This window comes from Thermostichus lividus PCC 6715 (assembly GCF_002754935.1).
GTDB classification, from domain to species: Bacteria; Cyanobacteriota; Cyanobacteriia; order Thermosynechococcales; family Thermosynechococcaceae; genus Thermosynechococcus; species Thermosynechococcus lividus.
Map to the genome: position 1 here is coordinate 1,832,497 of NZ_CP018092.1, position 57,671 is coordinate 1,890,167.

Consider the following 57,671-nt stretch of genomic DNA (forward strand, 5'->3'; position numbering starts at 1 on the left):
AGGTCTTAATGACCCTCAAACGCCAACAAGCCAATGCCCTCGTCCTGTACTTAAACTACAAAAAGTATCACTGGCTTACCTATGGCCCACTGTTCCGTGAGTTGCACCTGCTGTTTGAGGAGCAAGGCGCAGCCGTATTTGCCAGCATCGATGAACTGGCAGAGCGCAGCTTGATCCTAGACGGTCAACCCGTGGCCGACCCAGCAGACTACTTGGGGACGGCAACTGTGACCCCTTCTAGTGGCCAATTAACGGTCAAGGCCATGATTGAAGAGGCGATCGCCAACCATGAGTTGATCATCACCGAAATGCACCAAGATGCGGATGTGGCCACAGAAGCCGGGGATATTGGCACTGCGGATCTCTATACCCGCTTGGTGCAAACCCACCAAAAACACCGTTGGTTTCTCAAGGAGCTACTCGCCAAGGGTGACGGTTTAGTGAGCTAGGATATGCATCGGCAGGAGCTGCCCTCAGGCCTCCTGCGGGTGCCAGTTAACTCGTGGCGGCTGGGTCTCAAGAGTTTTGGGGCGCCAAATAATAAGCCGATGATGAGATTCGAACTCACGACCGCTCGATTACGAATCGAGTGCTCTACCACTGAGCTACATCGGCTTGCAAAAGCATAGATCATCCTAACACGATCGCCCCGTGTCAACCAGATCAGTCCAAAAATCTGGCGATCGCTCCCTTGTTTCATCTTGCCCCAAGGGATACAATGGATGATTGTGTTAATTAACGAGTTAAGAAAATCACTTGGCAAACGTTGTCGTTGTTGGTGCCCAGTGGGGCGACGAAGGTAAGGGTAAAATTACCGATCTCCTGAGTAAGTCTGCCGATGTGGTGGTGCGCTATCAGGGGGGGTAAACGCAGGTCATACCATTGTTGTCAATGAGCAGACCCTGAAACTACACCTCATTCCCTCGGGAATTCTCTACCCCGATACCCAGTGCATTATTGGTGCTGGAACGGTTGTGGATCCGAAGGTCTTGCTCGAAGAGATTGAGCAACTCGAACGCCTAGGCGTAGCCACAGCAAATTTGCTCATTGCGGAAACAGCACACGTTACGATGCCCTACCATCGCCAACTGGATATTGCCGCCGAGGAGCGGCGCGGCTCCCGGCGCATTGGCACCACAGGGCGTGGCATTGGCCCCACCTATGCCGACAAGTCGGAACGTACTGGCTTGCGAATGCTCGATCTGCTGGATGCCGACCAGTTAGCTACCAAGTTAGAGTGGGCGATCGCCCAAAAGAACCTCATCCTTGAAAAGCTCTACGGCCTTGAGCCACTAGAGCCGCAGCCCATCATTGAGGAGTATCTCGATTACGGTCAGCGGTTGCGGTCCCACATTATCGATGGCTCTTTGTACATCGATGATGCCATTCGCCGTAAGCGCAACATCCTGTTTGAAGGTGCCCAAGGGACGCTGCTTGACTTGGATCATGGAACGTATCCCTACGTCACCTCCTCCAACCCCGTTGCTGGGGGTGCCTGTGTCGGCGCAGGCATTGGCCCCACCATGGTGGATCGGGTGATTGGGGTGGCAAAGGCCTATACAACTCGTGTGGGGGAAGGGCCGTTTCCAACCGAGCTAGTGGATGAGGTGGGAGAATGCTTGGGCAAGCGCGGTGCAGAATTTGGCACCACCACTGGGCGGCCGCGGCGTTGTGGATGGTTTGATGCGGTCATTGGCCGCTATGCGGTTCGAATTAACGGCCTCGACTGCTTGGCCATTACCAAACTCGATGTATTAGACGAGCTGCCAGAAATTAAAGTGTGTGTGGCCTACGATATTGATGGCGAGCGCTGCGAACACTTTCCCAGTAATGCCGCAAAGTTTGCCCGCTGCCAACCGATTTATGAGACGTTGCCCGGGTGGCAGCAGTCCACGAGTCACTGCCGGTCCTTGGAGGATTTACCCAAGGCGGCACTGAACTATCTTAAGTTTTTGGCTGAGATTATGTCTGTGCCCATCGCTATTGTCTCGTTGGGGGCAGAGCGCAGCCAAACCATCATTGTTGAGGATCCGATTCACGGTCCGAAGCGGGCGCTCCTCAAAGATGATGGCACCCAAGTCAACTCTGTTCTCTCGTAAATAACCCTCCGGAGTGTACGTATGCCCCGTTCCTTAGCAATTGAATGCCATCTGCGGCCTGAACATAGCAAGCCTAATGCTCTGCGGCGATCGGGTAAAACCCCGGCAGTGCTCTACGGCCACAATGGGAGTGAGTCAGTGTCCTTGGTGGTGGATACTCGCGCCGCGGAATTTCTGGTGCGGGATGCCCGAGTTCAAAAAACTGCGATCGCCCTTTCTATTCCCGATCTGCAATGGCAAGGCACGGTTGTGTTGCAAGAGGTTCAAGCGCATCCAGCTCGCGATACCCTCTACCATCTGTCATTTTTTGCGAAGGCAGCAAACTAGCGCTCCAAGAGACTTTGCGGAATTTGCTATAGTGGAGGGTATGTTAAGCAATTGTTAACAATGCCAGCCACCCTTCTTCGTTCTGCGGAACTTGCCCAACTCAACTATACCCCGGACGGCGATCGCTTCGATGCCTCGTGGGAGCCCCTCCTTTCGACCCTCCTCGGTCTTGGACGGGCAGCAGGAGCCGATCTTGTCGAATTTTTTCTGGAGCGGAACCATTATTTAGGGGTATTGGTTGAAGATGATCGCCTTACCAGTGTGTCTCCCCGAGTGAGTTTAGGAGCCGGTATTCGCGTGTTTCGCGGCACCAGTGACTGTTACGTAAGCACCAATGATCTGAGCTTTCAGGGGTTACGGGTCGCCCTCGAAAAAGCCTTGGGGTTAATGGGGCTGCTGCTCCCCAGTGCCCATGCCTACGTGCCAGAAATTCACCTCGAGTTATTGCGGGACTACGGCCAAGGGGAAAAAGAAGGGTGGCGCAGTGGCTGTAGTCCGATGGCCGAAGTGGCCGAGGTGCTGCTGGCCGGTAGCGATCGCCTACGGCAGACCACGACCCATCTGCAATCTCGCCGCTTAAGCTATTTCCGGGATTGGCAGGAAGTGATGGTAGCCGCCAGTGATGGTACCTTTGCCCGTGATATTCGCCTCACGCAGTCAGCCGTTGCCTCGGTGCTCTGTGCCGATGGGGATCACCGCGCGTCCATTGGCGATCGCAGCGGCGATACAGGTAACCCCAACTTCCTGCGCCAGTGGGACTACAGCACCCTGGCCGAGAACGTGGCCGAAGCCGCAGGTAACATGCTCTACGCTAACTATGTCGAATCCGGCACCTATCCCGTCATCATGGCCAATCAGTTTGGGGGGGTCATTTTTCATGAAGCCTGTGGTCACCTGCTAGAAACCACTCAAATTGAGCGGGGCACCACCCCATTTGCACAGCAAAAAGGCCAGCGCATTGCCCACGAAAACCTAACAGCATGGGATGAGGGTATCTCCCTAGGAGCGTTTGGCAGTATCGCCATGGACGATGAAGGGATGCCCGCCCAGCGCACCCTCCTCATTGAAAACGGCATCCTCAAAAATTTCCTGAGTGATCGCGCTGGTTCCATGCGCACGGGGCACCCCCGCACTGGCAGCGGTCGCCGTCAAAGCTATGCCTACGCAGCGGCCTCACGGATGCGCAACACCTACATTGCTCCAGGGGAGGCCAGTGTTGCGGATCTAATTGCCTCTGTGGATCGCGGTATTTACTGTAAACGAATGGGGGGCGGCAGCGTTGGTGCCACCGGCCAGTTCAACTTTGCCGTTGATGAAGCCTACTGGATTGAAAATGGTACCATCAAACAGCCGCTCAAAGGGGCAACCCTCATTGGTGAGGCCAAAGAGATCCTGCAGCGAATTTCGATGTCCGCTAATGATTTAGCCCTAGCACCGGGATTTTGTGGCTCTGTGAGTGGCAGTATCTATGTCACTGTTGGGCAACCCCATATCAAAGTGGATGCGATTACCGTGGGGGGGCGTTAAGCTAGATTGATTACTCAGGGTTATTAGTCTGAGTAAAAATACCTAAAGATTTTATATGTGAATTTTTGTGACTCTGATTACATTATGATGAGATCAGAGAGGAAGTGATAGCGGCTCCTCAGTAGGCTCGACAACCCTCACCACGTGCTTAGCTGTTTTCACTTTCTTTCTGAGACAAAAATCATTGGACTGAATGACCAGTAGCTTACTGGTCTTTTTTTTTTGCCCTTCGACCAGAATGATGAGGTTCTTCCGATGCTCGCCTCTCTTTGGACGTGCTCCTCTGCATCGACTATAGTGAGAATGAGAGTGAGACTCAGCCATGATTTGCTGGCAACGACAGATTTATCGGCTAGGACTATCGGGCAGCGTCCTTGGCTTGCTACTGGCCACCAGCGCTCAGGCTCTACCGTTACCAGAGCATTTTTACCGAGCGATCGCCAACCAAGACTGGGCAGCGCGATCGCAATTCTTGATCAAGTGATCCAGGCCAACCCACAGCAGGCCAGTGCCCTGCGGAGCTATCGCCAAGAATTGGTGCGTCTGCAACACCTACCGCGATCCGCCGCTGTGGGACACACAGCCGTGATGACTAGCCCCAGTGGCATTGCCCCCATCGTGCGGCGACAGAATGGCATTCCAGTGATTCAAGTCACGTTTAACCGGCGGTTGCGCTTTGAGATGATGGTGGACTCAGGTGCCAGCATGACAGTGATTACGCGACCCATGGCGCGTGCGTTGGGGATCACCCCTGCCCAAGTCATCGATAACTTGACATTTCATACGGCCAACGGAACGGTGGTGTTGCCCATTGTCTATGTTCAATCGATTAGTGTGGCTGGGCTGCACCGCAATCGTGTTCCTGTGGCGATCGCTGGGCTGAGATGTCCCTAGGCTTACTAGGGCAAGATTTTCTGCAGAATTATGATGTCAGTTTACGGCAAGACCATATTTACTTTCAGCGACGTTAGGAGGTGCCAGTGCTGGATACAGTGGTTCTAGCTAGCCACAACAAAGGCAAAATTCATGAATTTCAGGCGGTTCTTAAGGAATGGATTGAGACAGTGCTACCTCTGCCTGCCGGTATCGAGATTCCTGAAACCGCCGACTCATTCCATGGCAATGCCTGCCTCAAGGCGACTACCGCCGCTCAGCGCCTAGGACAATGGGCGATCGCCGACGACTCAGGGTTAGCGGTACACGCCCTTCAGGGTGCCCCCGGCATCTACTCTGCTCGTTACGGGCAACGGATCACGAACGGATTGCCCGCCTCCTCAACGAACTGGATGGGGTTAGCGATCGCCGCGCCGAGTTCATCTGCGTCATTGCCCTTGCTCGCCCCGATGGCACGATTGCTGTAACCACAGAAGGGCGCTGCCACGGCGAGATCCTTTACACCCCCCAAGGTAGCGGTGGCTTTGGCTACGATCCTATTTTTTGGGTGCCGAGTCAACAGCGCACCTTTGCCCAACTCTCCACCGCCGAAAAGCACCAAATTAGTCATCGCGGCCAAGCCTTGCAGCAGTTGCGGACTTATTTTGCCCAGCAGCTCCAGCAAACCCCGTAAATTTACGGTTGTGCCGTCTTCGTTGAAGTCATTACTGTAAAGAAAACCCTGCCTTGATCTGAGTACTTGATCTTAGTGGAGATATTCTTAATAGACATATAGCAATAGACATATAGCCTGCCTTAAGGTCTTTGCAGACTGACACAAGCAGGCATTGAGAGGATACAAAAACCTACTTGACATCAAGTCTATGCAGAACCTTCGCTCTTACGCCAAACTTGAAGCGCTCATTCCATCGGAAGGAAGAAATCGATAGCAAGTATAATTTAGGTACATAGATATTCCCGCTGTGCCCTCTGCTTTGGCAGTGCCTCCGCCGTTACTCAGTGCAAGATCATGGGCGATCGCGAACTTATTGAACAATTTGTAACAGATCTACTCCAGAAGAATTCGCGAATGCTCTCGAATCGGCACTTGCGGGTTGAGCTAACCTTTGACGAAGTGCAACTTATCTCCTACAAAGACGGCATGGTGGCACGGGTCAAAACCGATGCCCCTAATTTAGCCATTGAAGTACGAGATGCATCCCCTTTTCGCCCCCTACTCGAAGAAGTCATGGTAGGGCACAACATCTTTCAGGTGGGTATTTCGAAGTCTGCGGGCTTTTTGCGTTACGAACCCCGTACCATTCCCGAAGGCTACCTAGTGCAATATACAGAAGGGGGTGTGCTCTGGAAAGATCGCTGGGCTAGGGGAAAACGGCGCAGTGCCCTCAGTGGTGGGGGGAATTCTTTGGGGATGGATGCCATGATTCTGTATCGCGGCACATGGTATCCCATCCAGAGTGTGAATGCCGCCAATGGCTTTATATCCGTTCGTACCCTTGGCGGTGAGGCCACCTACAGCGCCTCAGACTTTGTGGTTTGGTTAAAAAAAGAAAAAAGCGAGAGCGAAGAGACCCCAAGCCAAATCACTGCCTATAAGATTGGTGAGCGACTCCCTGATGTGGACAGCGCCCCCACCCGTATTCTTGAAACAACAGAGATCGCTGCTCCAGCTACCCCTACAGTTGAGGAGAATACAGTTTTGCAACCAACACCCGCGGCTGCCGCCGATACGGACGACTACTCCATTATTGCCCCCCCACCAGTACCAGCAGTAGCTGCAACCACGAGTGCCCCACCGGTGGCACCCCAAGGGTATCCGCAGCAAAGCTATGAACAATCAGTGGGCTATCCCCACCCCGGCTACGAGTATTCCCAAGGGTATCCGCAGCAGAGCTATGAACAATCAGTGGGTTACCCCCACCCCGGCTACGAGTATTCCCAAGGGTATCCGCAGCAGAGCTATGAACAATCAGTGGGTTACCCCCATCCCAGCTACGAGTATTCCCAAGGGTATCCGCAGCAGGGCTATGAACAATCAGTGGGCTATCCCCATCCCCACTATGCCGCGAACTACCCGCCGCAGGCCTATCAGCACATTGATCCGAATATCCAAATGGCACTCACGTACCTGCAATCGAGCTTAGCTTACCTATTGCAGGTGGAACCGAAAAGCCCCCATATCCATGCAGCGATTCGGGCAACCAGTATGGCGATTCAAAACTTACTCAGCATTCTCAACCATTAGCGACTTTCGGCAAGGGGGTGTAAGCGCAGCAGAGCTTGCAGCATCGCCCATGCCGTTTTAATCTCCGGTACCCGGATTTCATCCCATTGGCCAGGCTGGCAGTAAAGGTACGGTATCAAGCGGCGTTGCTCTGCCAAGGAGAGTTCCACAAAGCAAATGCCCACCGCCACGGCGCGATCGCACCCCTGTCGCAGTGCCATTAATTGTTTGCAGTCGTACCAGCGCAATTCCGCCGCCAGCCACAAATCCCCTAGCTCACTGGGGGGACAAAACCGAAATTGGCCGCTGTCGGTAGCGACGGCCTTTACCTTATGGGAAAGTTTGCACCGTTCCAACATCAGCCGTGCGCCTCCTTCCGATAGATCAACGGTATGACCAAAATAGCGATCGCCCCCGAGGTATAACTCACAGGGTTCACGGCGCAGGAAGCGGATAAAGCGCCGTTGGGGTACATCAATGGCCACCAGCATACAGATCAGCAGCAGCGACAGGTTATACGCCGACCAAACCATATTCACCGCCAAACTGTCGGGATTCACAATCGTATCCTGTAAGCTGGAACTGCGATAGATGAGCCCCAAAATTGTAAGAACAGCAACAATCAAGAGGGGGGAAATCAATGGCCAATTGATGTGAATACGATGGGGATCCACAACCCCCTTCGGCGTGACCTTAAAGGTTTTACCACTAGGGCGGATGAGCGTCCGCACCACTGTTAAGGCCATGGGGAAGCAGATAATCGTCTCATAGACATCAGACCAAAAGGCAGATCTGCGCCCCTCCGTTAGCCACGAAAAGGCCATGATATTGCCAAGATAGTAGGGAACATAGAAATAGAGAATTTCATTGATGGTGGCTCGCAGAGGCGCTAAGCCAAAGATTAGAAAGGCGAGGGGTACCAGCAAAAACAACACCCGTGGGATAGAGAGAAGCCAGTAGATAAGGCTCAACGCGTGGGAGAGCCGTTGCAAAATCCCCAGATTGGGAGCTGTAAGAAAGTTCCCGCCCAAGAACAGCATTTGCAACGTCCCTTGTCCCCAGCGCAGTCGTTGGTTGATATAGGCACTAATGGTCTCAGGAGACATCCCTGCCGATAGGGCTTCATTGAGGTACTTTACCCGGTAGCCGAGAGCTTGCAGCTTGATGCTGGTCATGTAGTCCTCGGTGATGCTGTCGGTGGGAATGCCGCCAATTTCATCGAGCGCCGAGCGACGAATGACAAAACAGGTACCACAGCAGACCACCGAGTCAAAATAATCCCGACTGGGTTGAATGAAACGAAAGAAGAGGTTTTGCTCATTACTGAGGATGCCCTCTAGCCCTAGGTTCACCGCCACTGGGTCTTCATTGAAGAAGTGTTGCGGGGTCTGCACCAAGGCTGTTTTGGCATCTTGGAAAAAGCCCACGGTACGGGTGAGGAAGTTACGGGTGGGCATAAAATCGGCATCAAACACCGCAATTAACTCACCGCTGAGGCTGGGGAGCGCATGGTTAATGTTACCAGCCTTGGCGTGGCGGTTATCGGGGCGATCGCGATACCCACAGCCTAATTCCGCTGCAAGGGCGCGCACCGCTGGCCGTCGGGTGTCATCCAGTAAATAAATCCGTTTGTGGGGATAGTCCATGGCTTGGCAAGCAATGACGGAGCGCCGCAGAATATCCACCCCCTCATTGTAGGTGGGTAAAATCACATCGACCCACGGTACATACTCCCCCCGCAGCACCGCTTGGCTAAGACGATCCGCTTCGGGGCTGCGATCAATAGAAAAAATGCAGTGAAAGAAAAAAGCCACCGTATTGGTAACTGTGAGCAGTTCCGCTAGGAACAGCGCCACAGAGATGCTGCCATTGAGCAGATCATCCAGATTTAAGGTGGCAAATAACCGCCACAACTCGTAGCGAATCCCCAGCACGCCAAGGCCGACACTGATGATCAGCCGCGACCAGAATGTGGGCTTAGGGGATAGCTCTTTGAGTAAAAAGGTAACCGCAAGCCAAACCAATGCTGGCATGAGCAGTGCTTCGGGGGTGGTGCCATCGACGCGAAACGTTGCTTGGCCACTATGCCAGAGACCAACGACGTTCGGCCAGAGGTTACGCCAGTCGAGTTGCAGGAGCAGCACCCCCAACAGGGATGCCGCACCAAGCCCAAGTAACCCATCCTCTACGGATAAAGATGACCTGCGCATCCTTAGGAGCCAAAGACAACTTCTACACTCTGGCCAACGCCACAGAAGTTCTGGGCGCTTAGCTCTGGGGGCAAGGTGTCCAGTTGAACATCTACCGCTAGCTCGTTGCGCACTAGATCGGGAGGGGGCACAGCAATATTTTCCCCCACCTCCACTTTGCCAGGGCCACCACGAATGGCACGTACATATCCTTTAATGCGGCGATCGCTACCATCCAGTAGGCGCACTGTGGCGGCCTGACCGACTCGCAGTCGTGCATTATTCCGCTCTGCGACTAAGGCGGTTGCCCACACGTCCTGACAGTCTAGCAGTTTCACAATGGGATCGCCTGCTGCTAGCGGAATCCCTAGGGTGCCGGTTTTATGAATTACCGACCAAACCACACTGGTGGTGGGTACGGTAATGACTGCAGTTCGTTGGAGTTGCAACTGCCGGTTAATGTTGGCAATTTCGCGCTGCAGTTCGGCAATGGTGGTCTCGCGCTCTAGAATCTCGACCTCCAGATCGACCACCTCTAACTGCAAATCAATGAGGCGAATTTGCGGAAAACTAAAGGTGCGAGAGGCATCTAGTTGCAGTCCTTGGCGTGCCGCTTGCAGGGCAATTTGTTGGCGCTGGAGTTCTGCTTGTTTACTCTCAACAATTTTGGCAGCCTGTTGGGCGCGGGAGACAGCATCATCCGCTAGCTGTCGTGCCACAGCCCCCGATTGGGCTAAACTGCTGTAGCGATCTGCCTCAATGCGGGCAAAGGCAAGGGCTTCTTGGGCTTGCCGTAGTTCGCCGAGACTGCGCCGCACCGCCTCTTGGCCATAGCGGACTTCTAGTGTCTGCTGGCTTTGTTGGTAGCGATCCATTGCCTGAATCAGAGCTTGACGGCTCTTACGTTTGCGCTCGAGGGCTTGGCGCTGACTGCGGGCAACCTGTAAACGGGTTTCTAAATTTTGGCGATCGGTTTCTAACTGTGGGTTGCGATCGTTGCGGATGATGCCAATTTTGGTGCCAGCGGTAAGGGAGTCGCCCGGACGCAGGAAATTTAAGGTTGCGGTTCCCGGAATGGTAGCGTAAAGGGTGATCACCGTACCGTTAAGATACCCGACACGACTGACCACATGGCGCTGCCGCCACCACAGTAAATAAATGGCTAAACCAATGAGGGTCACTCCTAACCCAATACGTAAAATGCGAAAAATACGGCGGCGCTGGTTAAGCTCAGGCGGTTTAACTGGCGCGGAGGCAGGGGAGGGCAGCACTTCCATACAATATCAGGGAAACCGTACTTAGAGGGCTGTGTATGAAGAACTCCCGACTGTCATCTTCATTGAGTCAACACAACTCAGTAGAAAGCGGGCTTTACGCTTCACACACTTGCCCGTACAGAGGCCTTGGCGTGCTGCCACCGTGCGACCCACAGCGGAGACACATCAGGGAAACTCTCCAGGGATTTAATTTTTCTATAGTCTATTGTACATAGAGGGATAGCTTGGTAGCCCCGTACTAAAGTACGGGGTGGAAAAGCCCGCAAGCGACTTTAGTTGCTCTGTGCTAATCTATACCTAATCGCCATCCTTGGTGAAAAACCCAATCGGCGACAGTTGTTACAAGTAAGCAGAACTTTGGGGCTTTGCCTCAAGGAACTGTGTAGGGGCGGTTTGCTCACGCCTTTACGAGTTCGTTTGTGGACTGCGTAAGAATCCCCCGACTTTAGTCGGTGGGAGTGTCAAAACCCTGTGGTGCCCGTGGAGCGCATCCTACTCTTAGAAGACGAAACCGAACTAGCGGAACCGTTAGGGCGAGTGCTACACCAAGAAGGGTATTGGGTTGACTTGGCCCATGATGGTACAACTGCCCACACCTATTGGCAAACTCAACGCCCCTACAGCCTGCTGATTTTAGATTGGATGGTGCCCCCGCCAACGGGGCTGGAACTCTGTACCCTGTTGCGCCAAGCAGGGGATGACACGCCCGTCCTTTTTCTGACGGCTCGTGACACCCTCGATGATCGGGTTTGTGGTCTCGATGCTGGTGCGGATGACTACTTGGTCAAACCTTTTGAATTGCGGGAGCTGCTGGCACGAGTGCGGGCACTACTACGGCGGCGACAAAGCACTCCGAGTACAGTGTTATGTTGGCAGGATTTACGGCTTGATCTCGACAATCGCCTTGCCTACCGTGGCCAACAGTGCGTTAGCCTCTCTGAAAAAGAGATGACCTTGCTGGCACTGTTCCTACAACACCCAACCGAGCTGCTGACCCATGAGTTTATTGCCAAGCAGTTGTGGCCGGGGCAACGGGTGGTGAATCGCAATCTGTTGGCAGCACAAATTCGCCTGCTCCGGCGTAAAATTGAGCACCCCGGTGAGCCTTCCCTGATCCAAACGATTTACGGTCAAGGCTACTGCCTCCGGCCTCTTGCCAGTGCCCAGTAAACCACCCTCAGCCTGTCAAGGCTATCCAGTCGGTCGATGAGCCTCAAGCGTCTTTGGCATAGGGTTCATTTCAACGTCAAACCGCTAGGGAATCGCAGTTGGGGGCGATCGCCACCACAGTCGAAGCTACAACGTCTTTACCCCAAAGCCGCTAGTGGCACCCTAGAATGGGGTATTGGAGACTGACGACACCATAGGATAAATGCCGTGACGTACCAAGTGGGTTTACTAGGGTTGGGAACAGTGGGGGGGGCGTTGCCCAAATTCTCAGGGATCCCGCTGGACGGCACCCCTTGCTCCGGGAATTGGCGATCGCCCGAGTGGGGGTGCGAGATCTAGCCAAGCCCCGCGCAGTGGCCTTCGATCCCCAGTACCTGACCACCGACTTAGAGGCCATCGTCACCGATCCTGATATTGATATTGTGGTGGAGGTCTTGGGCGGCATTGAACCTGCCCGCTCCTTGATCCTCAAAGCCATTGCCAACGGTAAACATATTGTCACCGCCAACAAAGCCGTCATTGCTCGCCATGGGGCTGAAATTTTTGATGCCGCCAATGCCCAAGGGGTCTATGTGATGCTTGAAGCAGCCGTGGCTGGCGGCATTCCGGTCATTCAAGCCCTCAAACAAAGCCTTGGGGCAAACCGCATTCACACCATCACAGGGATTCTCAATGGCACCACTAACTATATCCTGACCCGCATGCAACAGGAGCAGGGAGACTTTGCACCCATTTTGGCGGATGCCCAGCGTCTGGGCTATGCAGAAGCCGATCCCAGCGCCGATATTGATGGTTTGGATGCGGCTGATAAAATTGCGATTTTGGCTAGCCTAGCCTTTGGCGGGCGAATTCCGCGGGATCAGGTCTATTGTGAGGGCATTCGCCAGATTACAGCAGCGGATATTGCCTACGCTGACAAATTAGGCTTTCGGATTAAACTACTGGCGATCGCCCACCAAGCCAGCGACCAGTCTCTTGAAGTGCGGGTACACCCTACCCTTGTTCCCCTAGACCATCCCCTAGCGGGAGTGAATGGCGTTTTTAATGCCATCCTCCTTGAGGCCACCCCCTTAGGCCAAGTGATGTTCTCCGGTCCAGGTGCCGGTGCCGGAGCAACGGCCAGTGCCGTCGTCGCGGATCTCATCAATATCGCTGCCCTGCTGCCCCAAGGTCGTGCCAGCCATCCTCTCCTCACCTGTCAGCACGAGCACACGGTGCCGCTCTTACCCATTGCCAAGGTCAACAGCCGCTTCTATGCCCGCGTCCATGCTCAGGATCATCCAGGCGTTCTCGGCAAATTGGGTACCTGTTTTGGGGCGCATAACGTTAGTCTTGAATCCCTCGTGCAAATTGGCGTGCACCATGAACTCGCAGAAATTGTCATTGTCACCCACCATGTTTGCGAGGGAGAATTCCGGCAGGCCATGGCCGAAATTAGTAGTATGCCCGACATTGAGGCCGTTCCCTCCATTGTGCGGGTTCTCGGCGGCTAGTTCGAGCTGGGTTGTCCTACGAGATCGTAGAGCACGTGAGAGGGCATCCCCGCCGCGAGTAGCAGCCGTGGCAAGGTGGGCAACACCCGGCAGGCATGGCGAATAAACCCATGAATCCATTGATCGAGAGCCTCCACCTCTGCTTCGCTGAGCGGCATCTCTGTACGGGCAGTCGGCAAACTTTGAAGAAGATTGTTAATATCCCAGAACATATCCACCCGAAGCTGGCTAAGCCACCCCTGCTGAGGCCGAGTCAACAGCCAATAGTTGTTAACAATCATCTTGCCTAGGTAGCGCGCCGTGATGCTAGTCACTAGTTGAAAGTACTGACCATACTGCCGCAACGTTAACGCTTCAGTGGGTGCTGATATTGTAGTGGCTGGGCTCTCGGTCTCCTCGCGATCGCTGAAAAATGAAGCCAGCTCTGCCACTACATCGGGTGAGACAGATAGGGCAGATAAGTCAACCCCTACTAAATTAAAAATTTTACGTTCAATATTTTTTAAGTGCTGAGTGTGATGCGGCTCATTAACTTTGATTTTTTGATGTAACTCAACAAGAAACTCTAATTCGTTTAATTGTGGATAGGTTAAAGAGTCCAAATTTATGTAACCCTCTAGGCGGTCTTCCGGTGACTCCATTGTGGTTGGGGGCTGCTCCTGCAAACGAGATTGTACCGCTGGATGTGCGGCTAACAAACGGCGGACATAGTAGCGAACGGTTGGGGACACATTCATAAGCTCTAAGCCTCATAGAACAACCAAAGCAGTTCTTACGCTAATTCTCAGAACATAAAAATGAGCATAAAAATTCAATTAAGTATGAATGAATAACCTTTTGGTTATGTAATAAATAAGTAAGAGTGGTTTAGGCGTTACCTTTATGATAAAACTGACACCTATCTGTCTAGCAGCGCAAAGCAAGTAAACAAATTAGAAGATTAACGGACGATTAAATATATATTATTAGTAGCCTATCTGCCCTGACCAATACTATATACCTGTTATAGATACTGTCTGTGACAATCGTCAAGTATCGATTGCTACAAACTGCTCCTTTGTGATGATTGCTTAACCGTAAAAATGAATTAAATTCACCAATTGCATCAATAACTAAAGAAATACTAAAGATTTGCCACGATTTGCCGGCTGCTGTGGGAGGAAGGGGGAGTGTAGGATGGGAGAGGCGTTACTCTAAACATATTGGCTACGGTATGCCCCGTCGTACAGATATTTCTAAAATCCTGATTATTGGGTCTGGCCCCATTGTTATTGGTCAAGCCTGTGAGTTTGATTATTCCGGTACCCAAGCCTGCAAAGCACTACGGGAGGAAGGGTATCAGGTGGTTTTAATCAACTCCAATCCGGCGACGATCATGACGGATCCCGAAACCGCCGATCGCACCTATATTGAACCGTTAACTCCAGAGATCGTTGAAAAAGTCATTGCGAGGGAGCGACCCGATGCCCTCTTGCCCACTATGGGCGGCCAAACTGCCTTAAACTTGGCGGTGACTTTGGCGAAGTCAGGAGTGCTGGATCGCTACGGTGTGGAATTAATTGGTGCCAAGCTGCCAGCAATTGAAATGGCAGAGGATCGCAAGCTCTTTAAGGAGGCGATGCAGCGCATTGGGGTGGGGGTGTGTCCCTCGGGTTTGGCCAATACCCTTGAAGAAGCTCGGGCGATCGCCCAGCAGATTGGCTGCTACCCCCTGATTATTCGCCCTGCCTTTACCCTCGGTGGCACGGGTGGTGGCATTGCCTACAACCAAGAAGAATTTGAAGAGATCGCGGTGGCGGGTCTCGATGCCAGCCCTGTATCCCAAATTTTGATTGAGCAGTCCCTCATTGGTTGGAAGGAGTACGAGCTAGAAGTCATGCGCGACATGGCTGATAACGTTGTGATCATCTGCTCCATTGAAAACCTTGATCCCATGGGGGTGCATACGGGCGACTCTATTACCGTTGCGCCCGCCCAAACCCTAACCGACAAGGAGTACCAGCGCTTACGGGATGCCTCTATCAAAATCATCCGCGAAATTGGCGTTGAAACGGGGGGATCAAATATTCAATTTGCCGTCAACCCAGAAACGGGGGATGTCATTGTCATTGAAATGAACCCACGGGTATCGCGTTCCTCGGCGCTGGCCTCCAAAGCGACTGGGTTCCCCATTGCCAAAATGGCCGCCAAGTTAGCCGTGGGCTACACGCTGCCGGAAATCCCCAATGACATTACCCAAAAAACCCCCGCCAGTTTTGAACCGACCATTGACTATGTGGTCACCAAGATTCCACGGTTTGCCTTTGAAAAATTCCCAGGAGCGCAACCGGTTCTCACCACCCAAATGAAGTCGGTGGGGGAAGCCATGGCCATCGGTCGCACCTTTCAGGAATCGCTACAAAAAGCCCTGCGATCGCTGGAAACGGGTCGTGCAGGCTGGGGGTGCGATCGCCCCGAAAAATTGCCGAGCCTTGAGCAACTGCGGGGCAAGCTGCGAACCCCAAACCCTGATCGCATCTTTGCCATTCGCCATGCCTTTTTGTTGGGGATGACAGTTGAAGAGGTGTACGAACTCACGGCTATCGATCCGTGGTTTTTGCGTCAACTCCAAGGACTCCTAGAGACCGAAAAATTCCTCAAGCGTAGCAAGCTAGAACAGTTGAGCGCTGCGGAACTCTGGCGGATCAAGCAGCAGGGCTTCAGCGATGCTCAAATTGCCTACGCCACCAAAACCACTGACGATCAGGTGCGTGCCCATCGCCAATCCTTGGGCGTGGTGCCAGTGTATAAAACAGTGGATACCTGTGCTGCGGAGTTTGAAGCCTATACCCCTTACTATTACTCCACCTACGAGCAACCCACCGAGCGAATTAACCCTGATACAGGGGAACTAGAAGCACAGCCCCCTGAATCCGAAGTGCTGCCGCCGCGCAAACCACGGGTGATGATTCTGGGATCAGGCCCAAACCGCATTGGCCAAGGGATTGAATTTGACTATTGCTGCTGCCATGCCTCCTATGCCCTGCAGGCCGATGGCTATGAAACCATCATGGTGAACTCCAACCCAGAAACAGTCTCCACCGACTACGACACCAGCGATCGCCTCTACTTTGAGCCCCTCACCAAGGAGGATGTACTCAACATTATTGAGGTCGAGCGTCCCGTAGGCGTGATTATCCAGTTTGGTGGCCAAACCCCTCTAAAACTGGCACTGCCGCTGCAACAGTACCTCAACCAGCATGGCGAGGCACTGGGCACCAAAATTTGGGGCACCTCACCAGACTCCATTGATATTGCTGAAGACCGCGAACGGTTTGAAAAAATTCTGCGGGAACTGAATATTCCCCAGCCTCCCAACGGCACAGCTCGCAGCTACGATGAAGCCTTGGCCATTGCCCAGCGGATTAACTATCCAGTGGTTGTGCGCCCCAGCTACGTGCTTGGAGGGCGAGCCATGGAAATTGTCTATTCCGATGCTGAACTGGAGCGCTACATGACCGAGGCCGTGCAGGTGGAGCCTGAGCGCCCCATCCTCATTGACAAGTACCTCGAAAATGCCATTGAAGTGGATGTGGATGCCCTTGCCGATGCCACAGGCGCCGTGGTCATTGGCGGCGTGATGGAGCACATTGAGCAGGCGGGGATCCATTCCGGGGACTCCGCCTGTAGCTTACCCTCGCAATCCCTTAGCGCCACTGTCTTAGAGACAATTCGCACCTGGAGTATTGCCTTGGCCAAATCCCTGCATGTCATTGGCCTGATGAACTTGCAGTTAGCCGTCCAAGGCGAGCAGGTCTATATCCTTGAGGCGAACCCCCGCGCCTCGCGCACGGTTCCCTTTGTCTCGAAGGCGATCGGGGTGCCCTTGGCAAAGATTGCCGCACGCTTGATGGCCGGCAAAACCCTAGCGGAGCTAAACATCCTCAGTGAAACGATTCCTGAGCATGTTGCTGTTAAGGAAGCTGTGCTCCCCTTTGAAAAATTTGCCGGCACTGACACCGTTCTGGGGCCTGAAATGCGCTCTACCGGCGAAGCGATGGGCATTGACGTTGATTTTGGCACAGCCTTTGCCAAGTCTCAGCTCTCGGCGCATCAAAAGTTGCCCTTAAAGGGTATGGTGTTTGTTTCCATGAGCGATCGCGACAAGGCTGCCATTGTGCCAGTGGTGCAGGAATTACAGTCCCTCGGTTTTCAGATTATTGCCACCGCAGGCACCCGGAATGCCCTGATGGCGGCTGGCCTCGAAAACATTGAACTCATCCTCAAGTTGCACGAGGGTCGCCCCCACGTTTTGGATGCCATTAAGAATGAGCAAATTTCCCTGATCCTAAACACGCCCTCTGGCGAAGAAGCTCGCGCCGATGGTCGCCTGATTCGTCGTACCGCCTTGGCCTACAAGATTCCCATTGTGACGACGATTGCTGGCGCCAAAGCCACGGTTGCGGCCATCAAAACCTTACAAACCTCAGAACTGGGGGTACGCGCCCTGCAAGATTATCATCCTGCCCGATGTTAAATGTTGGCTTTGGTAACTATGTGGCACCGGCTCGCGTCTTGGCGATCGTCAGCCCTGACTCAGCCCCCATCAAACGCTTAATTCTGGAAGCGCGGCAGCAGCATCACCTCATCGACACCACCCATGGGCGGCGCACCCGTGCAGTGTTGATTTTAGACGGCTCGACAGTCGTCCTATCGGCGCTGCACCCGGAAACCCTAGCTGCCCGCTTGAGCCAGCCCCTAAAAGACCCCCACCCCTAGGGATGTACATGGCCATCGGGCATAATGGCGCCACTGAGACGGGCACCCGTGAGCTTAACCAGCAACCGATTGCCTTGGCTCATTTTGGCGCCCCGTAAATCTGCCCCGCGCAGATCCGCACCGCTGAGATCCGCCCCAATCAAGTTGGCCTCCCGCAGATCTGCATAGCTGAGATCCGCTTGCAACAAATTCGCTCGGAAGAGATTGGCATGGCGCAGGTTGGCACGGTGCAAAATCACTCGATGCAAAAATGCATCACTGAGGTCGGCATGGCTGAGGTTGGCATGGCTGAGGTTACGGCCTTCAAAGTCTTTTTCGCTGAGGTTGGCACCCTGTAAATTCACCCCCGACATATCCTTGTGGGGAGGCGTGGTGCGGGGTGGCTCCGGCGGCGGTGGCGCAGCGGTACGTTGGCGGCTGTAGGTGCCATAGGTATGGTTATGCGGCTGTGAGTAGCTACTGCCTGGCTGCTGCTCCCGGGAGGTCTGATAGCTGCGATAGGCGTAGGGGTTGGACTGGTAGTAGGAACCACTGCGATGCTCCCGTGGAGGTGTGGTAGTTGTACCGGTTGACGTACTGGCTTGGCGATAGCTCTGTCGCTGGTTGGTGCGTCCACTGGTGTGGCTGCCGTATTTGTGGATGTGCTGCCGCAGTTGATCGCGAGCGTCGTTAATTTGCTTAATCTTTTCTTGGGCTTTTTCCACCAGACGGACGTTATCTTTGGGAATGCGATCGGGATGCCAAATAAACACGAGATCCCGATAGGCTCGATTCACGTCCTCTAGGGTTGCCCCCGGTTCTAACTCCAGTACCCGGTAACACGTCTCTAAATCGAGCATCCTTTGACGGCCTATCATGGATAGTGACAATTCTAACGGTGGGATTGCCCCCCTTGGGTTGAGAAAGAATGCGCTAATATTAACTTATGTAAAAACTCTTCATAATTTTGCATCGGAGGATGGCGATCGGTGAATAAGCAATGGCGCAATGCGGGGTTATACGTTCTTTTAGCAATTGTGGTGCTGGCGTTGGCCACCGCCTTTTTTGATCGCCAGCCCACCATTAAGCAGACTTGGGCCTACAGTCAACTGATTCAAGAAGTCGAGAACAAGCAAGTTAGTAAAATCAGCATCAGTCCCGATCGCGCTCAGGCACAAGCGATTACCCAAGACGGGACGCGGGTGTTAGTCAACCTCCCCAACGATCCTGAATTACTGGATATCTTGGCCAGGAATAATGTGGATATTTCCGTCTTACCCCAGAGCAATGATGGCTTCTGGTTCCGGGCGCTGAGTAGCCTGCTGGTGCCCATTGGCCTGTTGGTTCTATTGTTCTTCCTGTTGCGGCGCGCCCAGGCCGGTCCTGGGAACCAAGCGATGAACTTTGGTAAATCGCGGGCACGGGTACAAATGGAGCCGCAAACCCAAGTCACCTTTAATGACGTGGCAGGCATTGACCAAGCCAAGCTGGAATTGGGGGAAGTGGTGGAGTTCCTCAAGTACGCTGATCGCTTCACGGAAGTGGGTGCCAAAATCCCCAAAGGGGTGCTGTTGGTGGGTCCCCCCGGAACCGGTAAAACGCTGCTGGCACGAGCTGTAGCCGGTGAAGCAGGGGTTCCCTTCTTTTCCATCTCTGGCTCTGAGTTTGTGGAAATGTTTGTCGGGGTGGGTGCCTCGCGGGTGCGGGATCTCTTTGAGCAGGCAAAGGCCAACGCTCCCTGCATTGTCTTTATTGATGAAATTGATGCCGTGGGTCGCCAGCGGGGCGCCGGTCTTGGCGGCGGCAACGATGAGCGCGAGCAAACCCTCAACCAACTGCTGACGGAAATGGATGGCTTTGAGGGGAACACTGGCATTATCATTATTGCGGCCACAAACCGCCCCGATGTCCTCGATGCTGCCCTGTTGCGCCCCGGTCGCTTCGATCGCCAAGTGGTTGTGGATCGCCCTGACTATAAAGGCCGTCTTGATATTCTCAAAGTCCATGCCCGTGGCAAAACCTTGGCCAAGGATGTGGATCTCGATAAAATTGCCCGCCGTACCCCTGGCTTTACGGGGGCTGATCTGTCCAATTTGCTGAACGAAGCCGCCATCCTTGCCGCTCGTCGTAATCTGACTGAAATTTCCATGGATGAGATCAACGATGCCATTGATCGGGTCCTGGCCGGGCCTGAGAAGAAAGATCGCGTCATGAGCGAGCGGCGCAAAACCCTTGTGGCTTACCACGAAGCGGGTCATGCCTTGGTGGGTGCCCTGATGCCAGATTACGACCCAGTGCAGAAAGTCAGCATCATCCCCCGTGGGCGTGCCGGTGGCTTAACCTGGTTCACCCCCAACGAAGATCAGATGGATTCTGGCCTCTATAGCCGCGCTTACCTGCAAAATCAGATGGCGGTTGCTTTGGGGGGGCGGATTGCTGAAGAGATTGTCTTTGGTGAGGACGAAGTGACCACTGGCGCGTCTAACGATCTCCAGCAAGTGGCACGGGTAGCTCGGCAAATGGTGACGCGCTTTGGCATGAGCGATCGCCTCGGTCCGGTGGCCTTGGGGCGGCAATCAGGCAATGTGTTCCTTGGCCGAGACATCATGGCGGAGCGGGATTTCTCAGAAGAAACCGCTGCAACCATTGACGATGAGGTGCGCAATTTGGTGGATCAAGCCTACCGGCGTGCTAAAGAGGTGCTGGTCAACAACCGTCATGTACTGGATCAGATTGCCCAAGTCCTGATCGAAAAAGAAACCATCGATGCCGAGGAACTTCAGACGATCCTTGATCGCAATGACGTGAAAATGGCAGCCATCCCCTAGGGTGAGGGTCGTCTGAAGTTTGTCAGTTAACCATGGTTTAAAGACTGCGTAATGGGGGGTTGACGTCAACCCCCTATTTTTTGGCACTCATTTTTGGGCACTCAATTAAGCGTTTGGCCAGTGAGCGCGGGGGTTAAACGTCCGCAGCGATCGCAATTTTTCGTAGAGGTCTTTTTCAGCCGCACTCAGAGACTTCGACGGGACAATTTGCACCTTGGCCAGTAAGTCGCCATGGGTGCCATCACTTTTGCGCCAGCCTTTGCCCCGCAAGCGCAGCGATTGCCCCGATCGTGTGCCCGCGGGAATATTTAACACCACATTCCCGCTAGGGGTGGGAACAGTTACCTGTGCGCCCAAGGCTGCCTCATCGGGGGCTAGGGGCAGATCCATCACCAGTTGATTCTCTTCAAAGCGAAAAAGCGGATGGGGGGCGACCTGTACAGTTAAGTAGAGATCGCCGCGCTGCTGCGTGTAGGGATTTGACCGACCTTTGCCCCGCAACCGTAGTTTAGTACCTGGCTTGATCCCAGCGGGAATGGTCACGGTGACTTTTTCACTGCCAATCTGAAAGGTTTTTTCACAGCCTTGAGCGGCCTCCTGAAAACTGATTTGGGCCTCTGCTTCCACATCGGCACTGGTGCTGCTAAAGCCAGAGGGATCAAAGCCACCCGACCAACCACTGGCGGTACCCGCAGTCGAAAATCGCCCGAGAAGTTCGTTGATAAACTCTTCAAAGTTGGCAAATTGACTGAAGTCGGCATCAAACCCACCCACATTGACATTGAAGCCACCGGCTCCTCCCCCGCCTGCCTGTTGCCAGTACTGGCCAAACTGGTCGTACTTACGGCGTTTTTCGGGATCCGAGAGGACTTCGTGCGCCTCGTTAATTTCTTTGAAGCGAGCTTCGGCGTCCTTATCACCGGGGTTGAGGTCGGGGTGATACTTGCGGGCAAGGCGACGAAATGCTTGCCGAATGTCAGCATCCGTGGCAGTTTTGCTGACCCCTAGAACTTGGTAGTAGTCTTTGAAGTCGGTACGAGCCATAGGATGATGCGCCTCTACAGTACAAGATGATCGTGTTGCTGAGTGCCCGCTCCCCAAGGGGACAAAAAACTGAGTGCTATTATAGGTGAATCAGTTCACCGCGTCTCAACGGCATGGCAACGTTTTTACGGCCAGAATTAGAGGCCATTAAAGCCTACTCTACCCCTCCCGAAGCCAGTAGTGGTACTCTGCCAGCGCAGGTGGACTACCTCGACACCAATGAATTTCCCCTCGATCTGCCCGCGCACCTCAAGGCAGCGCTTGCCCGGCAGTACGTTGAGGCAATGGCTAGCAATCGCTATCCCGATAGTAGCCACTGGCACCTCAAACAGGCGATCGCCACCTATGCGAGTGAGCACAGTAGCGTGCCGATTGTGCCCAATCAGATTGCGGTGGGGAATGGCTCTGATGAACTGATTCGCGCGTTACTGCTGGCAACGGCTTTAGGGAGCCATGGATCTATCGTAGTGGCAGAGCCGACGTTTTCAATATATGGGATTCTGGCTCAAAGCTTAGGGATTCCCGTCCACCGTGCCCAGCGGCATCCTGACACCTTTGCGGTAGAGATTGAAACGGCTGAGGCGCTCATTGCAACAGCCACTCCGCCGGTGCGAGTGCTCTTTATGCTGCAGCCAAACTCACCCACGGGGAATGCCTTAACCTCCACTGAGGTGGCATGGTTGCGGCAGGTGCCGACGGATATTTTAGTGGTGATTGATGAAGCCTATTTTGAATTTTCGGGGAAAACCCTACTGCCGGAACTGGCGGATCATCCCAATTGGCTGATTTTGCGCACGTTTTCTAAGGCGCTGCGCTTGGCGGCACATCGCGTGGGTTACGCGATCGCCGAGCCAACGGTGATTGCGGCACTGGAAAAACTGCGGCTGCCCTACAACCTGCCCAGTATGTCTCAACTGGCCGCCTGCTTTGCCCTCGAACATCGCCACGAGCTACTGGCGGACATTCCGGCGGTGATTGCCGAGCGTGAGCGGCTTTACCGTCAACTGCAAACCTGCCCGCACCTGCGGGTCTGGCCTAGTGTCGCCAATTTTCTCTTTTTCCGCCTTAATGATCCGTCCCATACCCAACCCCTATGCCAAGCCTTAGAGCAGCAAGGAACCTTAGTGCGGGCGATCGCCAACGGCATTCGCGTTTCCATTGGAACTAAAGAGGAAAACGAGCGATTTTGGCAGCGGCTGCAACACTATCTGTCGGCTCATTCCAAGGTATGACAATTGCCAACGGTGCTCCCTAAAATCTCCCTAAAATAGATTAGATTCAAGCTAGTTTGCTGTGGCTGCTGTTGTACCGTGATCATCCTGCACCTTCTTGATCCGTGGAAGCGAACGCCAATTAAAACGTGGCGATTTCCCATCAAGACCACCATTCGGATTGGCCGTGCCGCAGACAACGATGTCATTCTCAACGATATTCTCGTCAGCCGTTATCACGCGGAACTGGGGTGCTACCGTGACCCTGAAAATTTAGGTCGTTGGTACCTGAAAAGCGTGGGGGCGATCGGCACCTTTGTGGATGGTCGCTTAGTGGATGAAAGCAAACTGTCCCACGGCAGCCTGATTCAGTTAGGTCCCACTGGTCCCATCCTCCAATTTAACGAGCAAACCTTTCGCCGCAGTACTGCCACTCTGAGTGAGTGCACCCATGCCGGCAATATGCCCGGAAACTTATTTTGTATTCACTGTGGAGAGCCGCTCAATATTCAGCGTACCGTTCGCAATTACCATATCTTGCGGCTGCTGGGGCAGGGGGGGATTGGCACCACCTACCTTGCCTGCGAGGCACGAGCTACCGGTGGATTTGGAACTAAAGTGCCTGAAGTGCGCGTGCTCAAGGAACTCAGGGCAGACATGGCAGATCATGAAAAAGCCCAAGAACTGTTTGAGCGGGAAGGACGCATTCTGCAAATGTTAGACCATGCCGGTATTCCCCGCTTTTATGATTTTTTTATTGAAAATGGCAAAAGCTATTTAGTCATGGAGCTGATCCATGGCCTAGACCTAGAGCGCTGGGTACTCCGCAATGGCACCGTTCCAGTCCCCCAAGCCATTCAGTGGATGATACAAACCTGTGGCGTGCTCGACTACCTCCACAATCAGGAGCCACCTGTGATCCACCGCGATCTCAAACCCAGTAACCTGCTGGTTCGCTCTCGCGATAACCAGATTGTTCTCATTGATTTTGGGGCGGTGAAGGAACTTGGGCATTCTCCCGGTGGTACCCGCATTGCCGTGGAAGGGTATAGTGCGCCAGAACAAATGATGGGTCAACCGGTCGTGCAGTCCGATTTATTTGCCGTAGGAGCCACCCTCGCCTTCCTGCTGTTGGGGGATAGCCCCATTCGCTTTTACCGTCATTGCGAGGGGTTACACCGCTTGGATGTCAGCAATCGCCCAGAGATTCCCGAAGCCCTGAAACGGGTCATTCACCGGGCGACTGCGCCCCTGCTGCCAGACCGCTACCCCTCGGCGATCGCCCTCGCCCAAGCCCTCAAAGCCTGCTTAACCACACCAGAGACAAACATGCTGCCCATCGCTGAAAATTGACTCTCTCTTGCCTCCATCGTTGTATAGTGTTGTTCTACACAGAATCACCTTCAAGCTAGGGGAATCCACATGCAGTTATTGGCCACGGGTTTTACCGTCGGGGCTGGAAATTTTGTTCCGTTTTATGGAGTGCTCATTCTGGGATTGATTGCAGCGGTCAGTATTGGCTTGGTGGCATGGTACAACTCCAAGCGCCCGCCGGGCTGGGAAAATGCCGATCGCCCCAGGTTTATTCCCAAGCTAGATTTGGATAGCGATACCCCGCCTGCCGCAGCCCCTGAGGATGAAACCGATTCGTGAAGCTGTTCCGTATTCTGCTTCAGGCCGCATGGCCAACCGTCGCGGGAGCAGCTTTTGCTGGACTCCTCAACGGGGGGAGTACCGCCGGCCTCATTGCCCTGATTAATGCCACCCTCCAGGGAACCCCATCGTTACAACCGCTATTGCCGTGGGGGTTTATTGTTTTGGGGGGGCTGCTACTGCTGACTCACTTCGCCTCTCAGGTCTTGCTAGTGCGCGCAGCCCAACAAGCCGTCTATGAAATGCGCTTACTCCTTGGACGGCAAATTTTAGCCTCTCCCCTGCGGCAACTCGAAGCCATTGGCCAGCCGCAACTGCTAGCAACCCTCACAGAAGACGTAGATGCGGTCGCCCGATCGTTTTCAGTGTTGCCCAATCTCTTTAATGCCGTGGCGATTGTGTGTGGCTGTTTAATCTATATGGGTTGGTTGTCACCGCCCCTATTTTTTGCTCTAGTTGCTTTAATTGGCATTGGTGCAGGTAGCTACATGGTTCTGGCGGGAAAAGCCCGGCAGTTTCTCGAGCAAGCGCGCAGCGAACAGGATCGGCTGTTTCAGCATTTTCGTAGCCTCACCGAGGGGGTAAAAGAACTAAAGCTAAATCGGCGGCGACGGCTGGCATTTCTGCATCAAGAACTAGAACCCACCGCCCAGCAAACGCGACAGCAAAACCAATTAGGGTATATGGTCTTTGCCATTGCCGCCAGTTGGGGGCAGTTATTGCTCTTCGTCACCATTGGCTTCTTCCTGTTTACGTTGCCGCACCTGCTGGGAGCAACGCCGACGGTGCTCTCCGGCTATGTCCTAACTATTATTTACCTGATGCTGCCGATGCAGCAGGTGATTGATGCCATTCCTATTTTTAGTCGTGCCAGCGTTGCCCTCAAAAAAGTGGAATCCTTGCAACTGAGCTTGGAGGAACCACAGCAAGACCCTGATGCCAGTGCTGACTTCATGCCCTTGAGCTGGCAGAGGCTGCGCTTGGAAAACATTCGCCATCAGTACCGCGGCACCCATGAGGATGAGCCAGTGACCTTTACCCTTGGCCCGCTCAGTCTAAAAGCAGAGGCTGGCGAGCTAATTTTTATTGTGGGGGGCAATGGCAGTGGCAAATCTACCCTAGCCAAGATTATTACTGGCCTTTACGTGCCGGATCAGGGCGAGATTTGGGTGGATGATCATTGCCTGACTCCCAACGACTATGAATGGTATCGGCAGCACTTTAGCGCGGTCTTCAGTGACTTTTATTTATTTGATCGGCTCTTGGGTCTGGATTCTCCAGACCGCTTAGCAGTGGTGCCCTACTACCTCGATAAGTTACGCCTGAGTCATAAAGTCCGGCTTGAGGGCAATCGCTTTTCTACCACGTCCCTCTCTCAAGGCGAGCGCAAACGCCTCGGGCTACTGATGGCCTATCTCGACGATCGCCCCGCCTATCTCTTTGATGAATGGGCGGCGGATCAAGATCCCGTCTTTCGCGATATTTTTTACCGCCAACTGCTACCGGAGCTAAAGGCACAGGGCAAAACCGTATTTGTCATTAGCCATGACGATCGCTACTTTGATGTGGCTGACCAACTCCTGAAGCTAGACTACGGCCAACTGGTGCAGCACACTTGCCGCAATCAATAGGGAAGCTGCCAATAGCGGCAGATGGCATGGGCTAAGGTCATCACCCCCACGGGAATCGCTTGCTCATCCACATCAAACTCTGGGTGGTGCAAGGGATAGTTGGGGCGATCGCGAAAACCAACCCCAAGCCGAAACATTGCCCCCGGAGCGTGTTCAAGGTACAGTGCAAAATCCTCCGCCCCAAGGGACGGCTCCGGCAAAATGTGGACGTGGGCAGACCCTACCACATCAGTGGCGGCCTCCGCCAGTAGCTGCGACAGGTAAGGCGTATTTTCGACCCCCGGCACCCCTCGGCGATAGTGCAGCTTGTAGCGGGCACCGTAGGCATTACACACATTCGCCACAATCTGTTCAATCCACGTTGGCAGGTTGTTGCGAGTTTCAGGATGGAGCGATCGCACCGTTCCCTGCAACGTCACCTGATCGGCAATCACATTGGGGGCACGGCCGCCGTAAATTTTGCCAAAGGTGAGTACCACCGGCCGCAATGGGTTTTGAGTGCGGCTAATCGCCTGTTGCAGCGCACTGATCACCTGTGCCGCGATCCAAATTGCATCCACCGCTTCGTGGGGACGTGCTCCATGCCCCGACTCCCCTAAAATCGTCAACTCGAGATCATCAGCAGCAGCCGTGAGAGCCCCATAGCGAACCGCCACCTCCCCAGCCGCAATACTAGGAAACACATGTAGGGAAAGAATGGCACTCACGTCCTTCATGACGCCATCGGCAATCATCCAACTTGCCCCTTGGGCAATTTCTTCCGCTGGCTGGAAAATAAAACGTACCGACCCGGGCAATTCATCTTTGAGAGCCGCCAAAACCATTGCTGTTCCTAAGCCAACGGTAGTGTGAACATCGTGACCACAGGCGTGCATCACCCCCGGATGCTTCGAGCTAAAGTCTAGGTTAGTGCGCTCCTGAATGGGCAGTGCATCCATATCCGTGCGCAGGGCAATGATACGGTCTTCACCGGTTGCGCCAGCCAGTTCCGCCACAACCCCCACACGCCCCACATTCTGCTGTATGGTCAAGCCCGCAGAAGACAGCACCCCTGCCACATAAGCTGCGGTTTGATGCTCTTCGCCACTGAGTTCTGGGTAGCGGTGCAGGTGTCGGCGAATGTCAATCAAGCGAGGCGTAAGACTAGCAGCCAATTGGCGAATGCGAGCAAGCATAGCGGGCACGACGGCAAGATATTCCTTTTCCTTAACATTATAGAAACTTAACATTATCAAAAAACACCGTAAAGCCCTGCACTTTAGGGCAGGGATGTAAGGCGCAAATTATTGTCTAAGGTCAGGCACCGACGTGATGGCCTAGCGGAACCACTAAATCGCCACTACGATAGCGGTTAACCATTGCTGTGAGAGCTTGCTCCATCTCACGGGCATGCTGCTGCGGATTCCACAGGGGAGCGCTACGCTTAGCTTGGCGGAGTTGCCAGCAGACATGGCGGCGTAGCTCCGGCTCAGTGCCCATACGGATTCCCCAGTTGACGTATTCCTCATCGCTGAGGGCAATTCCGTCCGTGACCCCAACATTTTTGAGAAAGGTGTAGGTATGGCGAGCCACAAACTGTTGCCCCACTTTCGTGACAATGGGCACTTCTAGCCATAGGGCTTCGAGGCTCATCGCACCACCCGTATAGGGATAAGTATCCAGCACCACATCCACATCGTAGAGATTCGCGCGGTGTACTTCGGGGACATCAGAGGTTAAAAAATGCAGCTTACTAAGGTCAAAGCCCTCGGCGGAGGCAACATCCCGACACCACTGCTCAAAGAGGGTACTGCTCTGATGGTATTTAATGACCAAGACAGCATTTTTGACCGCAGCAACAATCGCTAGCTGAAGTTTTAGCATCTCTGGTTGAATTTTGCTGGCACGCTGGGCACACAGAAACACAACAGTGTCATCGCCAAGGCCAAGGTGCTTACGGATACTAGTTTTATTAGCAACATCATAGCCATCCAACGATAAGTAGCAATGGGGGAGTCGCCACAGAGTTTCGGTGTACCACGCTTGGGCACCATCAGGGAGGATATAGGGATCAGCAATGAAGTAGTCCACTGTGGGGAGGCCAATGGCATCAAACCCCACCCATGTTGCTTGGACTGGCGCTGGTTTGAGGCTCAAGAGCTGAAAGGTAATATCGCTAGTGCAGCTATCGAGATCAATGAGTAGATCGATGCGATCCTCGTAAATTTGTTGGGCAATCTCACCAGCATTGATGTCACATTTGCGAAATTGAGTAAAGGTGGCCTCAAACCACTCAGCGAGGCGATCGGCCTTTGCGGTGCGAGACCAAGGGTTATAGGCAAACAGTTCAAACCGCCCTCGATCACACAAACGAATAAAGGCACGGATTTGATGGCTAGCGGGATGCTCAAAGAAACAACTACCAATAAAGCCAACCCTTATTTTGGAGGAGTTGCTAGGTAGAGTCTGTTGTGGCTGCGAGGGTTTATAGTACGGTTCAACAGGCAATAGGTAACGGCCATAATCGTGAAAAATACGATTGCGATCGTTGTAGATGGGTTTGATCTGGGCGGGTTGATCCACCTGATGACACAGATGAAAATAAGAAGCAATGGCATAGAAAATACTGCCAAAATCTATGGCCTGCTGTTGGGTCTGCTCCGCTAGGTAATGGTTGCTGTCTTGAGACCCCTCCAGCCATTCCTGATAGAGAGCCTTCACCGTTTGGGCATAGCTGAGATCGTACTTAAAGGTTTGCAACACATGGAGTTTCGCTGTCACACTCATGTCTTGGCGTAGGGGGGTGGCTGGAAAGTCAAAGAGCCGATTGGCGCAGTGCAAGGCTAACTCAGGTACTTTGCCTTTGGCACACACTCGCGAGAGAAACTCGTACAGCCCCCATTGTTTTGTAGCAAGCTCCAGATAAGGTTCAGCAAGACGAGAGGCAAATTTAGCGGGGTCATTATTGAGGTGCTCAAAGAGTAATGTTTCCAGCAGGGGGCGGAGTTCGGCATGGCCACTCAGCGCCTTGACAAACAAGGGAACTTCCGCAAGATCACTGTAGTTTTTGAGCAACGCCTTGATGCTAGCTATCAGGGTATCTGTGTCTGAGGGAGTTATCTCTAAAGGCTGAGAGAGTACGCCCAGGAGTTGACTGAGAAGATCTTGGATGTCAGGCTCTGGTAACCCAAGTTGTAAAGAACGATACAACAATTGCAGGCCGTTCCGAGGCGTGGCCGCAAATTCGTAGGCATAGCTGGTGAGCGCAAACTGCATGTCAATGGTCAATGAGGGTACTCCAGCTAGCTCTAGGAGGCAGTTCGCCCAATCTGTACTAATCTCTTCTTGCTCTGCGGCATCAAACTCACTCAGATACACCGACCAGAGGAGCTGGGCTTCGGCCTCTTGGGCTTGAAGAACATAGGCCGCCCCCTGATAGGCCAGCCAGCAGTGAGCAGTGGGAAACTGTTCACTGAGGGTGTCGCAGAGGGTGATGACCTCGGCATAGCGGCGCTGTTGGAGATAGTCACGGAGTCGTGCTTGCCAACGGGGCAAAGCAGCAATAGAGAGCGTTGGACTCACTAGAGACGTGAGAAATGCCTCCCACTCTTGGGCCCGTAGCGACCAGGTGCAATGTTGGTGGATATAGGTCACTTGGGCGCGGAGGTGGTCTTCGAGGGCTGGCCAGTGCTCGGGCTGGCTAAATCGGTCTAGGGCGCGATGCAAGGCGTGCCCATAGGCACTGAGGTAAGCAGCTGTATCTTGGGGATAGGGAATGAGGTCTGCAAAACCAGCGGTGGTTTCAGGCAAAGCCCCAAAGGCACTGGTAATGAGATAGCAGCCGCTAGCCATGGCTTCAAGCGCCGCAATGCAGGAGGTTTCGGCAAAGGTGTTGGGATAGGCCCAGATAGTGGTGGTTCGAAGGGCTTGAACGAGGTCGGGTTGGGGGAGTGAGCCAATGTAGTTGACCCCAGGCAACGCCTGACAGCGTTGATAGAGATCGGCATACTTATCATCCTCATCGGTCTGCTGATAGACTTTCATGCTGGAATAGACATTCAGCGTGGCTGTTGGATGGGCAGCGTGAATTTGGGGCATCACCTCCAACAGCAGGTTCAGACCGCGGAACGGAGTGCTGGTGTAGGCAAGGGTGAGGTGTGGGGTTTTGTGGGCAAGAATGCTGTCGCTATCCGCAAATAGGTTTTCAAAGCAGGGGGCAATGGCATTGCGCAGGATAGTTATTTTGTTAGGGGGCAGTTGGAAGTGCTCGATGTAGGTTTGCCGTTGCCAGTCACTGATGAGGACAACGTGATCGTAAAGGGCTTGTTCTTGGGGGTCTCGGAGAGGGGCCACCGCCGGCTGATTGTAGGCGTGCTGAGTCCACAGCACTAAGCGGGTGGCGGGGGGAAGCATGGCGCGCAGATCCTGATTGCCAAAGCCACGGTTTAGGAGGATTGCCACCTCGGGGTTGAGGTACTCTAAAAATTCGGCTGTCAGTAATGAGAGGGGGAAATGGGGCACTCCCCGGACAATTTCGATGCGAGGCACATTGTTAAATTTAAATAACGAGATTTGATGCCCCCGCTGGCTCAGGTGATCTGCCAAATAGCAAAGGGCTGATTGGGATCCCCCTAAAGGGCGCTCGTAGGGGGTTTGTAGGGTATAGTCCCAAGAAATTCGATCAATAAACAGAATCCGCATATCGCTTATTTCAGCATAGGAATGTATCGAGGACGCACAACAACGACACTTTAGATACTGGCTAAAAGGGAAAATGTTAGTATCGTTCCAATCTTACCCCTTGGGTTCTGGCTATGCCCCCCATCTACTTAGATGGACTGGCCACAACGCCTGTTGATCCGCAGGTTCTGGCAGCAATGCTGCCCTACTTTAGCGATCGCCCCGGAAATGCCAGTAATAGCGCCCATGCCTACGGCTGGGAAGCAGCGGCGGCGGTGGAAGTGGCGCGGCAGTATTTGGCGGCGGCCATCAATGCCGACCCGTCGGCCATTATTTTTACGAGTGGTGCCACTGAAGCAGATAACCTTGCCCTGAAAGGGGTTGCGGAGGCCTACTACAGTCATGGTCGCCATATCATTACGGTGCAGACAGAGCACAGTGCGGTACTGGCTCCCTGCCGTTATCTAGAGTCTGTGGGGTTTCGGGTCACCTATTTGGGGGTGAATCCCCAAGGTCATATTGATCTGGAGGCTCTCGAAGAGGCGTTTGCTGCCGATACGATTTTAGTGTCGGTGATGGCTGCCAATAATGAAATTGGGGTGATCCATCCCTTAGCAGAGATTGGTCGCCGCTGTCGCGATCGCAATGTGCTGTTTCATTGTGATGCCGCCCAAGCCCTTGGCAAAGTTCCCTTGGATGTTCAGCAGATGCACATTGATCTGATGTCGCTGACGGCACACAAGCTCTATGGCCCCAAGGGAATTGGTGCGTTGTATCTGCGGCGCGATCGCCCTAGGGTGCAGTTAGCGCCCCAACTCCACGGCGGCGAGCAGGAGCAAGGATGGCGATCGGGTACCCTTGCTACCCCGCTCATTGTTGGCTTCGGTGAGGCGGTGCGCTTAGCTCAGTCCCGCTTCACCGCGGATATGGCTCACCTGCGCCATCTCAAGCAGCATCTCTGGCAGGGGCTTTCAGCCCTAGGGGAGGTCTATGTGAATGGGGATTTAGAGCAGGGTTTGCCCAACTGCCTGAATATTAGCATCGGCGGTGTTGACGGCAGTGCCCTGCTGCGAGCACTGTATCCCCACGTTGCCCTGTCCTCTGGATCCGCCTGTAGCAGCGCAAAAGCTACCCCCTCCCATGTATTACTGGCCTTGGGGCGATCGCCCCAACTCGCTCGGGCAACGCTCCGCTTTGGCTTACTGCGAACTACCACCCTAGAAGAGATCAATCAGGTGATTGGCTACGTGACGGAATGCGTGCAGCACCTACGGCAATAGGCAATACTCTATGAAGCGTGAGAAAAAAGTTGATAACCCATAATATTTTTCACATTTCTTAATAAAAATGCATTTTTTGTATTTCTTTACAATGTCTGTAAATGCTTACTATCACAGCACTTTAGTGATCTGGGTCACAGTTGATCCCCGGTCTGCGTAGAATTACGGATGATCCCTAGGTAACAGGTTTCTTAGAATTATTACATTAGTAAAACTAAGCCTTAACTTACGGTTATAGCTCTTGCAATCCTTGGCTTTAGCACCTGCAAAGGGTGTGGGGTTACATCGAGCGATAATCTTCGTTTTTACATCAGTTAAGTACCAATGAATCGGGGGATTATCAATGACCAAGCTGTTGCCAGTTACTGCCTACACGATTCGCCGTTTGTTGCGTCACTACCAAGGACAACTCCGATCTGTGGTAGCAGAGGGGGCGTGTCTTGTCGCTGATCCTGAAATTGACCTCAATGCCGTTCTTGAAAGTCTGTACTTAGATGAGGACGAAATTCGGGTTCAAGTTGCAGAAATTGAGAAGTTGATGATGACGTATCAGTTGCTGTTAAAAGCAGATGCAAAAGAGCAGGCTAGGGCCATAGAGGATCAAATTCTCTGGATTTTAGGGTTAAAACGCATCACCACGAAAACCGCCAACGCTGCTCCAGCCATGCCACAGATGATGGCTCTCAGTTTCTAACCACTGCGCAGGATAACCCGCTGGTTTTGGCGGGCAACTAGAGAGAGGGTGAGCGGGCCTGCGGTATAGACGGGCGTGGGGGTGACCGCGCTAATATCGACAGTGCCCTGATAATCTTTGAGATCCAAGATGAATTTCACCAGTTCAATCTGCCGGAAGGAACCAACGCTGCCGGTGACAGGATCTGGGAGAACGCCGGAGGAAATAGCCCGCTGATTGCTGACGGTAAACAACTGATCGAGCCGCTGGAAAATCTGTTCGTCGGTCATTTGGCTCGGATCAAAGGAGATGGTGGCCAAGTTCTCGCCTTCGCGAAAAACCTCTTGGTTGCGAGCCACTTGCGGCACAACTAAAATGTTATTTTCCCCCTGTAAATAGTTGGCAGCAGCTAGAATTCGCACGACGTAGGGCTGACCGTCACTAATTTGGGCACGGAGGCGATTAATGTCTTCTGCGGTAACCTGAATCACCTGATCAGTGGGTCTCAGGTTTTGGGGATTATTCAGGACGATGGCATTGCGGCGTGCCTCCCGTAGCAGTTGCTCAATGGCTTTGGTGGCTTGGTCGCGATCGCTGACGTTTTGAATGACTGCCGAGGCAAGCACCTGGCCCGTGCGAATAGACACCGTGCCCCGCCGTAACCCCAGCAACAAAATATTGACATTTTCCTCTAGGCGTTGGCGACTGGCTTCGAGGGCAGCAATTTCCTGCTGAAGGGTGCGCTGCTGATCCCGTAGCACCTGCTGCTGTTGGTTAGCCACCGCCAGTTGATCTTGAATACGGTCAATCTCCGCTTGGAGGCTGTTTTTCTGCGACTCCACCTCGGCCAACCGCTCTTGGGCGGTGCGAATTGCGTTTTCTAAGGCTATTTTTTGACCGGCCACATCGCGCAGGCGACCCTGAATGGTGTCTCGCTCCTGTTGCAGGCGTTGAATTTCCTGTCGCAGTTGTGTCCCTTGGGCTTCAAACTGTTTGAGTTCAGCTTGGGCGGTGGTGTAGCGGTTTTGCAGTTGGTTGAGTTCTGCCTCGGTGAGGGTTTGGCGGTTAACCGCCTGCTCTAAAATTTGATTGGTTTGGCCAAGGCGTTCGCGAACCGTGGCAAGTTCTACTTGGGATTGGGCCAGCTCGGCTTCAATGGCTTCTTTTTGGGCGCGGGTCTCTGCCAGTTCCCGTTCCGCTGCCTGCTGTTGCTTGCGAATCGTGCCAATTCGCAATAGACCATCCTGTAGTTCCCGACTGAGGGCAAAGAGTAAGGCTAAGGTAGAGGCGGAAATTAGGCTACCGGTGAGAATGGTAATCAGCACGGCTGTTTGCCGTGGGCGCAAATTAAACAAACTCAGGCGCGCTTTGCCCACCTTGGAACCCAGCCGATCGCCAACGGTTGCGATCGCGCCGCCTAAAACAATAACCGCTAAAACCAAAACGTACCCAGCCATACAGGGTGTTGCTGCTCACTCCCCAACTATACATTACGTAACAAAGGTAACAAAGGTAACAACGGCAGAACTGCAGTGGCCAGTGGAGGTCAAGTAGGCTACCCTCGATGGCCAAGCATTCTCACCGTTATCGGACTACCACTTCTAGCGTATGCGGTTAGAGAAAATGCGATAAACTTTTGTGAGATCAAATTGCCATGGCCAATGTTGCAAATTGCCACTTGGAATGTCAACTCAATTCGCACTCGCCTTGACCATGTGTGCCAATGGTTAGACGCTACAGGCGTGGACTATTTGTGTTTGCAAGAGACAAAGGTGGTGGATGCGGAATTTCCACGGCACGCTTTTTTAGAGCGCGGCTACTTTGTCTATTGTAGTGGCCAAAAGGCGTACAACGGCGTTGCCATTATTAGCCGTCAGCCCCTTGCAGCAGTGGAAGCAGGCTTTGCCCCCCATCTGCCCACCCAAGCTGACTTAGACGATCAAAAACGATTAATCCGCGCCCAGTTAGCCCCTGACCTGACACTGGTTAACGTTTATATTCCCAATGGGGGCGAATACGCCAGCGAGAAATACCACTACAAACTGCGTTGGTTAGTGGGGCTGTACAACTATCTTCAACAGCTGCGGGGGGAGGTCATTCTCTGCGGTGATTTTAATATTGCACCCGAAGACAAGGATCTGTTTGATGCCAGCGATCGCGCCACAAAGGTCGGTGCCACCGATGCCGAGCGGGAACAGTTGGCCGCCATTCGTGCCTTGGGGTTCTGCGATGCCTTCCGCCACTTTACCGATGCCGCTGGCCATTATTCCTGGTGGGATTATCGGGCGGGGGCGTTTCGCCGCAATCATGGTTGGCGCATTGATCACCTGTACATCACCACCGGTCTCAAGCAGCGAGCACAGGCGTGCCGGATTGATGTGGCACCGCGCCGCCTGCCTAAACCCAGTGATCATGCACCGGTGATTTTAACAATTGAATAACTGCCGGACGGTTTCGCTCTCGAGCCATGCAGAAAGCTGTGTGAGTCCTTGGGAATAGGTTAAATCAAAGGTCAAGGGTGTAATGCTAATGAGGTTTTGGGCGATCGCCTCCACATCGGTGGGGAGTTGATCTGGATCTTGGGGATATTCTTCTACCACCTCTCCCGCAAGCCAGTAGTAAGTTTTCCCCCGGGGGTCAACCCGCTTCTGAAACAAATCATGGTAGCGGCGAATGCCTTGGCGGGTAATGGCCACCCCCGCAATCTCACTGGCAGGCAGGGCAGGCACATTCACATTCAAGAGCATTTTCGGCGGCAGAGGCACTGACGACTCTAAGGCTTTTAATAAATGACAGGCAAAGTCCGCAGCGGGCTGAAAGTCATGGACGGTAAAGCTGGTCAGGCTCATGGCAATGCTGGGGATGCCCTCAATCACCCCTTCCATCGCCGCGGACACCGTCCCCGAATAGAGAATATCGGTACCGAGATTTGAGCCTTGATTAATCCCCGACACCACAAAATCCGGCAGTTCCTGTAGCAACGCCCCTAGCGCCAATTTAACGCAATCCGACGGCGTCCCTGAGCAGGCCCAGGCCTGAATACTCGGATGAAAGCGATCGCGAACCACTTCAGCGCGGATGGGGTCAAAAACCGTCAAACTATGACCGGTGGCCGATCGCTCACGATCGGGGCACACCACACTCACATCATGACCGGCGATCGCCAACGTATCCGCAAGGCAACGGATACCGGGGGCAAAGACCCCATCATCATTGGCAATGAGTAAACGCATTGTTGCCCCCTACACCGCAAAAGGTTACAGTTGATTGCAAATTGCAGCACACTTCCTGAGAAATGTTAACCTCTAAAAGGGTCAGGTTGCTAACTGTCCCGCGTTAACTGCCGAGCACACGATTCATTCACTGCTTTCCCTAGCATCTTTTGATGTTTTCATGGTCAGCACTGTTGAACATAAGCGTAAGGAGAACACTGTGTCTGTGCATCAAAGCCATCCGCTGCTCCGCGAAGATCTGAGTGAGTACGTTGCCCACCTGCAACTGCACATGGCACTCCAAGCTCGTAATCTGGTTCCGGCGCTCAAGCACACAACCGATAGCCGCGAGCAACTGCTCCATCAAACCCAAGCCACCTTTGAAAAGCACGTTTCCCGCCAAAGTTACGCGAGCTAGCCTACAGCAGGTGGATATGTCTGGGGCGCGCCCATGCTGGTGAATGTCCCTTTTTTCTATAGTCACGAAGAAACGAACTGTGCCTGCTTGCTCCTCCATGGGCTGGGTGGGGGTGCCTACGAACTACAGCTGTTAGGCCAAGCCCTCTACGAACAGGGGTTGACAGTGCGGGGGATTCTTTATCCGGGGCACGATCGCCCCGCTGAGCCGATGCCCGCCTCCACGTGGCCAGAGTGGTACGCTGCCGCCCTAGCAGCCTTTAGGGAACTCCAGAGCCATTTTCAGACCATTGCTGTCATTGGCTTTTCGACAGGGGCAACCTTAGCCTTACATTTAGCCCGCAGCCAGCCAGTGGCAAAACTAGTGCTGCTGTGCCCCTTTTTGCGGATTTATCGCCCGTGGTTTGCCCCCCTGCCGGCAGAACCGCTGGTCAAGGCCATTGCCCCTTGGGTGCCGCACCTGCCGCGCCTCGCCCTCCCCCTGCGGGATCCCCAGATGCGCCAACAGGCAGAAGCGGCGGCATTTTTCAAAAGCTTTAACCTGAGTGCCGTGGGTAGCGCCCTTGACCTTATTGCCCACGTTGAAACGGAGCTACCGACAATTACCACCCCCACGCTGATCCTTCAGACCCTTGCCGACAGCACGGTTGACCCGCAAGGCGCACAGCAGATCTATGACCAATTAGGGAGCGCCCACAAGGAACTGTACTGGCTACAGCGCTCTAATCATTTGATTCCCTTAGATTATGAACGAGATGACGTGATCGCCAAAGTGGCGAAATTTTTGGGAGCTTGACTTCTCTCCTCCTTGAAAGAGAGGGGATTCCCAAAGGATGCTACGCAACGGGCTGAAGCCGCGTTGCTTCGCTTTTCCCTTGAGCTGTCACCCGCAACTTAATGCGGGTGGGGGCAGTCAAAGACCCCCTACTCACCTCAAGCATTTCTGCTATTGGGACTACGTTTATGTTTCGGTTCGTGGTTTCGCACTTTTCAACACTAGCCAATTCGATACGCTCAACATCCTGCCATTGCTTGCAGTGGTTTAGGCTTGCCGCCAAAGCGGTAGTGACTTACATGCCGGGATTTCTCCGTACTAGGATGTCTCTTCGCGTAGTTGATACGCCTACTTTCCACGTCTCTAGTTTAACACATAGAGAGGGCTAAAGCCCCCTGAGTTGGCTGTATCCCCTCGCTAAAGCGGAGGGGTTTTAGCCCGCCCACATCACTCCTATAATAGCAGATAGGTTACAGCCAGCGGCATGGAAACACTTGATCTACGGGGTACCCCCTGTCCTTTGAACTTTGTACGCACAAAACTGCGGCTCCAGCAGCTTGCGCCTCAGCAGCCCCTTGAGGTGTGGCTAGATGCGGGCGAACCCATTGAGCAGGTGCCCGATAGTCTGCGGATGGCGGGCTACGATGTGTTGACGGTGGAGCCACGGCACGAGTATTTTGCACTACAGGTGCAGCGACCCGCTGAGCGCCCATGACGGTTGCCCCTTTGCTCGGTCTAGTGCGGGCGGTGCAGGCGAACTATTACCGTGTGCGGCTAGGGCAGCCTTACTATGGCATTGATGAATTGCTGTGTGTGCGGCGATCGCGGTTAAAGAAAATTGGCCAGCACGTGTATGTCGGGGATTGGGTCGAGGTCAGCCATCCCGACTGGCAAGGGCAGCGCGGTGCCATTAGCAACGTCCTCCCCCGGCGCAACCAACTGCAACGGCCAGCGATCGCCAACGTAGAGCAGGTGTTACTGTTGTTTGCCCTAGCCGACCCCGAACCCGATGCCCTGCAAATGACCCGCTTTTTAATCACCGCCGAAGTCCTTGGGGTTGAGATCCTAGTGGGGCTAACCAAAGCAGATTTGGTCTCTGACGCCCTAGAGACCCTGTGGCGCGATCGCCTGCGGTCTTGGGGCTATAACAGCTATGGCTTCAGCATCACCGCAGGTCAACAATGGCAAGCGCTACTCCGTTCCCTAAGCAACAAGGTAACGGTTGTCTGTGGCCCTTCGGGGGTCGGCAAAAGTAGCCTCATTCGCCACCTCCATCCTGACGGCAAGATTCGCGTCGGGGCAATTTCTGAGCATTGGCATAAGGGGCAGCACACCACCCGCCATGTCGAACTCTTTCCGTTGCCCACGGGCGGCTGGATTGCCGACACGCCCGGATTTAATCAGCCAGAGTTGTTGGCCATCACCCCCCAGCAGCTTGCCCAAGCCTTTCCAGAAATTCGCCAGCGATCGGCCACTCAGTCCTGCCAGTTTGACAATTGCCGTCACCGTCAGGAGCCAAACTGCGCAGTGCGGGGCAATTGGGAGCGCTATCCACTCTATCTGAGTTGCCTTGCAGAACTGGAAGCAATCAAAGACTACGGGGTTGACACCGCTCCCCACAGTAAAACGAAAACGGATCGCCACGGTGCTCAGCACCAAGAGCCTTTATTGGATCCGAAAAAATATCGGCGGCGATCGCGCCGCCAACAGCATCAGCAGCTCACACCCTTAGACACCGAGGAGGAGGTTATGGATGTCTAGCCTGACATTGGGGTTACTGGGGGCAACACTACTCTCACTGCTGATTTGGCTGGTACTTTTACTATTTTGGGGGCAATTCTGGCGCATCGATCAACGCCTGAAGGGCACCCCGCCAACCCGCTGGCCGAGCATTGCGGTGGTGATACCTGCCCGCAACGAAGCAGCGGTCATTGCCACCAGTGTGCGATCGCTCCTGCAACAGGACTATGGGGGTGACCTTCACCTCATCCTTGTGGATGATCAAAGCGACGATGGCACCGCTGACATTGCCGAGCAGACTGCTATCAACCTCGGCAAACAGGTGCAGTTAACGATTGTGCGAGGAACCCCCCTCCCCAAGGGCTGGTCGGGCAAGCTCTGGGCACTGTCCCAAGGGATTGAAGTTGCGGCTAAGGTTGCCCCGGATTATCTGCTGCTCACCGATGCCGACATTGCCCACGATCCACAGAATTTAAGCCAACTGGTGGCTCATGCGTGTACCCACCACTGTGCTTTAGTGTCATTAATGGTGAAGTTGCACTGCCAAAGCCTCTGGGAAAAACTCTTGATTCCGGCGTTTGTCTTTTTCTTTGCCAAGCTGTACCCCTTTCGCTGGGTCAATGACCCCCAACGCGCCACAGCAGCGGCAGCGGGGGGGTGCATTCTCATTGAAACCACAGCCCTTGAAAAAATTGGTGGCATTGCCTGTATCCGGGATGCTCTCATTGACGATTGTTCCCTTGCTCAGGCCGTCAAGAGTGCAGGATACCGGATTTGGCTAGGGCTGACCCCCTCCACCGTGAGCTTGCGTGCCTACACCACCCTCGACAGCATTTGGCAAATGGTGGCGCGCACCGCCTACACCCAGTTGTCCTATTCGCCCCTGTTTACTCCTGGGAACGGTGATCGGAATGACCATGGTGTATCTGCTAGCTCCCATTTCCTTGGCAACTGGTCTGGTTCTGCACCAAGTTCCGTTAGCCGGTGTGGGGGCGAGTGTCTGGCTCCTGATGGCGATCGCCTATACCCCCACAGTGCACTTTTATGGGTTGGCTTGGCCGTGGGCGTTGACCTTACCCCTGATTGCCGTCCTCTACACCCTCATGACCCTTGACTCGGCTCGCCGCCATTGGCAGGGTCGCGGTGGCGCATGGAAAGGGCGGGTCTATCCTTAGGGAGTATTCTCAGCATGGCAACGCTATCCTCAAAGCTGGATCAGCAGTTAGCACAGGTGAATCAGCGGCTAAAAGCAGCACAGTTGGGGATACAAATCGAGCGCCGCGGTCAGCGACTCAATTTGCGGGGCACCCTACCGCCGCGTCCGGGCACTCAGCGATTGCGTCCCCATCAACAGCGGCTGAGCCTAGCACTGCCAGCAACCCCTGCGGGGCTCAAGCAGGCAGAAATAGAGGCAAAAATTATCGCTGCTAAGCTGCTGGATAAGTCCTTTCGCTGGCAAGACTATCAAACGGTTCCTAGCTTGGGTTTCCTCGGTGCGTTGTCTCTGGCGGAGCAGGTGGCGGCCTACGAAGACATGTTCTTGCGGGTGGGTGATAGCAGCAGTCGCCGCACCACGTGGCAAACGGCCTATGCACCTTACCTGCGCCAACTGCTGCACCACGCGGCTGCCCATCCCGACTGGGCACTACCAGAGCTGATCTACACCCTGCTTGAGCAGTTACCGCCGCACCGCCGCCAACGACAGGTGGCCTGTACAGCACTTCAAGGGCTGTGTCGCTTTCTGCAGGTGGAGTTGCCCATTCCCTTATCCCGGTTTTGGGGGCACTATTCCCCGAACCGCACCCAAGAGCGTCAGCTTCCTGAAGACAGCACTATTGTTGCTGCGTTTGCTCAGATTCCCCACCCGGGATGGCAGTACGTCTATGGGTTGATGGCAACCTATGGCCTCCGCAATCACGAGGTCTTTTTTTGTGATCTGACGGGTTTGGCCAATGGCGACCCCCAAGGCCGAATTGAGGTATTAGCCACAACAAAAACCGGTTCCCATTACGTGTGGCCGTTTCCACCTCAATGGATTGATGTATTCCAATTGCGATCGCCCCGGCTGCCCCAGATCAACACCGACTTGAGCACCACACCCTTGCAACGGATTGGCCAGCGGGTGAACCAGCAGTTTCGTCGGTATGGCATTCCCTTTCGCCCCTACGATCTGCGCCATGCTTGGGCGGTACGTACCATTCACTACGGCTTACCCGATACCGTGGCCGCACGGATGATGGGGCACAGTGTGGCCATTCATCATCGTACCTATCACCGCTGGTTAACCCTGCGAGATCAGCAGCAGGCTGTGGCGCGGGTGTTGGCACAGCAGGGGGATGCGCTGGAGTTGAATCTCTAATGCTTTCAAACTTGGCTTACTAACGATCGCCACTGAACTCCTTAATTGAGGAACGTCTTGATGATCCTAAAGGTCAAGTTGATTCGCGGTGCGACGTTCCTTGACGTTTTTGGAACTTGGTGAAACCAGTAGTGCTGAGTCGCTCCACCCATGATTAACAAACTACCGGCACTGAGATCAAACGACACCCTCAGGTGAGGGTTCCTCTTGTGTTTGAATGCAAACCTCCGCGTTGCCCCAAAACTCACTGAGGCAAGGAGCGGGTTCTCTCCTAGCTCCGGCTCATCATCACTGTGCCAAGCAACGCTGTCATTTCCATCCCGATAGAGGTTGATCAAGACGCTATTAAAACTCACACCACACACGCTCTCGATAGCGTTTTTAATCATCATCAGAGTCGGTGTCCAAGGTTCCGGCTCCATTGTAATTCCTGAGTAGGTGTAGGATTTCCCCGGATCGCCGTGCCAAGCAGTAAGTCTAGGCACAAGCATTGTTTTGCCAAATAGGGTGATTGAGTCCTGCCGCCACGGGGTCTGATTCAGCAATTCTGAATAGATGTGTTCACTGTCTATAGCACTGAAAAATTGCTCGTAGAATATAACGCTGGCATCAGGGATGTCGATAATTTGGGGTGTAAGCTGGACTGACGCGTCCTGAGAGTCCAAGAAATTGAGCTGCTGCATCACTCGCCACCGACGACTACTCCTATCCTGTCACGTCATCTCAGTCTAACGGACATTTTTGAACGAGGCAGGGCTAGGGCAGAAGGGGCTGACATTTGAGCGCTGACATCCTAATATCAAAACAACTTTGGGCATACTTTCCCTATGACTTCCCCTGTCGTTCTTGGTAATCGACCTTTAAGCCCTCTACAACAGAAAGGACTGGATTGGGTGCAGTTATGGGGAGGTCGAGATGTGGCACTGGCGATCGACCTGACGGAAAGCGTAGGTCTTAACGATTCGGGACGGCTCCACTTGCGCCACATTGTTGAACAAACCCTTAATAAAGGGGACACAATCCATATTATTCCCTTTGCTACGACGGTGCGATCGCCCATTACGATTGAGTATCAAGGGGAACAGGACATTCCCAAAATTTTAGAAGTCATTCCCATGGATGCTGGGCCCGAGCGCGGCACCGATATTCAATGTGCTGAGCTTTACGTTTATCGGTACCTTGCGCAACTGAATCAAAGGCGACTTCAACAGCAACAGCCCATTAAGGCACAGTCAGTCATTTGGTTAACCGATGCCCCCCTGAACATTCCTCAAGGTGAATCACAACGGTGGACTGAAGCTCCCAATAGCCCCTGCGGCATCCATAACAGCTCTAGGGCAGATGAGCGGAGCCAATGGCTGGGGACCTTACCCATGACCCAACGCAGTATCCAGCCGGGGCAGTTTCAGCTTACTGTTGTTGATATTCCTCCGACCGTACAGGAATTTTGTACCCCCAAACCCGGTGGTGGTGAAGTCTGCCTTGTGAATAGCTACCTTTGGGGACAACTTTGGTGGCAACTGCTGCTAGTGAGTTTGCTTGGAATGGTTGTGGGAGGCGGCGGCCTGTTTTTCTTCATTCGCTGGCTGAGACAGCAACTTCCGTGGACAGTTACGGTGGCGGTGGGTGACCAAGAATACAGATTTCCCCTCAAACATGCTGGAAAAATTGGTCTAGGAGAGCTGGTTTCCGGATCGCTGTACTTCGTCTCCCTACCTTGTTCAGAAGCTGTTGGCTTTTTACTCCGCCAGCACAACACGCTGCGCATCGGTACAGTCCACCCAGCAAAACTCACATACAGAGGCCAGCAAATTTACACAAATGTCAATGGTCAAGAAATTGATACAAATGTATTTATACCAAGAAACAATGAATTTGTTATAGTTACCTATAACGATATCGATATCCAGATCACCATCACAATGTAGGTTTCGTGTTTAAAGCCTGAGTCATAGGGGAGCTTCATGGCAAGCATAGAAGAGTCAAACAGTCTGTTTTCTGTCACGCGGTCGATCTGTGTGGGCATTGGTGGCACAGGGCGGGATGTCTTGGTTCGCATTCGCGAGAACATTGTTGATGCATTTGGCTCCCTTGCCGATTTACCCATCATTAGTTTTGTCCAGATAGACACCGATCGCGGCGGCTCCATTCCCAACTATCGCGGCCAAAACATTAGTTTTACACCCTCAGAAATTGTGCATATCAAAGTTTCCTTAAATCAGGTAAATCAATTTAGGCAGAACTTTGATACTCGCAGTGGAAATGAGCATATTGACACTCCTGATGACAATATTCTAGAGTGGTTTCCCCCTGAACTCATCAAAAACTTGCAGGCCATTGAAAATGGAGCAGGAGCCGTTCGAGCCATAGGGCGGTTTGCGCTGTTCAAAAATTATCAGAAGGTTGTTGAGAGTCTCCAACAAGCTCATCACCGGGTTCTGAGTGCTAATGTTCAGTCGCTCATTGAGCGTGGCATGGATGTCAAGCCGGGGCTGCGGGTCTTTGTTGCGGGTTCCCTTTGCGGTGGCACCGGTGGTGGAATGTTTCTAGATATGGGCTATATCCTACGTCAGCTTTTTGCAAGGGGAGTGGCAGACTTTGAAACCCATGGCTATTTCATTATCTGTCCAGAGCTTTACGGCGGCAATCAGCATGTTAAAGCCAATACCTATGCTGCCCTAAAAGAACTAGACTTCTACAATCGTTTTGGGACGACCTTTGAGGCTCAGTATCCGGGGCAATTTCGTCTGCGGGAGCAGCGAGAACCCTATAACTATACTTACCTGATTTCTAACGCTACGCCCGGCAATACGTTTATTATCCCACCCAGCGCTGAAGCTAAAGAACAAATTACGAACAACATTGCTCAAAAAATTTGTCTCTCTTTTAGTAGCAATGCGACAGCTGCTGCTGAAATTTCTGCACGGGATAACCTGAAGGCTATTGATGGCGGGGAGGAGGCATACGATAGGCATCCTCGCCCTAATCGCCAACGGTATATGACAATGGGGTTGGCTAGTATTTATTTTCCCCAAGAGCAGATCAGTGCGCTTGCTGCTAATCAGGTTAAAATCGAGGTTTTGGAATTTTGGGAAAGCGGTTTAGGGACAGCCCCTAGTGCCGCTCAGATCCAGCGGGTTTTTGCTGGGCGCTGCGCTTGGGAAACAGACAGTGTAGGTGCACTGCTGAAAAAACGCCTTGAGACCCTAGAGACTTCAGGGACGACGGTTCAAGCAAAGATTACCCAATGGCACAACAATCAGTATGCTGCTATCAGTGCAGCCCGCTCCGTTGCAGAGCAGGATAATCTCAAGGTAACCTTGCCCCAAAATTTTGCTGCTTTAGCGAGCTATGTTCGCCTTGGAGACAATGCCAAGGAAAGGGGTGTATGGCTAGCACCGCTGGTAGAGCAAACCTCAGGGGTCATTACCGACATCAAAGATAGTATCAATGTATTCTTAGCGCAAATACTACAACCAGATCATGAATTTTTTGGGCTTGAGAATGGGCTATCTTGGCTGCAACACCTAAAGCAGACCTTTGAACGCGCCCGTGGAGAACAACTGCAAGATAAGAAGCGGCCCGTTGATCCCAGCGGTGAGCTAAATGGCATTACCCAGCGGATGCAGCATGAGGTACAGGCTATCCGCAGCCAGCGATTTCCTTGGTGGGGTAAGACAGGCAAAATTCAAGTGGCATTTCGCACGGCAGTTGATCAGGTGACGGCTCTAGCCAAGAAAAATTACCAGTGGCAAATTTCTCGTCAGGTGCAGTTAGCAGCGGAAGAGCTGATTGAGTTTACAAATCAAAAAATTGCTGCACTAGATAACCTCAGAAACAGTATCCATAATGAGATTATTGAGCTACAAAGTAATGCTGATAGACTCACTCAAACCAACGTTAAAAAGCGTATCGGTTTATTAATCATCTCAGCGCAAGATACGCAGCAGTTAGTTGAAGCGGTGTTACCGCCTCAGAGTTCAGAGCGTCGCTTGGCATTGAACCGGATTTCCACCCAAATCATTCAGAACTCTACTCTTGTCAATAGTGATGAGCGCCCCAGTCTAGAGCGCTTTTTGCAGAACCAGTTTGAGCCAGCAGATGTTCGTCAGGCATTAAATAGAGTGGTTGATCAGGGGACTACAACGCAGATGAAAAAACTGCGCAAGTCAGCAGTTCAGCAGTTTATGGCAACGATGGGAAGCCGCCAGCAGCTACTAGCTTACCTTACAGAACTCAGTCAGCAGTCCGAAGTGTTATTGCCCTTGAACCTTGACGATGGCTATTTTAATAAAGCCGACTACAAGCAATCTAGGATTATTGCTTACCATCAGCCTAACGATGACTCCTCGGTAGAAGCTTTTCAGCAGTTGCTACAAGAGAGTGATGTTTTGAGAAATGCTCGAGTGGTGCCACTTCCAGATTCCGAGCAGCATCATGTCATTTTTGTGACGGAGTATGCAGCTTTTCCCCTACGGCTGATCAATAGTTTAGAGCATGGGGGGCTAAAGTATGCCTATGAGTCAACAAAAGGAAGATACTTACACACCAATAAAAATATTGAGCCCAGTTTGACAGATGTTTTGCCACCTCCTCCCGACGTGGTTATAACAGTGAAAGAATTGTTTTTTAAGTGCTTGGGACTGGGGATATTCGATGGCCGAGATAATGGTGATTTGAGTTTATTGAGCCATAGTAAGAGGATTTTTCTGGGTAAAGATTGGTCAGCCATCATTGATCAACTGAGCTGGGCGCAGGTGCAAAAAGCGCAGGAAAATGGGGCAAGCCTAACCCTAACTGATTTTTTGGGTCAACAGTGTAGTCAAAAGATTCAGCAGCTCGTCGAGAACCCATCAGATTGGTATGGCGATTCTGAAAGAAACTATGTGGGACAGCGCCAGAAAGTTGAGGCACTAATCAGTGAAATTCGCAATTATCCTAGAGAGCATATCAACTATTCATGGGTTGCTAGTGTTGCAGGAAAGGATATTGAAAACATTACTGGTTTTGAGAAAAAAGGAATTTTGCAAGAGTTAATCCAAGAAATAGATAGGCGAATAGAACAAAAAATAAAGACAATAGAGGGGACAGTAACAATCGAGCAAGAACCACCACTTTTACCAGATTAGAATTAACCATATTTTTGAGACGATAATGATTGAATTATTTATGCAAGAGGTGATTAATTCACCTATCCTCTTAGGCTTTATTTCTGCATCATTGGGGATCGCCCTTGTAAGTTTTTTGCTTCGGATATCCCTGTTTAACCGCTTAATGTTTCTCAACCGCTGGGATTGGGCAGTTGCAGCAACTACAGATCAAGCGCCACAACTGATTCAGCGACTGCGCGATCGCATGAAACGCTACGTCGAGAACCTAGACGAGGTAAATACTTTTGCCTTGGTGGACTATACCCTAGCTCAAGAGCGGGTGCTAGGGCTTTCCTTTGAGCAAGCAGAATACATTACTCGTGTAAGTCCTAATCTGCTGATTGCCATCGGCCTATTGGGTACATTTCTAGGAATTACGATGAATCTTGTGGGGATCACGATTAGTCTCCCCGAAATTATGACTGGTCTCTTTGCTTTGAAAGAAAATGGATTAGAGCGTACGGATTCTCTCCTTCAGTTACTCAGTCAATTGCGTGAACCATTGATGGGAATGTCGATCGCCTTCATTTCCAGTCTTGCTAGCCTGACCTTGGGTATTTTTCTGACTGTTGTAAATTCACTGTTTAATACAACGCTAGCACGGCAACGCTTTTTTACGGCTGTCGAACTCTATCTTGATAATGAATTAGCCAGCCATCAACGCACACCAACCGCACGCTTACTCAGCGAAATATCGCGTAATTTTGATATTTTTCTTACTAATTTTGAGGCGACAGTTACCAGGGCAATTGAGCGGCCATTAGAGCGAGAAGCAGAACGTATGACCCAGATTCAGCGCCAGACGGCTGATCTTGCAAGGGACGTGTACAATCGGTTCATGGATGCATCGGGTAACATTGTGACAGGGTCTCGTATTTTTGAGCAGGCTGTTACCGTCTTAGAACAGAGTCAGTTTGCTGATAAACTGAACACTGCAACAACACAGATGTGCCAATTTATTGATCAGTTGACTGAGGTGACAGCGCGATCGCAACAACTGAGTAATGAAGTTATTGAACTCACTCAAGCGGTCATGCTGACGCAAGAGTATATATGCCAAACCATGGAGAAGGTTAATAAAACACAAACTGATTTTGAGGCAATTTCGCAGAGACTATTTACAACAACTCAGACCTTTATTCAAATTGACCAATTGGTTCAGCATTTACTTACCCAAATTGAAGCGGTAGATCGCCAAGTTATCGCTAAATCTGAAGAGTTATCACAGATTACGCAAAAATTAACTGGTTTGACTGAAATTGCTCAAGAATTCCAAAAAACTTTAGGGCAAAACCAAGAGGAACTAAAAGTACTTCTGTCCTCTGTTGAGCAAATGAATAACCAAGTTGCACAGAACCTATTAAGAGGTAATGAGATACTGCAACAGATTCACAGCAATAATCAGCACACTAGCCAGCAACTAGTAAGTGCTTTTGATGCTGCCAGTGTTAATCTTGACCAATTGAGTAGAGCCTCTTCTCGTATAACCGAGTTTAGTGAAATTATTAACCATGAGTATAATGATTTGAACAAGCAATTAAAAGATGTTAAAACTAGCTTTGAAAATTACATAACTCAGCGGTCTACTGCTGAGAGCGATCGCCAAAGACAGGCTCAAATTCTTAATGATAGGCTTGATAGAAAGATCAATCAGGCTGTTAGTCAATTTGAATCTTTTCATCAAGAATTAAAGCAACTCAATAAAGTGCTAAGTACCGAGTATAATGATCTAAACCAGAACTTAGCTGAGGCTAAAATTAACTTTGAAAATTATAGAAAGCAGTACTCTAGTGATGAAGGCGATCGCCGAAAACAGATTAATGCTCTTAATGATCACCTTCAGCAAAGTTTTAACGAATTCAAGAAGATCAATGAATTTCTTGATAAATTTAATGAATTTGAATTATTGAGCAAATTAGTTGATAAGCTTGAAACCCTAGATAAGGGAATTAAGTTGCTAAATCAAGAATTAAATCAAGTTGGTACTGCGATTAGTCAATTGGATAACAATTTTAGGGATCAGCCTAATACTTTGAATAAAAACGCAGATGCTTCAAAAGTAGCCGAAAAGCGAACAAAAAACCTTGACTTTAGCTAATTGCTTGCTTTCCCTCCCTGTTTAGAAGGATTCCTATGCGTCAGTCACGTCGCTCGTCACCCCCAGAATCAGAGCAATTCGACATCTGGATTTCCTACACTGATTTAATGTCAAATAGCTTTTTGATCTTGAGCCTCATTACTCTGCTTTTAATTATTTTCACATTTTTTGCGCGGCAGACAGATTCTCTTCCCCCGATTATTATAATTCCTGATAATGAGGCTTTTCGCTTTCCGGTGGGCAGTGCCAAGGTGTCTAAACCTCTACAGCAATACATTTGGACTAGTTTAGCCAAAACGATCCGTGACAATCACAAACGATACAGGATTGATACCGTGGAAATTATTGGTCATACCGATGGGCAACCCAACCGAAGGAGTAGCAGCAACCTCGACTTAGTTCTGGAGCAGTCGGCAGCGGCAAATACCCTTGGCCGTCTCACTCCTGGCTCCAATGCTGATTTGGGATTAATGCGAGCACTGGCGATCGCCAACGAACTGCGCAAGGTGCAAGCCACGAACCCCGAACTCAAAAATCTACAGTTTTATGCCTATTCTGCCGGACAACTTTACCTGCTTAACGGTAACCTTGCCCCACCAAATCGCAATCCAGATAGCTCTCGCCGTCGGATTGAGGTACGCTTTACGCGCAGACGCGAGAGAGAGACACAAGTTGCCCCCGTAAACTAGCTGCGGCGTGCTTGTAAAACGCTTTGGGCTGAAAGGCCATCGCTGCCATTGCCGATATACCATAGCGCCATGGCTGCTTCGGCATGGCTCACCGCTTTCTTGGGTTGCAGCAGTAGGGTTTGCCCCCACACCCGGCGAATATTAGAGAGATCGCCAGCAAGGTAGTCAGCAGCCACAGCGTTGACTGCGCTCGGGGCAATACGGGTGCTGTCTTTGAAGCCCCACGTTTGCTGGATGCGATCGATGGTGCTGGGGCTGAGCTGCCCCTGTTGATCAAGGGGAACCTTCCACTGCAAGAGGGTTTCGCGATTGAGGGGGGCATCGGGACGAAACAAAGCACTCGCATCACCGGTTAGCGGGCTAGGTAAAAATCCAGCCATGGCCAAGCCCTGAATATAGGCAAAATCAGGATGTTGGCGGGGCACGTCTCGAAAAACCGGATCATCGTTACTGGTGCCTAGGCGAATTTGGCGAGCGGGGCGATCTTCGTAAAATCGGTTGTAGGTAGTCACCAACCAGCGGACAAATTGACTGCGGCTAATTGGGCTATTGGGATCTAGCTGATTGCCGGAGGTGGGCAATGTGCCCAGTTCCGCTAGTTCGCGGATGGCGGGCTGGAATGGTGTGGGAGCAGCATCAAGATCACTGAAGGTTTGCGGGGTGAGTGCCGTTGTTGGCGATGGCGTTGGCGCGGACTCTCCATTAGTCGTTGTGGGTCGATAGGCTACGGTAAATTCAGTGGTGTTATTGGTGGTGGCGGTGTTAATGGTTACCGTTACTTCTAAATCGGCACCAACGCCCTTGAGGGTCATGCTGTTATCAGCAACCTGTTGTTCAACCAGCCGCCAGTTAGTTTGCTGAAACTGTTCGCTATAGAACTGCTGAATGGCGATCGCTGGTGCTGAGGCTTGCCAGCGGGTTTGAATTGTGTTCGGATCGTTGGCAAGGGGCTGAGTCTCTAGGAGTGTGGCATTGGGGAAGCGCAGGGTCTGGGGCAAGGTTGTGGTGGCAGGACTAGGGGATGGGCTGGCGCCCCACTGATCGGCATTGGAATCGGCGGCAAACAGGTTTTGCAGGCCACTGCCTTCGCAACTGGTTAGCAACAGGACACAAAGGATTAAACTGACGCGCACAAGGGGCGATCGCGAACTCTTCAACGGAACCGATACCTCACAAATCATGCAGTGATTTAGGGGGATAGGGCAGCACGCAGCCGCCACAATAGCAGGGTTTGACCCAGTTCAAGGGGCAGGAGTGTTACGCCTTCCACACAGGATTGCACCCATCCCTCTCCCCAACACCATTCCTGCCAGCCCTCGATCCCGCGTCGTAACACCAACACCAGTCGATGGTCACTGACCAGCTCTACCCTGTGCTCAATGGTGAGCCAGCCCAACTGGGTTGTAAACTGGCATCCTTCGTTGAGGCGATCGCTGCTGGTGTCAATGTGCAGCGGCCACAGCCATTGACGCATCTGGGTTGGCTCCGTTAAGTAGGCGGTCAACTGCGCTGCCGTAGCTGGCATTTCAATGCGCAGGTGGCTCGACTGAAAGGTTCCCAGCATAGATCCCCCTAGGTCGATAGGTACGTGTAACTGCGTAAGCTCCGCTCATAGTTTTCTAGGAGGTGTTGGGCCTCCGCTAGCGTAATGTGCTGCTCGGCAAGGGCATCTTCGGCACGGCGGCGAATATTTTCAAGGAGCGCGTCCCCGTGATACTGAACATAGCCCAGTACTTCTTGCATTGTATCGCCTCGTACCAAGTGCTCGATTTCATATCCCTTGGGGGTTAGCCGAATATGAACAGCATTGGTATCACCAAAGAGGTTGTGGAGGTTGCCCATAATCTCTTGGTAGGCACCATTCAGAAATAACCCCAGATAGTAGGGTTCCCCTGGCCGCAAGGGATGCAGCTCCAGCACCGACTTGACATCCCGCAGGTCAATAAACCGATCGATTTTACCGTCGCTGTCACAGGTGAGATCCGCCAAAATTCCTCGCTCTGTTGGCTCCTCCTCAAGTCGGTGAATCGGCAAAATCGGAAAAAGCTGATCAATCGCCCAACTGTCGGGTACCGACTGAAACACCGAAAGATTGATGTAGTAGATAGAGGCCATGATCTTTTCAAGGTCTTCGAGATCGTCGGGTACGTAGTCCTGTTGGCGGGCGATCGCCAGAATTTTGCTACAACAGGCCCAAAATAGCTGCTCTGCCCGTCCGCGCTCCGGCAAACTCAGATAGCCAAAGTTAAACAGACTGATGGCTTCACTCTTAAACTGCAAGGCATCGTTGTAGGCTTCTTGGTAGTTGCTCACATCAATGCTTTGGTACGTGTCGTAGAGGTTGCGAATAATTAAATGCTCCTGCGCCGTTGCCGCCTCGGGTACGACCTTGGGTACGCTGCTCACCCCCAATACATTGAACACCAGCACCGATTGGTGGGAGGCAATGGCGCGCCCACTTTCGCTAATGAGAGTTGGCACGGGAATATTGCGCTCACTACAGGCTTCCTTGATCTCGGCCACCACATCACTGGCGTAATTTTGCATACTGTAGTTTTTGGAGGCATGGAAATTGGTTTTGGAGCCATCGTAGTCAACGCCTAAGCCGCCGCCCACATCGAGGTATTGCATATTGGCACCGAGGCGCACCAGTTCACCGTAGATCTGCCCCGCTTCGCGAATGGCATCTTTAATCACGCTAATGGCGGAAATTTGCGAACCAATATGAAAGTGCAACAGTTGGAGAGCGTCCAGCATCTGGGCTTGGCGTAGCTGCTCCACTGCGGTTAAAATTTCCGGCACGGTGAGGCCAAATTTGGCGCGATCGCCCGCAGAGGTGCCCCACCGCCCCACCCCTTGGGTACTGAGCTTTGCCCGCACGCCGACAATGGGGTCAATCCCTAGGGCTTGGCTGACGGCAATGACCTCTGGAACCTCCTCCGGTTGCTCAAGGACAATGATGGGGGTATGTCCTAGTCGTCGCGCTAGGATCGCTGTTTCAATGTAGCTGCGATCTTTATAGCCATTGCAGATGAGAAGGGCACCTGGGGTCGTGAGCATCGCTAGGGCAATTAATAACTCTGGCTTAGACCCTGCCTCAAGGCCAAACTGGTGCGACTGACCAAAGCGAACCAGTGCTTCAATGATGTGGCGTTGCTGATTACACTTAACCGGAAAGACTCCCTTATAGGTACCGTTATAGCCATAGCGGGCGATCGCCCGGGCAAAACAAGCATTCAGCCGCTCAATGCGATCTTCAAGAATATCGGAGAAGCGCAGCAAAATCGGCAGGCCAATATTGCGCTGTTGCAGAGCCTGCACTAGTTCATAGAGATCCAGTGATCCACCGCGATCGCCCTTCGGCGAGACGGTGATATGGCCGGCTGCATTAATACTAAAGTAGGGTTCCCCCCAGCCTTGAATGCGGTACAGTTGCTCACTGGCCTCAATGCTCCAGCCTGCTGTTGTTGTTTCTACAGTTGCCGATCCAGCACCCATATCTGCTTGTTGCCCAACCAAACCGTGCTGATCCTAACCTGTTTCAGCAATAGCGACTAGTCAAGGGGATACTCTAGCCCGGCGAACATCGCAGCCACAACCCGCTGGGCTTTTTGATCAAGTTGGTGCCAGTCCACCTCCCCTGCCGCATCCAATAACCCCATATCAGCTGTCACCTCCCCCACCTGGAAGTCATGAATGCCTGCGTACTCTAAGTCTGGGGTATAGTCCGCAAAGCAGATTTCGTAGCACAGTTCCCATAAATTAACCCGCTGGTGGCGATCGCCGCGCCGTAAGTGCAACCAGTAGAGCACCTGCGGCTCTGAGGTGGGCAGTTCAACCGTTTCGTACTCCCCCTGCCACCCTGAGGTTTCTAATTGTCGCCGCAAATGATCTAGTAAGCGAATCAATGCCGGTTGTAGCAGTTGAGCCGCCGCATACCATGGGTGTTCTGTTGTCATGCCTGTCTCGCTTCCGCCTGCATTGGGTAGAATAAAGGGTATCCGCCAGCATCGCCAAGAGGAGTTCTATGACCGAGGCACCGGTTTTACCCATCCTACTGATGGGGATTGCCAACTTTTTGCAAATCTATCTCATTATCCTCTTAATTCGGGTTCTCCTGTCTTGGTTTCCCAATGTTAATTGGTACAACCCGCCCTTTTCCTTCCTGAGCCAGCTAACGGATCCCTACCTCAACATCTTTCGGGGGCTGATTCCTCCCATTGGCGGTCTAGATTTTTCCCCCATTATTGCCTTTTTCCTTTTGCAGTTTCTCGTACAACTGTTGGCGGGGTTTTCCAGTAGTGCCACGTTCTTTTAGGGTCTTGCGGCATGTCCACGCTGTTTCAAGATGAGTTTGCGGTGATTGTGGTGGGGGCTGGCCATGCAGGCTGTGAAGCGGCCTTGGCCACGGCACGCCTAGGCTGCCGCACCCTACTGCTGACTCTAAATCTTGACAAAATTGCATGGCAACCCTGTAATCCAGCGGTGGGGGGGCCTGCCAAATCCCAATTAGTGCACGAAGTGGATGCCCTCGGTGGTGAAATTGGCCGCATCACCGATCGCACGTACTTGCAGAAACGCCTCTTGAATGCCTCCCGCGGGCCAGCGGTCTGGGCGCTGCGAGCACAAACCGACAAGCGTGAATACAGCGCCCTCATGAAGCAAATTGTCGAAAACCAGCCCAACCTCCTAGTGCGCGAAGGCATGGTTACCGACTTAATCTTAGATGGCAACGATAGTGTGATCGGCGTGGAAACCTACTTTGGTGTTGCCTTTCGCTGCCAAGCCGTCATTTTGACCACGGGAACGTTCCTCGGCGGGCGCATTTGGGTTGGCAATAAGTCTATGGCCGCCGGTCGCGCTGGCGAGTTTGCGGCAGAGGGGCTATCCCAAACCTTGGCACGACTGGGGTTTGAAGTGGATCGCCTGAAAACGGGTACCCCAGCACGGGTCGATCGCCGCTCCGTGGACTACAGCAAAATGGAACCCCAGCCCCCCGATGAGCAGGTGCGCTGGTTTAGCTTTGATCCCAGCGTTTGGGTAGAGCGCCCTCAAGAACACTGCTACCTTACCCGTACCACCGCAGCAACCCACCAACTGATCCGCGAGAACCTGCACCTCACGCCAGTCTATGGCGGTTGGGTCGATGCCAAAGGGCCGCGCTACTGCCCCAGCATTGAGGATAAAATTGTTCGCTTTGCCGATAAAGACAGCCACCAGATTTTTATTGAACCCGAAGGCCGCGACACCCCTGAGCTTTACATTCAAGGGTTCTCAACCGGACTGCCGGAACCCCTACAACTGCAACTGCTGCGCACCCTCCCGGGGTTAGAGCACTGCATTATGCTGCGCCCCGCCTATGCGGTGGAGTATGATTACCTGCCGGCCACCCAGTGCTTTCCTACCCTGATGACTAAGAAAATTCAGGGGTTGTTTTGTGCAGGTCAGATCAATGGCACCACGGGTTACGAAGAGGCTGCTGCCCAAGGAATTGTGGCGGGGATTAATGCGGCGCGGTTTGCCCAAGGCAAGCCCATGATCACGTTTCCACGGCAAGAAAGTTATATTGGCACCCTCATTGACGATCTGTGTACCAAAGAGCTGCGGGAGCCATACCGGATGCTCACCAGTCGTTCGGAGTATCGGTTGGTTTTGCGATCCGACAATGCCGATCAACGCCTGACCCCCCTAGGGTACGAGATTGGCTTGGTGTCTGAAGAACAGTGGCACATCTTTCAAGCCAAGCAAGAGCGCCTAAAGGCGGAACGTCAACGGCTGGAAACCACGCGTCTTAAAGCCCACGACCCCATAGGTGAGCAGATTGTGGCTGCCACCGGCCAAGGGATTAAAAGTGCCATTACCCTCGCTGATCTGCTGCGGCGATCGGGTGTCCATTACGAGGTGCTAGATCGCTATGGCTTGGGCAATGCCGATCTTGCCCCTCAGGAAAAAGAGGCGGTGGAAATTGCCATTAAGTATGCAGGCTATATTGAGCGGCAACAGCGGGAAATTGAGCAGATCGCTCGGCAGGAGCAACGGCCACTGCCAGCGGATTTAGATTACTTTGCCATTCCTACCCTTTCTATGGAGGCGCGAGAAAAACTGAGTGCCATTCGCCCCCTGACCCTAGGGCAAGCCTATCGCATTGGTGGGGTGAACCCCGCCGACATTAATGCCCTGCTTGTCTATTTAGAGGTGCAGCAGCAGCGGCAGTCGTTAGTAACGGTCAACGGGTAGCGATGCGTGGCAGGATGGCTTGGTGAACTGGAGTTAGCCTACGCTTGGCAGCAGGGACGCACTGTTGCCTGTCGTACCTATGCGTCAGCACCCCTGAAACTACAGCGCTCCTTTTATCCCGAAGGGGGGCACATTTGCCATAATGTGCTGCTCCATATGGCTGGCGGCTATGTGGGGGGCGATCGCCTTCAGCAAACCATTACGTTGCAGCCCCACTGCCATGCCCTCATTACCACCGCTGCTGCGGCCAAGGTGTATGGTCGTGCCCAGCAGCCAGTGGACAACCGGGTTCACTGTCATATTGGTGAGGGAGCCTCCCTAGAATGGCTGCCCCAAGAAACCATTGTCTTTAATGGTGCTCAGTATCGCCACCAGTTGCATATTGAACTGGCCACCACGGCCCAAGTTTGCCTTTGGGAGATGACCCGCTTTGGCCGCACGGCTCGCGGTGAAGCATTTTTAACAGGACACTGGCGATCGCACATCGACGTGTGGCAGGCAGGCGTTCCCCTCTGGATTGATCGCCAACACCTCGACGGAACACTCTGCACCGCCTTGAATGGCTTGGCAGGGCGTACCCTTGTGGGCACCCTAGCATGGATTGGCACCACCGTGACACCAGACCAGATCATGGCACTGCGGGAATTGGCCAGCCCTTTCCAAGGAGAGCTAGGGGTCACTCGCCTCATTCGGGGCGTGGTGTGCCGGTATCGAGGGCACTCAACCCCAGAGTTACGGCAGTGGTTTATGGCCGCTTGGCACCTGCTGCGGCAAACTCTGCACCCAGATCAGCCTCGCCATCATCCACGGGTGTGGCCGTTGTGAGGGGATTGCGCCAGTGATATACTCCGGACACTCATGCTGACGCATAGCGTGTGGGCTGCTCAGTAAACTACTCCCAGCTAAAGCAGGGAGCTTTTAGTAGCCCTGCAGTTAGCAAGCCAACCACGAGCCTCTGGGGTGGTTTACAACACCCCCAATCGACCGTTACCAGTGCCTTAAACAACCGTTTCTGGTGTCCGCAGTACAATTATAACCTAAGGCAACTAAAGTTGCTAAAGGAGCTTTCCTCCCCGCACTGAAGTACGGGGCTTCCAGCCATACCCGATGTGATCACGGTCAATCGTTAAACCACTGGATAGCCTGCACTCTATCCACTTCGGATGAGCCTCGGGAGTCATGGCACTGACACGCAGTCTAGGCGCGCTGACCCCACGGCCCCCAAATGGCAAAGGTCATCCCCGGATGGTAGAGGTTGACAAACATCGTCTGACCATCGGGAGAAAAGCAGACTCCCGCCAGTTCTTGATCGTTGAGAGCATTCTGGGCAAAGGGGTAGATTTCTCCTTGAGGAGTAATGCCAACTAGGCGTTTGTTGCTGGAGTCCCCATCTTCGCAGCAGAAGAGATCCCCCCACGGTGCCATAACAAGGTTGTCGGGATAGTCCAAAATATTTTTTCCGGGAGACTCCACAAACAGTTCAATCGTACCGCCGTCATTAGTTGTAGAGCCTGGACGGTACCGCCAAATTTGCCCTAGGCGTTTGTCGCCGCCACTGGTGGCTGTGAAATAAAACTCGCCGTTGTGGTAGCATAGTCCTTCCCCACGGACAAACTGGGCTGCCCCGCGGTCATTGCCTTGATAACGGACGGTGTCCACGGCAGGGTCTGGCTCAGGAATAGTGACCCACTCGACTTCAAAGGGTTTGCGTAGGGGAAAGTCGCTGCCAGTGTTGATTTTGGGATAGCGTTTAATTTTGAGGGCTTGGAGCATTCCCCCCGCTGCTAGCTGCCTAGGCTCCTTGGGGATAAACCGATAGAAGAGGCTGTCGCCGCGATCTTCTGTTTGATAGATGATGTTGGTTTTTGGATCGATGGCGATCGCTTCGTGTTGAAAGCGACCCATGGCTTTGAGGGGCACCGGAGTCACTGGGCCTTGAGCAGTAATGGGGACTTCAAAGTTATAGCCGTGGCGTTTTTGCACAGGGCCTCGGTTGGCTGGGTTTTCGGGGGTGGCAATGGTTTCTTCGCAGCTAATCCAACTGCCCCAGAGAGTTGTGCCGCCAGCGCAGTTGCGGG

General features: G+C 52.9%; 44 protein-coding genes, 1 tRNA gene and 4 pseudogenes (2 of these 49 only partly in view). 33 read left to right on the forward strand and 16 right to left on the reverse strand.

Translation table 11 applies throughout. The features are described 5' to 3' along the window. Positions 1-449 carry the 3' portion of a Dps family protein gene (locus BRW62_RS09100; protein WP_099799908.1) on the forward strand. 28 nt of this gene lie to the left of the window's left edge, so 449 of the gene's 477 nt are visible here — the last part of the coding sequence; its start codon lies beyond the left edge, outside the window; the stop codon is at positions 447-449. 94 nt (positions 450-543) lie between these two features. On the opposite strand, the gene BRW62_RS09105 is transcribed toward BRW62_RS09100, so the two are convergent. Then, positions 544-615: transfer RNA gene (locus BRW62_RS09105), tRNA-Thr, on the reverse strand. 141 nt (positions 616-756) lie between these two features. Between BRW62_RS09105 and BRW62_RS09110 the strand changes: the two are divergent. The 7 genes and pseudogenes from BRW62_RS09110 to BRW62_RS09135 all read left to right on the forward strand — a co-directional run bounded on the left by BRW62_RS09110 (position 757) and on the right by BRW62_RS09135 (position 7,092). Next, a pseudogene (locus tag BRW62_RS09110) lies at positions 757-2,099 on the forward strand (adenylosuccinate synthase). A 21-nt stretch (positions 2,100-2,120) separates the two neighbouring features. Then, the gene (gene rplY, locus BRW62_RS09115) at positions 2,121-2,426 is read left to right on the forward strand and encodes a 50S ribosomal protein L25 (protein ID WP_099799164.1); all 306 of its coding nucleotides are present in this window, start codon (positions 2,121-2,123) and stop codon (positions 2,424-2,426) included. A gap of 60 nt (positions 2,427-2,486) precedes the next feature. Then, entirely contained in the window at positions 2,487-3,953 is a 1,467-nt protein-coding gene (locus BRW62_RS09120) for a TldD/PmbA family protein (RefSeq protein ID WP_099799165.1), read from the forward strand. Between the two features lie 322 nt (positions 3,954-4,275). Next, positions 4,276-4,437 carry a hypothetical protein gene (locus BRW62_RS14025; protein ID WP_227517341.1) on the forward strand — a complete coding sequence of 54 codons (162 nt, stop codon included), beginning with the start codon at positions 4,276-4,278 and terminating at the stop codon, positions 4,435-4,437. Next, the gene (locus tag BRW62_RS14030; RefSeq protein WP_227517342.1) at positions 4,434-4,847 is read left to right on the forward strand and encodes a retropepsin-like aspartic protease family protein; all 414 of its coding nucleotides are present in this window, start codon (positions 4,434-4,436) and stop codon (positions 4,845-4,847) included. The genes BRW62_RS14025 and BRW62_RS14030 overlap by 4 nt, the downstream gene beginning before the upstream one ends. A gap of 89 nt (positions 4,848-4,936) precedes the next feature. Next, a pseudogene (gene rdgB, locus BRW62_RS09130) lies at positions 4,937-5,520 on the forward strand (RdgB/HAM1 family non-canonical purine NTP pyrophosphatase). Positions 5,521-5,856: 336 nt separating this feature from the next. Next, positions 5,857-7,092: a proline-rich domain-containing protein gene (locus BRW62_RS09135; protein ID WP_099799166.1), complete on the forward strand. Its 1,236-nt coding sequence runs from the start codon at positions 5,857-5,859 to the stop codon at positions 7,090-7,092. On the opposite strand, the gene BRW62_RS09140 is transcribed toward BRW62_RS09135, so the two are convergent. Further along, positions 7,089-9,281, reverse strand: a complete 2,193-nt coding sequence (locus tag BRW62_RS09140) for a glycosyltransferase family 2 protein (protein ID WP_099799167.1) — start codon at positions 9,279-9,281, stop codon at positions 7,089-7,091. The genes BRW62_RS09135 and BRW62_RS09140 overlap by 4 nt on opposite strands. 2 nt (positions 9,282-9,283) lie before the next feature. Then, a complete protein-coding gene (locus BRW62_RS09145; protein ID WP_099799168.1) occupies positions 9,284-10,537 on the reverse strand; it encodes an HlyD family secretion protein in 1,254 nt (417 codons plus the stop codon). A 480-nt stretch (positions 10,538-11,017) separates the two neighbouring features. Here BRW62_RS09145 and BRW62_RS09150 point away from each other — a divergent pair, with 480 nt between their 5' ends. Both BRW62_RS09150 and BRW62_RS09155 read left to right on the forward strand, forming a co-directional pair. After that, positions 11,018-11,707 (forward strand): response regulator transcription factor, encoded by a 690-nt coding sequence (locus tag BRW62_RS09150; protein WP_099799909.1) that lies wholly within the window; start codon positions 11,018-11,020, stop codon positions 11,705-11,707. A gap of 207 nt (positions 11,708-11,914) precedes the next feature. Beyond that, positions 11,915-13,200: pseudogene (locus tag BRW62_RS09155) on the forward strand (homoserine dehydrogenase). On the opposite strand, the gene BRW62_RS09160 reads toward BRW62_RS09155, so the two are convergent. Continuing rightward, positions 13,197-13,937 (reverse strand): hypothetical protein, encoded by a 741-nt coding sequence (locus BRW62_RS09160; protein ID WP_099799170.1) that lies wholly within the window; start codon positions 13,935-13,937, stop codon positions 13,197-13,199. The pseudogene BRW62_RS09155 and the gene BRW62_RS09160 overlap by 4 nt on opposite strands. 476 nt (positions 13,938-14,413) lie before the next feature. Here BRW62_RS09160 and carB point away from each other — a divergent pair, with 476 nt between their 5' ends. Together carB and BRW62_RS09170 are read left to right on the forward strand one after the other, a co-directional pair. Further along, complete coding sequence (gene carB, locus BRW62_RS09165; RefSeq protein ID WP_099799171.1) at positions 14,414-17,716, forward strand: carbamoyl-phosphate synthase large subunit; 3,303 nt, start codon at positions 14,414-14,416, stop codon at positions 17,714-17,716. Further along, complete coding sequence (locus tag BRW62_RS09170) at positions 17,710-17,958, forward strand: DUF370 domain-containing protein (protein WP_099799172.1); 249 nt, start codon at positions 17,710-17,712, stop codon at positions 17,956-17,958. Before carB ends, BRW62_RS09170 begins: the two co-directional genes overlap by 7 nt. On the opposite strand, the gene BRW62_RS09175 is transcribed toward BRW62_RS09170, so the two are convergent. Then, complete coding sequence (locus BRW62_RS09175) at positions 17,955-18,797, reverse strand: pentapeptide repeat-containing protein (RefSeq protein WP_198405982.1); 843 nt, start codon at positions 18,795-18,797, stop codon at positions 17,955-17,957. The two genes, BRW62_RS09170 and BRW62_RS09175, sit on opposite strands and share 4 nt — an antisense overlap. Positions 18,798-18,926: 129 nt before the next feature. On the opposite strand from BRW62_RS09175, the gene ftsH3 reads away from it, so the two are divergent. Beyond that, entirely contained in the window at positions 18,927-20,765 is a 1,839-nt protein-coding gene (gene ftsH3, locus BRW62_RS09180; protein ID WP_099799174.1) for an ATP-dependent zinc metalloprotease FtsH3, read from the forward strand. A gap of 105 nt (positions 20,766-20,870) precedes the next feature. On the opposite strand, the gene BRW62_RS09185 is transcribed toward ftsH3, so the two are convergent. Beyond that, positions 20,871-21,809, reverse strand: a complete 939-nt coding sequence (locus BRW62_RS09185) for a DnaJ C-terminal domain-containing protein (protein WP_099799175.1) — start codon at positions 21,807-21,809, stop codon at positions 20,871-20,873. A gap of 113 nt (positions 21,810-21,922) precedes the next feature. Between BRW62_RS09185 and BRW62_RS09190 the strand changes: the two genes are divergently transcribed. The 4 genes from BRW62_RS09190 to BRW62_RS09205 all read left to right on the forward strand — a co-directional run bounded on the left by BRW62_RS09190 (position 21,923) and on the right by BRW62_RS09205 (position 26,304). Further along, positions 21,923-23,041, forward strand: a complete 1,119-nt coding sequence (locus BRW62_RS09190; RefSeq protein ID WP_099799176.1) for a histidinol-phosphate transaminase — start codon at positions 21,923-21,925, stop codon at positions 23,039-23,041. Between the two features lie 78 nt (positions 23,042-23,119). Continuing rightward, positions 23,120-24,373, forward strand: coding sequence for a protein kinase domain-containing protein (locus BRW62_RS09195; RefSeq protein ID WP_099799177.1), 1,254 nt, complete (start codon positions 23,120-23,122; stop codon positions 24,371-24,373). Between the two features lie 69 nt (positions 24,374-24,442). After that, on the forward strand, positions 24,443-24,673 hold the full coding sequence (psb35, locus tag BRW62_RS09200; RefSeq protein WP_099799178.1) for a photosystem II assembly protein Psb35: 231 nt from the start codon (positions 24,443-24,445) through the stop codon (positions 24,671-24,673). Then, positions 24,670-26,304 (forward strand): cyclic peptide export ABC transporter, encoded by a 1,635-nt coding sequence (locus BRW62_RS09205; RefSeq protein WP_099799179.1) that lies wholly within the window; start codon positions 24,670-24,672, stop codon positions 26,302-26,304. The genes psb35 and BRW62_RS09205 overlap by 4 nt, the downstream gene beginning before the upstream one ends. Here the strand turns inward: BRW62_RS09205 and BRW62_RS09210 are convergent. Both BRW62_RS09210 and BRW62_RS09215 read right to left on the reverse strand, forming a co-directional pair. Further along, positions 26,298-27,479, reverse strand: coding sequence for a M20 family metallopeptidase (locus tag BRW62_RS09210; protein WP_099799180.1), 1,182 nt, complete (start codon positions 27,477-27,479; stop codon positions 26,298-26,300). The two genes, BRW62_RS09205 and BRW62_RS09210, sit on opposite strands and share 7 nt — an antisense overlap. Before the next feature lie 121 nt (positions 27,480-27,600). Beyond that, on the reverse strand, positions 27,601-30,984 hold the full coding sequence (locus BRW62_RS09215; RefSeq protein WP_099799181.1) for an O-linked N-acetylglucosamine transferase family protein: 3,384 nt from the start codon (positions 30,982-30,984) through the stop codon (positions 27,601-27,603). 113 nt (positions 30,985-31,097) lie between these two features. Between BRW62_RS09215 and BRW62_RS09220 the strand changes: the two genes are divergently transcribed. Beyond that, on the forward strand, positions 31,098-32,243 hold the full coding sequence (locus BRW62_RS09220) for a cysteine desulfurase family protein (protein ID WP_099799182.1): 1,146 nt from the start codon (positions 31,098-31,100) through the stop codon (positions 32,241-32,243). A gap of 343 nt (positions 32,244-32,586) precedes the next feature. Beyond that, the gene (locus tag BRW62_RS09225; RefSeq protein ID WP_099799183.1) at positions 32,587-32,937 is read left to right on the forward strand and encodes a hypothetical protein; all 351 of its coding nucleotides are present in this window, start codon (positions 32,587-32,589) and stop codon (positions 32,935-32,937) included. On the opposite strand, the gene BRW62_RS09230 is transcribed toward BRW62_RS09225, so the two are convergent. Next, entirely contained in the window at positions 32,934-34,373 is a 1,440-nt protein-coding gene (locus BRW62_RS09230) for a DUF3084 domain-containing protein (RefSeq protein WP_099799184.1), read from the reverse strand. The two genes, BRW62_RS09225 and BRW62_RS09230, sit on opposite strands and share 4 nt — an antisense overlap. A gap of 207 nt (positions 34,374-34,580) precedes the next feature. On the opposite strand from BRW62_RS09230, the gene xth reads away from it, so the two are divergent. Continuing rightward, positions 34,581-35,357, forward strand: a complete 777-nt coding sequence (gene xth / locus BRW62_RS09235; protein WP_198406251.1) for an exodeoxyribonuclease III — start codon at positions 34,581-34,583, stop codon at positions 35,355-35,357. Here the strand turns inward: xth and surE are convergent. Then, a complete protein-coding gene (gene surE / locus BRW62_RS09240; protein ID WP_099799186.1) occupies positions 35,343-36,149 on the reverse strand; it encodes a 5'/3'-nucleotidase SurE in 807 nt (268 codons plus the stop codon). The genes xth and surE overlap by 15 nt on opposite strands. Before the next feature lie 160 nt (positions 36,150-36,309). On the opposite strand from surE, the gene BRW62_RS09245 reads away from it, so the two are divergent. The 6 genes and pseudogenes from BRW62_RS09245 (at position 36,310) to BRW62_RS09270 (ending at position 41,419) form a co-directional block, all read left to right on the forward strand. Next, positions 36,310-36,546, forward strand: coding sequence for a hypothetical protein (locus BRW62_RS09245; protein ID WP_099799187.1), 237 nt, complete (start codon positions 36,310-36,312; stop codon positions 36,544-36,546). A gap of 33 nt (positions 36,547-36,579) precedes the next feature. Beyond that, on the forward strand, positions 36,580-37,341 hold the full coding sequence (locus tag BRW62_RS09250; protein ID WP_099799188.1) for an alpha/beta hydrolase: 762 nt from the start codon (positions 36,580-36,582) through the stop codon (positions 37,339-37,341). Positions 37,342-37,804: 463 nt separating this feature from the next. Continuing rightward, a complete protein-coding gene (locus BRW62_RS09255; RefSeq protein WP_099799189.1) occupies positions 37,805-38,035 on the forward strand; it encodes a sulfurtransferase TusA family protein in 231 nt (76 codons plus the stop codon). Next, positions 38,032-39,081 (forward strand): small ribosomal subunit biogenesis GTPase RsgA, encoded by a 1,050-nt coding sequence (gene rsgA, locus BRW62_RS09260; protein ID WP_099799190.1) that lies wholly within the window; start codon positions 38,032-38,034, stop codon positions 39,079-39,081. The genes BRW62_RS09255 and rsgA overlap by 4 nt, the downstream gene beginning before the upstream one ends. After that, positions 39,074-40,235: pseudogene (locus BRW62_RS09265) on the forward strand (glycosyltransferase). Before rsgA ends, BRW62_RS09265 begins: the two are co-directional and overlap by 8 nt. Positions 40,236-40,249: 14 nt before the next feature. Continuing rightward, on the forward strand, positions 40,250-41,419 hold the full coding sequence (locus BRW62_RS09270; RefSeq protein ID WP_099799191.1) for a site-specific integrase: 1,170 nt from the start codon (positions 40,250-40,252) through the stop codon (positions 41,417-41,419). 41 nt (positions 41,420-41,460) lie between these two features. On the opposite strand, the gene BRW62_RS09275 is transcribed toward BRW62_RS09270, so the two are convergent. Continuing rightward, a complete protein-coding gene (locus tag BRW62_RS09275; RefSeq protein WP_099799192.1) occupies positions 41,461-42,102 on the reverse strand; it encodes an alpha-ketoglutarate-dependent dioxygenase AlkB family protein in 642 nt (213 codons plus the stop codon). A gap of 144 nt (positions 42,103-42,246) precedes the next feature. Here BRW62_RS09275 and BRW62_RS09280 point away from each other — a divergent pair, with 144 nt between their 5' ends. From BRW62_RS09280 to BRW62_RS09295, 4 genes are read left to right on the forward strand one after another with little or no spacing between them, the layout of a single operon-like run. After that, a complete protein-coding gene (locus BRW62_RS09280) occupies positions 42,247-43,347 on the forward strand; it encodes a VWA domain-containing protein (RefSeq protein ID WP_157768348.1) in 1,101 nt (366 codons plus the stop codon). A 36-nt stretch (positions 43,348-43,383) separates the two neighbouring features. Next, positions 43,384-46,548 carry a tubulin-like doman-containing protein gene (locus BRW62_RS09285; protein WP_099799194.1) on the forward strand — a complete coding sequence of 1,055 codons (3,165 nt, stop codon included), beginning with the start codon at positions 43,384-43,386 and terminating at the stop codon, positions 46,546-46,548. Between the two features lie 25 nt (positions 46,549-46,573). Then, entirely contained in the window at positions 46,574-48,667 is a 2,094-nt protein-coding gene (locus tag BRW62_RS09290; protein ID WP_099799195.1) for a hypothetical protein, read from the forward strand. A gap of 35 nt (positions 48,668-48,702) precedes the next feature. Continuing rightward, entirely contained in the window at positions 48,703-49,356 is a 654-nt protein-coding gene (locus BRW62_RS09295; protein WP_099799196.1) for an OmpA family protein, read from the forward strand. On the opposite strand, the gene BRW62_RS09300 is transcribed toward BRW62_RS09295, so the two are convergent. The 4 genes from BRW62_RS09300 to BRW62_RS09315 are packed head-to-tail and all read right to left on the reverse strand — an operon-like array spanning position 49,353 to position 53,315. Further along, complete coding sequence (locus BRW62_RS09300; RefSeq protein ID WP_099799197.1) at positions 49,353-50,537, reverse strand: S-layer homology domain-containing protein; 1,185 nt, start codon at positions 50,535-50,537, stop codon at positions 49,353-49,355. The genes BRW62_RS09295 and BRW62_RS09300 overlap by 4 nt on opposite strands. Positions 50,538-50,545: 8 nt before the next feature. Continuing rightward, positions 50,546-50,920 (reverse strand): hypothetical protein, encoded by a 375-nt coding sequence (locus tag BRW62_RS09305; protein WP_099799198.1) that lies wholly within the window; start codon positions 50,918-50,920, stop codon positions 50,546-50,548. A gap of 8 nt (positions 50,921-50,928) precedes the next feature. After that, positions 50,929-52,854 carry a biosynthetic arginine decarboxylase gene (gene speA, locus BRW62_RS09310; RefSeq protein WP_099799910.1) on the reverse strand — a complete coding sequence of 642 codons (1,926 nt, stop codon included), beginning with the start codon at positions 52,852-52,854 and terminating at the stop codon, positions 50,929-50,931. 56 nt (positions 52,855-52,910) lie between these two features. Continuing rightward, positions 52,911-53,315, reverse strand: a complete 405-nt coding sequence (locus BRW62_RS09315) for a hypothetical protein (protein ID WP_099799199.1) — start codon at positions 53,313-53,315, stop codon at positions 52,911-52,913. 68 nt (positions 53,316-53,383) lie between these two features. Here BRW62_RS09315 and BRW62_RS09320 point away from each other — a divergent pair, with 68 nt between their 5' ends. The 3 genes from BRW62_RS09320 to BRW62_RS09330 are packed head-to-tail and all read left to right on the forward strand — an operon-like array spanning position 53,384 to position 56,418. Next, entirely contained in the window at positions 53,384-53,674 is a 291-nt protein-coding gene (locus BRW62_RS09320; protein WP_099799200.1) for a YggT family protein, read from the forward strand. An 11-nt stretch (positions 53,675-53,685) separates the two neighbouring features. Further along, on the forward strand, positions 53,686-55,593 hold the full coding sequence (mnmG, locus tag BRW62_RS09325; protein WP_099799201.1) for a tRNA uridine-5-carboxymethylaminomethyl(34) synthesis enzyme MnmG: 1,908 nt from the start codon (positions 53,686-53,688) through the stop codon (positions 55,591-55,593). A 6-nt stretch (positions 55,594-55,599) separates the two neighbouring features. After that, a complete protein-coding gene (locus tag BRW62_RS09330; protein WP_099799202.1) occupies positions 55,600-56,418 on the forward strand; it encodes an urease accessory protein UreD in 819 nt (272 codons plus the stop codon). 372 nt (positions 56,419-56,790) lie between these two features. Here BRW62_RS09330 and BRW62_RS09335 read toward each other — a convergent pair whose 3' ends face one another. Continuing rightward, positions 56,791-57,671: the 3' portion of an alkaline phosphatase PhoX gene (locus tag BRW62_RS09335; protein ID WP_099799203.1), read on the reverse strand. 454 nt of this gene lie beyond the right edge of the window; only the last 881 of its 1,335 coding nucleotides appear in the window; its start codon lies beyond the right edge, outside the window; the stop codon is at positions 56,791-56,793.

Coding starts and splice junctions, on each gene's coding strand:
- rplY (WP_099799164.1), top strand. CDS start 2,121: ATGCCCCGTTCCTTAGCAATTGAATGCCATCTGCGGCCTGAACATAGC.
- BRW62_RS09120 (WP_099799165.1), top strand. CDS start 2,487: ATGCCAGCCACCCTTCTTCGTTCTGCGGAACTTGCCCAACTCAACTAT.
- BRW62_RS14025 (WP_227517341.1), top strand. CDS start 4,276: ATGATTTGCTGGCAACGACAGATTTATCGGCTAGGACTATCGGGCAGC.
- BRW62_RS09135 (WP_099799166.1), top strand. CDS start 5,857: ATGGGCGATCGCGAACTTATTGAACAATTTGTAACAGATCTACTCCAG.
- BRW62_RS09140 (WP_099799167.1), bottom strand. CDS start 9,281: ATGCGCAGGTCATCTTTATCCGTAGAGGATGGGTTACTTGGGCTTGGT.
- BRW62_RS09145 (WP_099799168.1), bottom strand. CDS start 10,537: ATGGAAGTGCTGCCCTCCCCTGCCTCCGCGCCAGTTAAACCGCCTGAG.
- BRW62_RS09160 (WP_099799170.1), bottom strand. CDS start 13,937: ATGAATGTGTCCCCAACCGTTCGCTACTATGTCCGCCGTTTGTTAGCC.
- carB (WP_099799171.1), top strand. CDS start 14,414: ATGCCCCGTCGTACAGATATTTCTAAAATCCTGATTATTGGGTCTGGC.
- BRW62_RS09170 (WP_099799172.1), top strand. CDS start 17,710: ATGTTAAATGTTGGCTTTGGTAACTATGTGGCACCGGCTCGCGTCTTG.
- BRW62_RS09175 (WP_198405982.1), bottom strand. CDS start 18,797: ATGCTCGATTTAGAGACGTGTTACCGGGTACTGGAGTTAGAACCGGGG.
- BRW62_RS09185 (WP_099799175.1), bottom strand. CDS start 21,809: ATGGCTCGTACCGACTTCAAAGACTACTACCAAGTTCTAGGGGTCAGC.
- BRW62_RS09190 (WP_099799176.1), top strand. CDS start 21,923: ATGGCAACGTTTTTACGGCCAGAATTAGAGGCCATTAAAGCCTACTCT.
- psb35 (WP_099799178.1), top strand. CDS start 24,443: ATGCAGTTATTGGCCACGGGTTTTACCGTCGGGGCTGGAAATTTTGTT.
- BRW62_RS09210 (WP_099799180.1), bottom strand. CDS start 27,479: ATGCTTGCTCGCATTCGCCAATTGGCTGCTAGTCTTACGCCTCGCTTG.
- BRW62_RS09215 (WP_099799181.1), bottom strand. CDS start 30,984: ATGCGGATTCTGTTTATTGATCGAATTTCTTGGGACTATACCCTACAA.
- BRW62_RS09220 (WP_099799182.1), top strand. CDS start 31,098: ATGCCCCCCATCTACTTAGATGGACTGGCCACAACGCCTGTTGATCCG.
- BRW62_RS09225 (WP_099799183.1), top strand. CDS start 32,587: ATGACCAAGCTGTTGCCAGTTACTGCCTACACGATTCGCCGTTTGTTG.
- BRW62_RS09230 (WP_099799184.1), bottom strand. CDS start 34,373: ATGGCTGGGTACGTTTTGGTTTTAGCGGTTATTGTTTTAGGCGGCGCG.
- surE (WP_099799186.1), bottom strand. CDS start 36,149: ATGCGTTTACTCATTGCCAATGATGATGGGGTCTTTGCCCCCGGTATC.
- BRW62_RS09245 (WP_099799187.1), top strand. CDS start 36,310: ATGGTCAGCACTGTTGAACATAAGCGTAAGGAGAACACTGTGTCTGTG.
- BRW62_RS09250 (WP_099799188.1), top strand. CDS start 36,580: ATGCTGGTGAATGTCCCTTTTTTCTATAGTCACGAAGAAACGAACTGT.
- BRW62_RS09255 (WP_099799189.1), top strand. CDS start 37,805: ATGGAAACACTTGATCTACGGGGTACCCCCTGTCCTTTGAACTTTGTA.
- rsgA (WP_099799190.1), top strand. CDS start 38,032: ATGACGGTTGCCCCTTTGCTCGGTCTAGTGCGGGCGGTGCAGGCGAAC.
- BRW62_RS09270 (WP_099799191.1), top strand. CDS start 40,250: ATGGCAACGCTATCCTCAAAGCTGGATCAGCAGTTAGCACAGGTGAAT.
- BRW62_RS09275 (WP_099799192.1), bottom strand. CDS start 42,102: ATGCAGCAGCTCAATTTCTTGGACTCTCAGGACGCGTCAGTCCAGCTT.
- BRW62_RS09280 (WP_157768348.1), top strand. CDS start 42,247: ATGACTTCCCCTGTCGTTCTTGGTAATCGACCTTTAAGCCCTCTACAA.
- BRW62_RS09285 (WP_099799194.1), top strand. CDS start 43,384: ATGGCAAGCATAGAAGAGTCAAACAGTCTGTTTTCTGTCACGCGGTCG.
- BRW62_RS09290 (WP_099799195.1), top strand. CDS start 46,574: ATGATTGAATTATTTATGCAAGAGGTGATTAATTCACCTATCCTCTTA.
- BRW62_RS09295 (WP_099799196.1), top strand. CDS start 48,703: ATGCGTCAGTCACGTCGCTCGTCACCCCCAGAATCAGAGCAATTCGAC.
- BRW62_RS09300 (WP_099799197.1), bottom strand. CDS start 50,537: ATGATTTGTGAGGTATCGGTTCCGTTGAAGAGTTCGCGATCGCCCCTT.
- BRW62_RS09305 (WP_099799198.1), bottom strand. CDS start 50,920: ATGCTGGGAACCTTTCAGTCGAGCCACCTGCGCATTGAAATGCCAGCT.
- speA (WP_099799910.1), bottom strand. CDS start 52,854: ATGGGTGCTGGATCGGCAACTGTAGAAACAACAACAGCAGGCTGGAGC.
- BRW62_RS09315 (WP_099799199.1), bottom strand. CDS start 53,315: ATGACAACAGAACACCCATGGTATGCGGCGGCTCAACTGCTACAACCG.
- BRW62_RS09320 (WP_099799200.1), top strand. CDS start 53,384: ATGACCGAGGCACCGGTTTTACCCATCCTACTGATGGGGATTGCCAAC.
- mnmG (WP_099799201.1), top strand. CDS start 53,686: ATGTCCACGCTGTTTCAAGATGAGTTTGCGGTGATTGTGGTGGGGGCT.